The sequence below is a fragment of the Leucobacter chromiireducens subsp. chromiireducens genome, from assembly GCF_016758255.1.
Lineage (GTDB): Bacteria > Actinomycetota > Actinomycetes > Actinomycetales > Microbacteriaceae > Leucobacter > Leucobacter chromiireducens.
Window position 1 is genome coordinate 57672 of sequence record NZ_QYAD01000002.1, and the last position, 56390, is coordinate 114061.

Consider the following 56390-nt stretch of genomic DNA (forward strand, 5'->3'; position numbering starts at 1 on the left):
TGACGCTCGGCGCGCTTGCGAAATCGGTGAGGAGGGCGTTCATCGCCTCCACGCGGTGCAGCTCTGATGCGGCGTCAACGAGGTCGCGCCAGCCGGCGAGAAACTCCAGCGTTCGTGGGAGATCCGCAGGCTGAGGTGGGGTATCGAGCGGCATGCCCCACTCCAGCCATCGTGCCGCGATCTCTGCGCTCGACGCGGGCGGCTCGTTGAGCAGCGAGATGCCGATCCCCAGCAGCTCGCGCATGTAAGGGTTTACGCGCATAATGCCATTACAACATGCTGGTGCGGTGCATGAATCAGGTTCCTCCCAGTCGCGTCCCCTCCCACGAGTGAGCTGGTGGCCTCTGGTCGCTTGCTGCCTGGGAACGTTCCTGCTGCTCGTCTACACCTCGATTGTCACGGTTGCCCTGCCCAGCATTGCGGCGGACCTCGGCGCAGGGCACAGCGCACAGCAGTGGGTGGTGAACGTGTACACCGTCGCACTGGCCGGATTCCTCCTCGGGGCGGGATCGATCGGTGACACGTTGGGCATCGCCCGGGTATACCTCGTGGGGGTTGCGGCATTCACGGTTGCCACCGCGCTTGCGGGCTTCGCGCCGAGCGTGGGCTGGCTCATCGCGGGGCGCGCCGTGCAGGGAGTCGCCGGGGCCGTAATGTTTGCCTGCATCCCCGCGCTCATCGGCCGGGCATACGCCGAGCCGCGCACCCGTGCTGTGGCTTTCGCGGTGTGGGGCGCGGTTGCGGGCGCAGCCTCGGCTATCGGGACGATCGCGGGTGGGGTGCTCGCCGAATTTGTGGGCTGGCGATGGCTGTTCTTCGCGGCGCTCCCGTTCTGTCTGATCGCGCTCGCCGCGGCGTTGCGTCTTCGCGCGCTGCCGGGGCGGCCACCCGCCAGTGGCGTACGGCCGCCAGTGGACTGGGCAGGTCTCGGTTGCGCGACGCTGGGCATCACTGCGCTCGCGTATGCAATCACCGAGACGGGATCACCCAGCGGGCCGGGTCTCGGGGTGCTCGCCGCGGCGTTGGTGGCCGGCTGCAGCGCAGTCGGATTTGTGTGGGCCGAGCGGCGAGCGGTGGCCCCGGTGCTGCCGCTCAGTCTCCTGCGCACCCCGGCATACCTTGCCGCGCTGCTTGCCGCGTTCGGGTACTACTTCGCCGCGTTCGGGCAGCTCCCTGCCATCTCAAACTGGTTGCAGCTGGGGGAAGGGCTCGGGTCGGCCGCAACCGCCACGATCCTGCTCGCGCAGCTCATCGCGTTTGTGTTGGCCTCTGCGCTGCTCAGCGCTCGCCTGCGCGGCGCGGGGGTGCGCGGGGCACTCGGGTGGCCCATGCTGGCGATCGCGTTCGCTGCGGCCACGGGCCTCTTGTTGCTCACTGGTGTGGGGTGGATCACGCTCGTGCCGTTCCTCGTGCTCTCTGGCGCAGCGGCGGGCGTCATCTCGCCCGCGTTGCCCGCCCTCGCGCTTGCGGCCGCGCCCGCGGAAGTTTCCGCGGCGGCAACGAGCGGCGCGAATGCGGCCCGGCAGCTGGGGCTCGCGTTGGGGGTGGCGGTCTGCGGCAGTGTGGCGGCGGTGCCCGAGTCGGGCCCGCTTGCGGGCGCGTTTCTCGTGTGTGCGGTGCTCGCTCTGAGCATTGGCATTCTCGTCCTACGACTCGGCGCGGCTCCGGAGACGAAGCCCCAGTGCCGCGCCAAGCCAGGTTAGGCCACTGCTTCTTCGAAGGTGCGCAGTTCGCGCAGGCCTGTCGCCGTGTCGAGCTCGAGTATCGTGTCGATGCCGAGTCGTTCGAGGAACGCGAAGTCGTGGCTCACGACGAGGAGTGCGCCACGGTACGCGTCGAGTGCCTGAGCGAGCTGCTCAACGCTCGCGAGATCCAGGTTGTTGGTGGGCTCATCGAGTACCAGTAGCTGCGCGGGCGGGTCCGCGAGCAGCAGCCGCGCAAGCGCGACACGGAACCGCTCACCGCCCGACAGTGTCCCCACGGGGCGATGCGCGGAGTCACCACGCAGGAGCAAGCGTGCGAGCTGATTCTGGATCGTACCGGTTGGCGTCGCAGGGGCCACCGCCTGCACGTTCGCGATCGCGCTGGCCTGTTCGTCGAGGCCGTCGAGACGCTGAGCGAGAAACCCCACTCGCTCGGTCAGCAGCGTGCCCGAGGGGCGCCCCGCCGTTGGTGCCGATCCACTCATCAGTTGCGCGAGCAGCGTCGACTTGCCAGAGCCATTCGCTCCGACGAGCGCCACACGCTCCGGCCCCTGCACGAGGATGGTGCGCGAGCCCGTGCTGAACTCGACGAGGCGACGCCCGCGCGGCACCTCGGGATCGGGCAGCACGAGACTGATCCGCTCATCCACGCGCACGCGCGCATCGGCGGCGTCGACCGCGGCTTGCGCGGCCTGCACCTTGTCGTCGAGCGTGCCCCGCATCGCGCCGGCGGATGCCTGTGCTTTGCTGGCGCGATTCCCGGCGAGAATCTTCGGGATCCCGCCGCTCGCCTGGGTTTTCTTCGCGGTGCGCTCGCGGCGTGCGAGCTTGGTCTCCGCCTCGACGCGCTGCCGCTTCTCTACCTTCAGGGTCTGCTGTGCGCTGCGCGCAGCCTGCGCGGCGGCGGCCTGCTGCTGTTCCTGATGCGCCTCCCACGCGCTGTACGGGCCGCCGAAGGTCTCAAGGCGTCCGGAGAAGAGCTCGGCCGTGTGATCCATCCGCTCGAGCAGCTCGCGGTCGTGGCTCACGATGAGCAGCGTGCCCGGCCACGCATCGACGAGCTCGCCGAGCCTGGCCCGAGTGGCACGGTCGAGGTTATTCGTTGGCTCGTCGAGCAGCGTGATGGGCGTGCGCCGAATCCGCAACCCCATGATGGCGATGAGCGTCGCCTCGCCACCCGACACCTCGCCGACGCGTCGATCGATGTCTTCCGGCGCGAATCCGAGTTGTTGGAGTGCCTCCCCGGCGCGCGACTCGATATCCCAATCGTCGCCGACCGCGTCGAAGTGCTCGTGCGCGACGTCGCCCGCCTCGATGGCGCGCAGAGCCGCGAGGGTCTCGTGGATGCCGAGCAACTCGGCGAGGGGCGCGTCTGCGCGAAGCGTGAGCGTCTGTCGCAGGTAGCCGACCTCGCCGCTCGTGACGATGTGGCCGGACGAGGGGGTGAGTTCGCCCGCGATGAGTCGGAGCAGAGTGGACTTCCCCGCACCGTTCCTGCCGACGAGGCCGGTGCGGCCGGGGGTGAATGTGCCTGACACGCGCTCGAGTGCCGCGGTGCCGTCGGGCCACGCGAACGAGAGTTCGTGCAGAGAGATTGCGGGTGATGTTGACATGGCTGTCGCCTTTCGAAGTGCCCGGGCGTGCGGCGACGCGCGAGGAAGGCTCCGTCGGGCCTCAGATCGCGCGGCCGCGCACGCACGCCAAATGGAGCGGTGCTGCGGTGTGGGGAAGGCGGCGGCCCGGCCTGCGGTCAACACCCGTCAGGGTGGACGCACTCGGAGAGCTGGGCACGATCTCGGCGCAAGAGCGCGCGAGTGCCACCGGCGGTGCGGTGGCTAGTTGCCGTCCACTTCGATCAAATCCATGCGCCCAGTGTACCAGTGACAGCGCAGCAGAGTTCAGTTCTGCCCCAGCCAGAATCGGATCAGGATCGGGGCTGCCGCAGCGTGAGCGAGAACACGGCCCCGACAATGCTGACCGCAGCGGCGATGGCGAACAGGGTGGTGAACGGCTCGGCTGCTGCCGCCCCGCCGCCCGCGACTCCCGCGAGCACCGCGGTCGACACTGGGGTGCCGAGTGCGGAACCGACCGTGCGCAGCACGCCGTTCACGCCGAGGGCCGCCGCAATCTCGTCGCGCGGCGCGAGGCTCGCAACGAGATCGGCGACCACCGCAAAGCCGATGCCGTTGCCGAGGCCAATGAGCGAGAAGAACACGACGATCACGGCGAGGCTGCCGGGGGCGAGCGCGACCCCTGCGCTACCGAGCCCCATCACCGCGAGTGCGATGAGGGCGGTGAGTCGGGATCCCGCGCGAGAGATGAGCAACGGCGCAAGCCTGCCGCCGAGGAACACAAGAATGGCGCCCGGCAGGAGGGCGATTCCGGTCTGCGTGACCGAGAAGCCCTGCCCCACGCCGGCCCCGGTGGGAGCCTGCAGCAGCATCGGCAGTCCCACGTAGAAGAGGTACGGAACAAAGCCGAGGAAGAGCGTGAGCCCGTTCGTCACGGCGAGTGCGGGCCGCACGAGCGTGCGCACATCGATGAGGGGCGCTGCGGTGCGCTGCTCGACAAACGCGAGCGCGGTGAACGCGGCGAGCGCGAGGACGAAAAGCCCGATCACCGCAGCGGATCCCCACCCCCAAGCGCTGCCCTGCGAGATGCCCAGCAAGAGCGAGAGGAGCGCGATGGTGAGCAGGATGGTGCCCGGCCAGTCGGTGGGGGTGGCGACCCCGCGCTGCGATGCGGGCACCCACGCGACGAGGAGCGCGATCGAGAGGAGTCCCATGAGCGCGCCCGTGAGGAACAGCCACTGCCAGGACAGGCCTTCGACGATCACGCCGCCGACCACGAGTGCGGCGCCGGCGCCGAGTCCCATCGTGCCGCTCAGGAGGCCGATCGCGCTCCGTTGCGTGCTGCCGTCGGTGTGCCGCCGCACGATGGCAAGCGCGAGCGGGAAGGCGGCCATGCTGGCGCCCTGCAGCACGCGGCCGACGAGCAGGACGGGGAGGGAACCCGCGGTGGCGGCAAGAACAGCGCCCGCGACGAAGAGTGAGAAGGAGACAAGCAGGATCTTGCGGTGCCCATGACGGTCGCCGAGTGAGCCGAGGATCGGGGCGGCGACCGCGCCGCACAGGAGGTAGCTCGTGAGGATCCATCCGGCCACCGAGGGCTCGAGCGCGAACACACGGATGAAGGTCGGGAGCGCGGGGACGAGCAGGGTTTGCATCATCGAGAAGGTGAGCACCGCGATCGCGAGCGCGAACACGAGGCGACCGGAGTGTGCGGCGGGGCGCGCTGCCTGGGTCGTGGGCAGGGGGACTGGTGCGGTGCTCGGCTGAGATGCGGGGGAGGTCATGCGGCTCGAATCTGTGTGAGGTCAAATCTATTCGGAACGGAATGGTTCGTTCCGATAGAAGTGTAAGCGAAGTCCGGGTACCGTGGGAAGGGTGAATCTTCCTGAGTCTGATCCTGCGGAGGCTGGCCCGCTCCGCGGTCGCGCCCGCGAGGCTCGGTCCAACGACGAGTCGATCCTCCGCGCCGCCCGCGAGGTCTTCAGTGAGTGGGGGTGGGGGGCGCCCATGTCGGAGATCGCCGCGCGAGCGGGCGCGGGCGTGGCGAGCATCTATCGCCGCTACCCCAGCAAGGTGGAGCTCGTCAACGCGATCCGGGTGCTCTCGCTCGAGGAAATCTGCGCTCTCGCGGAGGCGAGCGCTCAGCTCGGCGGTGCCGACCCGGCCGCCGCATCACCGGACGTGTCCGCCCGCCCCTCGGTGGTGGGTGTCTTCCTGCGTCGTCAGGTCATTGAGGCGCCCGGCTCGCGCATGCCCACCTTCGGGCAGCACGTGGGCACGACGCCGGAGATTGATCGGCTCTCGGATCGGCTCCACGCCGCGCTTTCGGAGCTCGTGCGGATTGATCGGGATCGCGGAGTGATCCCCGCCGACTTTGGCCCCGCCGATGTGATGCTCACCATCACGCACTTGCGGCCGGTGTACGCCGTGCCGCGGGAGCGCGCGAACGAGCTGCACCTCCGCCACCTCGATTTCGTGCTCGCCGGCCTGCGCGCGCGTGCCGCCGGGCAGCGTGTGCCGGGTGCCGCTGATCCCGCCGAGCTCGGTGCGCCGACCAGCTGGGCTGAGTGGCTGCGGCTGAACAATGACGACGATCGCGAGCAGCCGCGCGGCTAGTGCGTGTGCGCGCCGCCCGGTGACCGTCGTTCGGCGCGGTGCGCGGCGACGCGCGTGCGCGTGGCGCAGCTCGGGGAGCAGAAGCGCTGGGGTGCGCGCCGACCCTCGTCGATGAAGGCGCGCTCGCAGCCCGGGGCCGCGCACAGGCCCCAGGCGCCGCGCCCGCGCTCGGCGAACCACTGGGCGAGCGAGGCCGCAGCGAGGGATCGGACGAAATCAGCTGCGCTTGACTCGATTGGGATCGCGGGCCGAGTCGCCCAGCGTCCGTCCGGGAGCTGGGTGAGTTCGGTGGGCGCACCGTGCGCGCGGAGGGCGGCGTTGAGGCTTGCGGCCACCCGCGCCGGATCGTGCTCCGCATAGATTGCGCGCAGCTCTGCCGTGGCCTCGGCAAGGCGCTCCGCGTGGGCGGCGCGTGCGCCAAGTGCCGCATCGCCGTGGGCAGCACTCAGCGCCGCCCAGCGAGTCTGCGCCGCGGCTGCGTCGAGCTCGGCCCACGGCTCGTTCACCACAGCCGTGATGAAGCGGAGGCCGAGTGGCCGGTCGTCGGGTGCGGGGGTTGCGCGGGGAGCTGGCATGCCCCTAGTGTAACGCTATAACAAAGTTTAAGCGTTACGAAAGGAGGGTGTGATGACGAAGCCCTCACCCGAGCGGCCCACGGGCGGCACACTGCACAGCGAGGTACACCGTAACGACGACCTGCACAGCGACGTCCTGATCGTCGGCGGCGGCCCGATCGGTCTCACCCTTGCCGTGCTGCTTCGCGCGCACGGCGTCACCGTGACCGTCGTCGAGGCGCACACCGCGCTCTCCACTCACCCGAAAGCCCGAGGCATCTCGGCTCGCTCGATGGAGACCTACCGTTCAGTCGGGCTTGAGCCGGCAATCCGCCAGGCAGCCCTGCCACGCGATGAAATCCGTTTCTTCCGTGGAGACACGCTTGTCGACCCGCAGTTCAGCCGTTCCGATCCGCCGGCCACGCACGGGAGCGACGCGACCCCGGCGCCCGGTGTGCTCTGCTCGCAGGATGCACTCGAGCCGGTTCTCCTTGCGGCTGCGCGTGATGCGGGAGCCGACGTGCGATTCGGGCAGCGAGTCACCGATCTGTCGCAGGACCAGGTGGGCGTGAGCGCCGTCGTCGAGACCGGCGATGGGCAGCGTACGCTGCGCGCGCGAGCACTCATCGGCTGCGATGGCGCAGGGAGCACGGTGCGGCGGGCCGCGGGAATCCCACTTCAGGGAGAGCGCGGCCTCGCGAGGTTCCTGTCGATTCGCGTCGTCGCTGACCTCACCGAGGTGGTGCGTGATCGGGCAGCGGCCTCCTACTTCCTCACCGGCGGCAAGGGTGGCTTTCTCGCGGTCGACAACCGCACCAACTGGGTCTACCAATACCCGCTCCCCGAGGGGAACGACGGCACACAGCTCGCGGACGATCCCGCTGCGCTTGTCCGGCTCGTGCGCGACGCCGCGGGGATCCCGGATCTTGCCGTCGAGGTGCGCGACACGATGGTGTGGCGCATGGACGCGCGCATTGCCGACACGTACCGCGCGGGCCGCGTGTTTCTTGCGGGCGACGCCGCGCACCAGACCCCGCCCACCGGTGGTCACGGAATGAACGTCGGCATCGGCGATGCCGACACGCTCGCGTGGCAGCTCGCGGCAGTGCTGCAGGGGGAAGCGGGCGAGGAGCTCCTCGACGCGTACTCGGCCGAGCGTCGCCCAGTGGGCGAGACGATCATCGCGATCTCGCGCGGCAACTTCGCGGGACAGTATGGGATCGACGACGAGCTGCTGTTGGGCACCCACTACGGCGCTGCCGAGCCGATCGCCGCGGGGGCGTACGCGCCGTCCGGCGCCGTCGGCCGCCGCCTGCCGCACGCGAGGATCACCGGAGAGCCGCGCGGGGCTTCAACGCTCGACCTCGTCGCGCGCGACTGGCTGGTGGTGCTCGCGGACTCACGTGCGAACGGCGCCGCCTGGGCCACAGCGGCTGAGCGCGCCGCGGTCGGATTCACCGCGCTCGCGCAGCCGGAGCAATTCGCCGAACGCGCCGGACTCGCGGGGCACGCAATGGATGACGCGGTTGGGCTGCTCGTGCGCCCCGATGGACACATCGCCGCTCGTCTGGTGCAACCCGACGAGATCACAGCCGCGCTCGCCGCAGCTATGCGGGGCGCACCGACTGGGGCTCCGGCGCGTCCTTGATGAGGTTCGTGATGCGAATCGTGCAGCAGCGCCGACCCTGCTCATCGCTCACGACAATCTCGTGCACGGCGAGCGTGCGGCCGAGGTGCACGGGCGTGCACACTCCGGTCACGTAGCCCTCGGTCGCCGAGCGCGTGTGCGTCGCATTGATGTCGATGCCCACCGCGAGGCGGCCAGGGCCGGCGTGCAGATTCGCCGCCATTGAGCCGAGTGACTCACCAAGCACCACGTAGGCGCCGCCGTGGAGAAAGCCGACCGTCTGGCGGTTGCCGCGCACCGGCATGCGTCCAACGGTCCGCTCGACCGTGAATTCCGTGAACTCGATCCCCATCGCCTCCGCCAGCTCGCCCGAACCATTCGCGGCCACCCAGTTTTCCGCGCCGGGGAGCGCGGTGCCCACGGGCGCGCTCATGCGCCGACCCCGTTGCCTGATGCGGCTGCGTTTCCCGATGCAGGCACGCCGTGGAACACGGGGCGGCGCTTCTCCTGGAACGCGGCGAAGCCCTCGCGGTAGTCATCCGTGTCGCAGAGCGCCGCCTGCGCGCGGTTCTCCGCAGACATCGACTCCCAGAGGCCGACGCGCTCATCGCGCAGCTGTCGCACGAGCTGCTTCGAAGCGCGGAACGCCTCGGTGGCGCCCGTCGCCGCGGTCGCCGCGACGGCGCGGGTGCGCTCGAGCACCTCATCGTCGGGGAACGACTGCGAGAAGAGTCCGGCCGCCACCGCCTCAGCGCCGCTCATGAGTCGACCCGTGAAGATCAGGTCGAGCGTGCGGTGCGCGCCGAGCCGCTCAACAAACAGTGCGTGGCCGCCAGAGTCGAGCGTTGCGCCGAGGTTTGCGAACGGGCTGCCGATCTTGGCGCTCTCCGCGACGTAGACGACATCGCTCGCAATGAGCAGGCCGAGCCCCACGCCGAGGCAGGCGCCGTGCGCCACCGCAAATGTGGGAGCGGGGAACTCGCTCATCCGCTGGAGGAGTGGCTGCACCCGGCCCTCCAGGTAACCGATCACATCGTCATTTCGCGGATCGACCCCCGAGATGTCGCGGCCCGCGCTGAACGCGCGCCCCTCGCCTCGCAGCACGAGCGCGCGAACGCCCGCCTGCTCAGCCTGCGCGTACGCCGCCGACAACTCGTCAAGCATCGCCGGGCTCAGCGCATTGAGACGCTCGGGTGCGCTCAGGGTGATCTCCGCGACGCCATCGGCGATCGCGAGGGTGACTTCAGGGGGAGCTGTTTCGCTCGTCATCGGAATCCTTCCGGGCTCGGCGTGCGGTTAGGCGTCGTAGTCGACGACGAGGCGTTCGGACTGCGGATGAGACTGACAGGTGAGCACGTAGCCGCGCTCTATTTCGTCGGCCTCGAGCGCGTAGTTCTCGGTCATGGAGACCGAGCCCTCGATCACGCGTGCACGGCATGTCCCGCACACACCGCCGGCGCAGGCGAACGGCACGTCTGGGCGCACACGCAGCGCTGCGTTCAGCACGGTCTCGTTCGCCGCGACCGGGCTCTCGACGGAGGCCGAAGTGCCATCGAGCGTGAAGTCGATCACCACGGTCTTCTCACCGCTCCGCACCTCAACCGGACGCGCGCGTGGCACCTGGGCGCCCGGCTCGCCGGTAGTGAAGAGTTCGAAGCGCACATGCGAGCTCGGCACCTCATGCTCGGCGAGCAGATCACGGCAGAGCTGCACCAGATCGAACGGGCCGCACAGCACCCACTCGTCGGCGCGACCCACAGGAATCACTTCGCGCAGAATCGTGCGGAGGCGCTCCTCATCGAGGCGGCCCGAGAGGATGGGGGCCGAGCGCTGCTCGCGCGACAGCACATGGTGCAGCGCGAATCGTTGCGGGTAGCGATCCTTCAAGTCTGCGAGCTCCTCGACAAACATGACGTCGACGGTCGAGCGGTTGGTGAAGAGCAGGTCGAAGCGCGAGGTGTCGCTCTGCGCGAGCACGCGGTGCGCCATCGTGATGATGGGCGTGATTCCCGACCCCGCAGCAATGCCGACAACGTGTCGGCCGGCAAGCTCATCAAGGTTCGACGTAAACGCACCCTGCGGCGTCATTACCTGGAGGGTGTCACCCGCCCGCAGCTCATCATTCACCCAGGTGGAGAAGACTCCGCCAAAGTCGCGCTTCACCGCGACGGAGATCTTCCCGTCGGCGGGCGGGCGGCAGATCGAGTACGAGCGGCGCAGATCCTCGCCGTCGATGGTGGTGCGCAGTGCGAGGTGCTGCCCCGCGAGGTAGCGGTAGTCTTCCGCGAGCTCCTGCGGCACCTCGAAGGTCACCTCCACGCTGTTCTCGGTGAGGGGGCGAACCTCGGAAACCCGGAGGTCGTGGAACGTCGCGCGCTTCTTTGCGCCGAGGTTGATGGCGGCCATGATGGTCCCTTCGTTGGCCGCAGCGCGGAGCGCCGCTGCCGATGAGTCTGGTGAGCCTAGTGGGCTTTGAAGTAGTCGAACGGTTCGAGGCAGGCCTGGCACTCGTACAGCGCCTTGCACGCGGTGGAGCCGAAGCGTGCCACTTCGCGGGTGCGCGTGGAATGGCAGCGCGGGCACTTCACGGCAAGCTGCAGGCGCACGGGGCCCTCGCCGAGCGCGGAGCGCACGTGCGGGGGAGCGATCCCGTACTCTTCGAGCTTGCGCTTGCCGGCCTCGCTCATCCAGTCCGTCGTCCACGCCGGTGACAGCGTCGTCGAGACGTCGACCTGCGCGTAGCCCGCCTCACGGAGGCGGGCGGTCACGTCGTCGCGCATCTGATCGATCGCGGGACACCCCGAGTACGTCGGGGTGAGCACCACCTCGGCGCCCGAGTCGGTGACACGCGCCGCCCGCAGTACGCCGAGATCTTCGATCGTCAGCACCGGTACCTCTGGGTCCGGTACCTGCGCGGCGATATCCCAGACGCGGGCTGCCGCGGGATCGGCGGGACGCAGCTCGGTTACCATGATGCGCCCGGGTGCCGCCGCGCGAGCCACTGCATCTCCGCGAGAATGTAGCCCATGCGCGTGCTGTGGACGCCTGAGCGGCCGCGTGCCCGTGCTGGCTTCACATCGGGAACCGCGAGGCCCGCCTCGTCGAACACGGTCTCGACCGCGTGGTCGAATCCGGCGCGCAGCGACGACGGGCGAGGTGCGATGCCCTCAAGTCGGTCGTTGAGCGGCTCGTCGGTGAAGAGCTCGGTGACGTGCGGCCACACGCGTTCGATCCCGACCACCATGCGTTCGCGCGACAGCTCCGTGCCGCCCGCGAGGCGCAGCACCCACTGGGCGGCGTGATCGAGATGGTACGCGACCTCGCGCTCGGCCTTCCCCGCAATCGCGCGCAGCGTCGCATCGGGGCTGTCGAGCAGCGCGCGGTAGACCTGAATCTGGTAGGCGGAGAACACGAAGAGTCGCGCGATCGTGTCGCCGAAACCACCGTTCGGCTGCTGCACGAGCCAGCTCGCGCGGAACTCGGGCTCGTCGCGCCAGTAGGCGAGGTCGTCCTCGGAGCGCTCGCTCGCGGTGCCCGCATAGTGCAGCAGGGCGCGCGCGTGGCCGAGCAGGTCGAGCGCCACGTTCGCGAGCGCCATGTCTTCCTCGAGCTCGGGTGCGCGGCTGATCCACCACGTGAGCTGCTGTGAGTGGATGAGTGCGTCGTCGCCGAGCCAGAGCGCGTACTCCGCGACATCGGGCGATGCGGTCGAGCCGTCGCCGGGAAGCTCGTCGGCGAGCCGCAGCTCGTCGACGCTGACCGTGCCGTGCTGGGTGTCGAGATCCTGGCTCACAGGTGCTTCACCCCCTCGGCCACCGTGTAGTAGATGGCGTGGCGGTAGTTCTTGCCGGCGGGCGACTCGAAGTACACGCCCTTCGAATCAGGGTCGCTCGTGGTGATCGCCGCGGCCGGCACCACCCAGATCGACACGCCCTCGTTGCGGCGGGTATACAGATCACGCGCGTTCCGCAGGGCCATGGCCTCGTCGGGGGCGTGCAAGGATCCGGCGTGCACGTGGCTCAGGCCGCGGTTCGCGCGGATGAACACCTCCCACAGTGGCCAGGCCTCGGTTCCCATTTCTCCGGGTGTCGACATCTTCGTCTCCTTGTCGTGCTGCGTACAGCTGTTGTGCTGCGGAAGAACTATGCGGCGAAGCGTGCGCGCTCGCGCTGCTTGCGGGCGTACTCGACCGCGGCCTCGCGCACCCACTCGCCCTCCTCGTGGGCGGTGCGGCGGTGGTCGAGGCGCTCGGCGTTGGCCGGGCCTCGGCCGTCGAGCACAGCCATGAACTCATCCCAGTCGATGGTGCCCGAGATCCACTGCCCGGTCTCCTCGTCGAAGCGCAGATCGGGATCGGGGCACTCAAGGCCGAGCGCCTCGAACTGCGGAACGCACATGCCCACGAAGCGCTGGCGCAGCTCGTCGTTCGAGAAGCGCTTGATCTTCCACGCCATCGACTGCGCCGAGTTGGGAGAAGCGTCGTCACTCGGGCCGAACATCATAAGCGCCGGCCAGTACCAGCGGTTCACCGCGTCCTGGGCCATCTGCTTCTGCTCGGGGGTGCCGTGCGAGAGCTCGTAGAGGATCTCGAAGCCCTGGCGCTGGTGGAACGACTCTTCCTTGCAGATGCGCACCATGGCGCGACCATACGGGCCGTAGGATGCGCGGCAGAGCGGCACCTGGTTGCAGATTGCTGCGCCGTCGACGAGCCAGCCGATGGCGCCCATATCGGCCCAGGTGGGCGAGTGGTAGTTGAAGATCGAGGAGTAGCGGGCCTTCCCGTCGATGAGCTTCTGCGTCATCTCCTCGCGGCTCACCCCGAGAGTCTGCGCCGCAGAGTAGAGGTAGAGGCCGTGCCCCGCCTCGTCCTGCACCTTTGCGATGAGGATGGCCTTGCGCTTCAGGCTCGGGGCGCGGCTGATCCAGTTCGCCTCGGGCTGCATACCGATGATCTCCGAGTGCGCGTGCTGCGAGATCTGGCGCACGAGCGTCGCGCGGTACTTCTCGGGCATCCAGTCACGCGGCTCGATGCGCTGGTCCGCCTCAATGATGGCGTCGAAGCGTGCCTGCTCCTCGAGCTCTGCCGGGCTCTGGGTCTCGGGTGTTGCCGTGTGTGCCATCTGCTGCCTCCTTGCGTCAGGGCTCTTCCGGTCTGCTCGCGCTGACGCCGGGGTGTCCCGGTCCAGCGCAAGGTGGTAGAGTTGCGGCCAGTTGAATTACTTACCGAACATTCAGTGAGTATAGTCTTCCTTGAGTACGATCGCAACGGAGCACCGCCCCAGGGGTTCCCGCGCCGATCACGGATCCCCAACGCAATGGAGCGCACATGAGTTCACTGCCGAACCCGTCCACGGTCACTGCCACGCAAGCGCCGCCGCGCGCGGAGTTGACCACAGCCGAGATCCCGCTCGATGCGAGCTGGTCTGCCACTGCGATGCTGCGCACCGATACGGCGAAGGAAGCGTTCGGTATTCGTGTACTCGAGCTTGAGCGCGGCCGAGCAGTGCTCGACATGCTGATTCGCGAGGACATGACGAACGGCTTCGGGATCGCGCACGGCGGCATGGTGTTCACCCTCGCCGATACCGCGTTCGCATACGCCTGCAATGAGGGCGAGAACGCCGTGGTGGCCTCGGGCGCCGACATTGCTTTCACCCGCGCAACGCACGCTGGCGACCTGCTCACGGCAGTGGCGGAGCGGCGCTGGCTCGCCGGCCGCAACGGACTGTACGACATCACCGTCACCGATCAGCACGGCGACACCGTTGCCGAGTTCCGCGGACGCTCGTTCGCGACCAACCGCGCACTCCCCGTCTCCGGCTGAGCGCTCGGGCGCCCCCGCGCCCCGCCCCGCGAGCGCACACCGCTCACCCCACCCACGTGTCCACCGCCGCACACCTGAAAGAGGACCCATGTCGACCACCTCACGCACGCTCGCCGAGATCGGACTGCACCCGGAGGAGCGCCTCGCGCGCCCCGAGCTGGAGCGCCTGCAGCTGCAGCGCCTGCAGTGGACCGTGCGCCACGCATATGAGAACGTGCCGTTCTACCAGCGTCGCTTCGACGAGGTCGGGGTGAGCCCCGAGGATATCCGCGAGCTGCGCGACGTTGAACGGCTTCCGTTCACCACGAAGAGCGACCTGCGCGACAACTACCCCTTCGGTCTGTTCGCCGTGCCGATGGATCAGGTGCGTCGCGTGCACGCGTCCTCGGGCACTACGGGCAAGCTCACCGTTGTCGGGTACACCGACCAAGATCTGGAGAACTGGGCGGACCTCATCGCCCGCTCGCTGTACGCCTCGGGCGTGCGTCCGGGGTGGAAGGTGCACAACGCCTACGGCTACGGGCTGTTCACCGGCGGCCTGGGGGCACACGCCGGGATCGAACGGCTCGGGTGCACGGTGATCCCGATGTCTGGCGGGCAGACGGAGAAGCAAGTGCAGCTGATCAACGACTTCCAGCCCGAGGCGATCATGTGCACGCCGAGCTACCTGCTGACGATCGCGGACGCGTTCGAGCGTGCCGGCCTCGACCCGCGCAAGTCGAGCCTGAAGGTGGCGATTCTCGGGGCGGAGCCCTGGACCGACTCGATGCGACAGGAGCTGGAGGCACGGCTCGACATCAAAGCCGTCGACATTTACGGGCTGTCCGAGATCATGGGGCCGGGCGTCGGCAATGAGTGCGTCGAGACGCAGGATGGGCCGCACATCTGGGAGGACCACTTCCTGCCCGAGATTATCGATGAGGATCTCCGGCAGGTACCCGATGGGCAGCAGGGCGAGCTTGTCTTCACGACGCTCACGAAGGAAGCCTTCCCGATGATTCGGTACCGGACTCGGGATCTGACCTCGCTCGGCGCCGGCACCGCGCGGCCCGGTCACCGCCGCATCGCAAAGATCACGGGGCGCAATGACGACATGATCATCCTGCGCGGCGTGAACCTCTTCCCGACGCAGATTGAGGAGATCGCGTGCGAGATCCCCGCGCTCACGCCGCACTTCATTCTTGAGCTGTCGCGCCGCGGCACGATGGACCACCTCGTCGTCAAGATCGAGCCGTCGATCGACGCTGGCCCGGCCGAGGCGGAGTCGGCCCTGCGTCTTCTGCAGAAGCGCATCAAAGATCGGGTGGGAACCTCCCTCGGCACCGAGCTTGTGGCGTGCGGCAGTCTGCCCCGCTCCGAAGGAAAGCTGAAGCGTTTGTACGACCTGAGGTAGCTTGGGTGGGTGCGGGCTTCTTGTCCGCACCCAAGCGCTGGGCGCCTGCGGAGGCGCGGGCCGGGAAGGAGTGGCCGATGGGGGCTTCCGAGGTGGCGACAGCAAGCCGACGTGGTCGGCCGGGCTACGACCAGAACAGCATGCTCGAGATCATCGTCGAGCTCTTTATGGACCGCGGGTATGACGCGTCGTCTCTCGACATGATCGCGAAGCGGCTGGGGCTCTCGAAGTCGGCCGTGTACCACCACTTCTCGTCCAAGGCGGAGATGCTGGAGATCGCGCTGGATCGCGTGCTCGGCGAGCTTGAGCGTGTGTTCGATGACGCCGAATCCGAAGAGACCGATGCCGTGCTCAAGATTCGCCGTATCGTGCGGGGGGCGGTGACCGTCGCCTGCGAGCGGCGGCAATACCTCACGCTGCTGCTGCGGCTACACGGAAACTCCGATGTCGAGTTGCGAGCGCTTGCGCGGCGGCGGGAACTCACCGCGCGGCTGAGCCGAGTGTTCGAGCAGGCCCGCGCTGAGGGCAGTGTGCGTGACGATGTGGCGCCGCCGGTCGCGGCCCGCCTTACCTTCGGCCTCGTGAACTCGCTCGTCGAGTGGTACCGCCCCGATGGTCCGGAGACCCCCGAGCAGCTCGCCGACACCGTGCTGAAGTATGTGCGCACGGGCCTGCGCGTGAACGAAGAGCGCGACTTCCGTTAGCCCCGCTGCGCGCGGGAGCCTACCCGCCCGCAGTCAGGCCACCCGGCGGGGCGTTGGCTCAGAGTGAGGCTGGGGCGGGGTGCAGGGGCTCGGGGCGCAGGAGCTCGGGTTGCGGCTGATCCGCGTCGAGCATGCCCTCCAAGAACTTGATGACGGTTGCTCGTTCCTCGGGCTCGAGCGCCGCGGCCACCGCGAATCGGCGCGCGTGCTGCCGACCAATCGTGTTGCTCGCCGTGCGTCGCGTCGACTCGGTCACCTCGATGCACACCGTGCGGCGATCGCTCGGGTGGGGGGATCGGGTGAGGTGACCCGCGGCGATCAGGCGATCCACCAGCTTTGTGGTGGAAGCGCTCGAGATATCGACCGCGCGAGCGATGTCCTTGGGGGTGACGACCTCACCGCGCTGCTGTGCGGCCATGATCATGCGGATGGCGCGCATGTCGGTCTCGTTGAGTCGCATGTAATCCGCGGAGAGCCTTGCGAGTGCTCGGCCGGCCTCCTGCCACGCGCCCAAGGCCTCCATGACCGCGAACGCCTGGGTGGTGTCTTCGGCGCTGAGCTCGTGGGCATCGAGCGTGCTTGGCGCGATGGATCGCTGGCGGATCGATGCGCGCTCCTCGCTGCTGTGGACCATCCTCCAAGTATACGATTTCTCGCCAAACTAATCTTTCGCTAAGCTAACGAAATGTGGTGTCGTGCAAGTCGGCAGAGCGTTCCGTCACATGTTCGCGGGCTGGCGCGACACCACAGCCATCTACCCCGGCTGAGTTGGAGAGCGCAATGAATGACACGTCCCCACAGGAGATCTCGAATTCCACAACTTCGCGGCGGGAGGAGAAGCCGCCTCAGGCCACGCGCGTGCACGTTGCTCCCGGAGCCCATGTGGCGTCGGCCACCCCGGCTGCGCAGGGTGGTGAGGCTCATATTGAGCGACCCGGAAGCTACGACGCCGTGCTGCTCTCGGGGTTCGGGGGACCGGAGGCCCAAGAAGACGTGCTGCCGTTCCTGCGCAACGTCACGCGCGGTCGCGGGATCCCGGACGAGCGGCTCGAGGAGGTCGCCCATCACTACCGGGCATTCGGGGGAGTGAGTCCCATCAACGACCACAACCGGGAGCTCCAGGCCGCGCTCGCCGCAGCGCTCGAAGCCGCCGGGATCGACCTGCCCGTGTACTGGGGCAACCGCAACTGGGCGCCGTACCTCGATGACGTGCTGGCGCAGGCCGTGAGTGATGGTGTGCGTCGGCTGCTGGCCATTCCCACGAGTGCGTACTCGTCGTACTCCTCGTGCCGACAGTATCGCGAGGACTGGGCCGACGCGTTGGAATCTGCTGGGCTGCAGGAGCAGCTACAGATCGACAAGGTGCGGCAGTTCTTCTCGCACCCCGGTTTCGTGCAGCCGTTTGTCGCGGGGGTGGCCGCCGCAGTAGCGGAGGCGGAGGCAGCGGGTTACGCGCGCGCTCAGATCGAAGTGTTGTTCTCGACGCACAGCATTCCGAGCGCCGACGCCGAGAACTCGGGGGCCGGCCTCTTTGCCGAGGTCGACGGTGGCGGCTATGCGGCGCAGCACCTCGCGGTCGCTGAACGGATCATGGAGGAGGCTGCGCCTGAAGTGGCCTGGCAGCTGGTGTACCAGTCGCGCTCGGGTGCCCCGACAACGCCCTGGCTTGAGCCAGACATCAACGATGCGATTGCGGAGCTCGAGTCGCGCAGCGCGGTGATCATCGTGCCGGTCGGGTTCGTGAGCGACCACCTTGAAGTGCTCTGGGATCTGGACCGCGAGGCGCGTGAGACCGCCGAAGAGCACGGGCTGTGGGTCCGCCGCGTGGCAACCCCTGGCGTGGATCCCGCGTTCGTTGACGGCCTGGTCGATCTTGTCCGGGAACGGGTGATCGGCCGTCCCGTCGGTCAGCGGGCGAACACCACGCGCATCGGCCCCTGGTTTGACGTCTGCCGCCCGGGCTGCTGCGCGAAGGGAGGCGCCGCCCCGCGCCCGGCAATCGCGGAGCTGATCCCGAGCGAGAGCGGGGAGTGAGGCGGGAGTCGGTACGCCGTGGAGTAGCTGCGCTGGGGAGTACCTACGCCGTGGGGCAACTACGCCGCGCGCCGGATCAGCCACACGAAGTATGGTGCGCCGATCAACGCGATCATGAGCCCCGCGGGGAGCTGCGACGGGGCGATCAGCGTGCGGCCGAGCGTGTCTGCGACAAGCACCAGTAGCGACCCAATGAGCATCGCGGCCGGCATGATCCGCGCGTGGCGCGCCCCCACCAGCGTGCGGGCAAGGTGTGGAGCGACGAGGCCAACAAAACCCACGGTGCCGACCGCCACCACCGCAACTGCGGCGAGCAGCGCGGCGAGTGCGAGCAGCCCGATCCGCGTGCGCTGCGGCTGGAGGCCCAGAATGCGCGGCGTGTCCTCGTCGATCGCGAGCAGGTCCAGCCGTCGGTGCATCGCGAAGAGCAGCGGCGCAACAACGATCAGCACGAGCGCAACCGGGATCACGTCGCCGAGCGACCTGCCATACGTCGTGCCGGAGAGCCACGTCAGAATACGCGGCGTCTCCCACGGTTCTGAGCGCAGCAGCAGGAAGGCCGTGACGGCGCTCAGTGCGTAGCTCGCGCCGATTCCCACCAACACATACCTGTCGGGGAGGAGCCCGCCGCGCATCGCAAGCAACGTGATGATGCAGAAGGTCGCGAGGCCAGCAAAGACGGCCATCGCGATGAGCATCGGGCGGCCCCCACCACCGATCCCGGTGGTCACGACGATCACGGCGCCGAGGCCGGCGCCCGCGGTGATACCGAGCAAGCTGGGTTCGGCAAGCGGGTTGCGCACCGTCCCCTGCACCACCACGCCCGAGAGCGCGAGTGCGGCGCCCGCGAGGGTGGCCGCGGCGACGCGCGGTCCACGCTCGTCAAAGGCTCGGGCCACAAGATCAGGGGCACTCTGGTTCACCCACAGTGCGATATCGCCAAGCTTGAGCCACATGCTGCCCGCGAGCATGCCGATGAGCAGCATGCCGATGAGCAGCGCGCCGGCGATAGCGACGACCACGAGAAAGTGCTTCCGCGTGCGCAGTGCCGAGCGCACGGTCTCCGCGATCCGCGCCGTGCCCGCATCGCGCATGCGAAGCGCGAGCAAGATGATGACGATGCCGCCGAGCAGCGCGGTGGGGATCCCGGTCGGGATCGCGGTCGCGCCTTCCGCGCCGAGCAGCGCCCGCAATGCCACGTCGGCGAGCAAGATGAGGAGGGCCCCGGCGAGCGCCGACGCCGGGATGAGCAGAGTGTGGCGGTAGAGCGCGGGGACCCGGTGTGCAACCAGGCGGACCAGCACCGGGGCGCCGAGACCCACGAAAGCGATCGGCCCCGCGACGGTCACCGAGATGCTCGTCAGGAGGACCGCGCAGAGCACCGCGACGGTCCGTGTGGAGCGGACGGGGACGCCGACCGCGGCGGCAGCATCCTCGCCCAGCCGCAGCACGTCCAGGCGGCGCGCGATGAGCAGCGCGACGATGATGGCGGCGACGATGATGGGGGTCGCGCGCAGGGATGCATCGATGTTCAGCTGCGCGAGCGAGCCGCTGCCCCAAGCGAAGAGCCCGGTGGTGTTCTCCTTGAACAAGATGAGCAGCATGGCCGTCGCCGCATCAAGCGCCATGGCGACGGCGGAGCCCGCAAGGATGAGCCGCGTCGTCATCGTGCCGGCCCCGCGGCCCGTCACCCCGAGGACAACCGCCGCCGCCAGCAGGCCCCCGACGAACGCGACACCGCTCGACGCCCAGAACGGCACGCTCAGGCCGAAGGCCGCGACCGCGGCAAGCGCGAAGTACGCGCCGGCACTGACCGCAAGCGTGTCCGGAGAGGAGAGTGGATTGCGGGTGACCGACTGGAGGAGCGCGCCCGCGGCGCCCAGCGCACAGCCGACCGCGATCCCCGCGCAGAGCCGTGGCAGGCGGGAACCCATGAACACGTCGTGCACGGACACGCCACCCACGTGCAGTTCCGCGCCGAACAGCCCACGGACGAGCTCTCCCGGCGTGAGCCCCGAACTGCCTTGGGTGAGGTGCCAGACCCCCACGGCGAGCACCGCGACGAGGAGGACGAGGATGACCCCGATCCCGCTCGCAGAATTGCTTGAGGGCACGCGGGAAACCCGGCGACGCGCCACCCCCGACTCGGGGCGGCGCGTCGCCGGGTTCGGCGCGGGAGCTGTGATCACTTCCCGGTGATGACGGCGACGAACGCGTCGATGGCCTGCTCGCCCGATCGGGGGCCGCCCGCGCCCCACACGCCGGACGGGAACTCGAACGCGCGTCCCTCCTTGACCGCGGGAAGCGCCGTCCAGATCGGGCTCTTCTCAAGGTTCGTCACGTAGTTGTCGGCGGTGCCATCGTTCGCGTAGATGAGGTTTGCCTCGCCCACAGCGATGAGCCCCTCGATGTCGGTCTGTGCGAGGCCATACGCGGGATCGACGCCGCCGCTGCCGTGCGCCTTGTTCACCTCGTCGCTCCATGCGCCGGTCAGCCCCAGCTCTTCGCCCAGCTCGGTGAAGAGGGCGCCCTCGCCGTAGGGGCGCACAACGACGTTGCCGCTCTCCATCCAGCCATCGAAGAACACGAAGTCGGTGGTCGTGAGCTCGACGTCAGCGACCTGTGCCTGTGCCTCGGCCAGGTGCGCATCAAACTCGGCGAGCACTTCCTGAGCGCGCGCCTCTCGGCCGGTTGCCTCGGCGATCTGGGTGAATACGTGCTTCATGTTGTCGATCTGGCCGTTGCCGTCGGCGCCCACCGTTGCGAGCACGGGCACCTCCTGCGCCTCGAGCTTCTTGAGGAGCTCGTTGTCCGCGCTGTTCGCCTCCATGACGATCAGATCAGGGTTCGTCGCGAAGAGCGCATCCAGGTCGGGCTCGCCGCGTTCGCCCACGTTCGCCACGCCCTCGGGCAGGGTCTCCGCGCTGACATAGGTCGCGTAGCCGTCGATCGACGCAGCCCCCACGGGGGTGACGCAGAGTGAGAGGAGATCCTCGGTCTGCTGCCACTCGAGCACCACCACGCGCTCAGCCGGCTTCTCGAGCTTCACCGTGCGGCCGAGGCTGTCGGTCACCGAGACGGGACCGGTGCTCGTCTCGGTGGTGTCGGCGGCGCAGCTTTCGGAGATCGCCGAGCCCTTCGGGTCTGCATCGGCTGAGGGGACGGTGGTCGTGCCGCAGCTGCTCAGGGCGAGCGCCGCGAGGGACGCGGCTGCGACAGAGGCGATTTTCAATGCGCGGGGCATGGAGGTGTCCTTTCAGGAACCGGTGATGGGGAGAACGAGAGATTGGCTGGTCACGCTGCGGGGATGCGAAGGCGCTCGCGACGCGGGCGTGGGATCGGATCGATGCGCAGACGCCCGCTCGTCGGATCGCGGTGCACCTCGACCTCCACTTCGTACGCGGCGGCTATGTGCGCCGCAGTGAGCACGGCATCCGGGGTACCCGTGGCGAGGATGCACCCTGAACGCATGAGCAGGAGGGTGTCGGCAATGCTTGCCGCGTGACCGAGGTCGTGGAGCACCACACCGACCGCGGCGCCGTGCTCAGCAGCGAGATCCTGAATCAGGTCGAGTGTCTCGACCTGATACCGGAGATCGAGGTGGTTCGTGGGTTCGTCGAGCAATACGACGCCGGTGTTCTGCGCGAGGCACGCGGCGAGCCACACCCGCTGCAGCTCGCCCCCGGAGAGCTCGCCGGCCGCGCGTTCGCCCATGTCGTAGATGCCTGTTGCGCGGAGCGCCGCATCGACGGCCGACTGATCCTCCGAACTCATGCCCGCAAAGCGACGCCGGTAGGGGTGTCGTCCGAACGCCACGACCTCGCGCACGCTCAGGCCCTGCGGCGCGGTGTGCGATTGCGTGAACAGGGTGACCTGCTGGGCGAACTCGCGGGCGGTGAGCGCGGCGGCGCTGCGTCGCTCCGGCCCGAGTGAAACCTCGCCGCTCTCTGCGCGGTGCAGTCGTGCGAGGCCACGCAGCAGCGTGGATTTGCCCGAGCCGTTCGGGCCGACAAGTGCGGTGACCTGTCCCGGACGCAGCTCGACGGAGACGCCATCGACCACTCGCCGCTGTCCGAAACCGAGCACCAACTCAGAGCCCTGCAGCTGAGGCTCGCGCCGCGAACCAGTCGTGTTCGCCGGGACGGTGGCGCCCGCGGCCGGTGCGGCGGAGGCCGGTGAAGCAGAGGCCGGTGAAGCGGAGTGGAGAAGAGCTGCCATGCGGTGGGTGTCCTGCGGTCGGGAGTCGGAAACGCAGGGATCCCGATGGCGATTCGCGCCCGTTCGAAAAGAGCTGATGATGCTTAGGGTTACCTTGCCTGATCAGCCTAGGGAGAATAGATGCGGTCCGCAATCAAGCCATTCCGCCAGCGAATACGGCGTTTCGGACATCGGCGGGTGAGATTGGGATCGCGGCGCGGCTACTCCGCTGTGTTCGTTTGCTCCGCTGTGTTCGTTTGCTCCGCTGTGTCCGTCTACTCCGCTGTGTCGCGCTGGCGGGCCTGGTACACGCCCGGGGTGATCCCCATCACGCGCTTGAACGAGGCAATGAACGTGCTGGGTTGCGCATATCCCAGTTGCAGCGACACCTCGTTCACCGCGTGGCCGTCCGCGATGAGCGAGAGCGAGTGGTGCACCCGCAGCACCTGACGCCACTGTAGGAAGGACAGCCCGGTGTGTGCGCGAAACATGCGGGTGATCGTGCGCTCGCTGATCCCAAGCAGCTGGGCCCACTCGCCGAGGGAGCGACCGTCGGTTGGGTCTTCGAGCAGCGCCGCCACGATGGGATCGACGCGATCTGCGTGAGGCGTTTGCAGCGCGAACTGCTGTTCCGCTGCGGCGAGCACGTCGAACACGACCGCTTCCGCGCGGAGCCGCTGCGGCGTTTCAAGTTCGCCGCGCTCCAGGTGCGTCAGCAGCGAGCCGAGCACCGGCGTGACCTCCACCACGGTCGCCGACTCAAACGCCGCCGCAGATCTTGCCGGTTCGAAGTACGCGTCGCACAGCTGGGTGCGAGTGGTCGTGCGCCCGGAGTGCACCGCGCCGGCGGGGATCCACACCCCGTAGCCGTCCGGCACCGTGACTACGCGATCCTCCAGCTGCACCGTCATCGTGCCGCCGCGCACCCACACCAGCTCGTGCTGCGGATGCGTGTGCGGTTCGATCTCCAGCGGCGTTGTGGTGCAGAGGCTCTGCGCGATGATGGCGAACGGCTCGGGCACGCTCTGCGGCGAGTTGGCTACCCGACGCACGAGCGTGCTCGGTTCGCGCCGCCACGCGCCTCGTGCGGCGGTGGCGGAGGTGTCCTGCATGCCCCCAGCATAGATATCGTTCTGGGGATGTCGCAGGGAGCGCGTGCACAATGGGCAGGTGAATACTTCAGCGCCGTGGGTGTGCGAGCAGATTGTCCGCGAGATAGACCGCATTGGGTTCGGAGCGCACGGCCTGCATGTACGCGTGGGTGGACCGGCCGGCGACACCGAGGCGGCGCATCGCTGGCAGCCGGATGTGCGCGAGGAGATTCACTCCGTGTCGAAAGCAGTGTGCGTGCTGGCGGCGGCCCTCGCGGAGGCCGAAGGGAAGGTGTCGCTCGATGCGCCGCTCGCGAGCTATGTCGACGGCGTCGCGTTCGGTGCCGGCGTGGGGGATCGCACGCTGCGTCACCTCCTCACCATGTCGAGCGGGATCGATCTGCCGTGGTCCGAAACCATGATGACGGATTGGCCCGACCTCGCCCACGAGTTCCTGGGCCGGGATGCGGCGGGGCACACATTCCAGTACTCGAACGCGAGCAGCTACGCGGCGATGTGGGTGCTGGCTGGCTGCGTTGGCGACGTCCTGGAGTATGCGCAAACCCGGTTGTTCGATCCGATCGGGATCCCTGACGTGACCTGGGCGCGTTGCCCCAACGGGCGTGTGCTTGCCGGTGAGGGGATCGCGCTGCGCACGGAGGAGATGGCTCGGCTCGGGCGGCTGATTCGGGATCGCGGGGTGTGGGGCGGGCGACAGCTGGTGCCCGCCGCGGCGGTCGACGCGATGCACAGCGATTGGCGTGCTGCTGGCGACTCGCCGGGGTACGAGCGCTATGCGATGGCTGGCTGGGACGGTCCGGGGGACGCCTGGCGGCTGCACGGCGCGTACGGGCAGTTGGTCATTCTGCGCGGCGACGCGGTCGTGACCGTGAGCGCGCACGACCACTTCGGCGCTGACGGCGCGGCCGCCGCGATCGTGGAGGTGCTGGCGCGGCGAGACGAGCGGCCCTCGCGCTGACCGCCCGTCCGCGCAGGGTAGCTTCCCTGCGCGGGGGCAGGCTGCAGTGCGTGGCAAGCTACCCCCGTGCAGGGAATCTACCCTGCACCGGGCTACGCGGCGGCCGGCTCCGGCGTCTTCGAGACCAGGGTGAGTACGTCGTAGGTCGCTACGATTTCGTCGTTCTGGTTGGTGAGCACCGCGTCCCAGTGCACCTCGCCGTACTCGTCGGTCTCGCGCGGCACGATCTGCTTCGCGGTGAGCGCCACGCGCACCCGATCGCCGGGGGAGACCGGCGTGATGAAACGCAGGCTCTCGAGCCCGTAGTTTGCGAGCACGGGCCCGGGCTCCGGCGAGACGAACAGCCCGGCCGCAAACGACAGCAGCAGGTAGCCGTGCGCCACGCGGCCGGGGAAGAATGGGTTCGCGGCCGCGGCCTCCTCGTCCATGTGCGCGTAGAACGTGTCGCCCGTGAACTCGGCGAAGTGCGAGATGTCATCGAGGGTGACCTCGCGCGGCTCGGAGATTACCTGGTCGCCGATGCGCAGATCCTGCAGCGACTTGCGGAACGGGTGCACATCGTCGCGCGTTGCGGCGCCCGCGTGCCACACACCCGTGATTGCGGTGAGCATCTCAGGGCTCCCCTGGATCGCGGTGCGCTGCATGTAGTGGAACACCGAGCGCACGCCGCCCAGCTCCTCGCCGCCACCGGCGCGGCCGGGGCCGCCGTGTACGAGGTTGGGCAGCGGGGAGCCGTGACCCGTCGACGCGCGCGCGCTCGTGCGGTCGAGCGTGAGCACGCGGCCATTGCCCGAGGCGATGCGGCGGGTCAGCTGTGCGACAAACTCGGGGTCCGCCGACGCCACACTCGTGACGAGCGAACCGCCGCCGCGGGCGACGAGCTCGGCGGCCTGGGCGGGTGAACCGTACGTGATCACCGACGACACCGGACCAAACGCCTCGGTATCGTGCACGCGTGCCGCGGTCGCGTCAGCAAAGCGGAGCAGGATCGGGTCGAGGAATGCCCCGCCCGCGCCGCCGTCGCCGGCTTCCTGCCCGCCGCCCAACACGATGCGCCCGCCGCCGTCGACGAGCGCCTGCACCTGTCGGAGCACCTCGGCACGCTGCTCAGCGGAGGCGAGTGCGCCCATCGTGACCCCCTCGGTGCGCGGATCGCCGACAACAACCTTCGCAGCGATGCGCTCGGCGACGGCCGCCTCGACGGCGTCGGCGAGCTCGGCGGGCACAATCGCGCGCCGGATCGCGGTGCACTTCTGCCCGGCCTTCGTGGTCATCTCGGCGACAAGCTGGCGCACATAGCCGTCGAACTCCGGCGTGCCGGGAGCCGCGTCCGGGCCGAGCACGGAGGCGTTGATCGAGTCGGTCTCCGCGCCGAAGATCACACCGCCCGTCTGCACTGCGGGGTGCAGGCGCAGGCTCTCGGCGGTGGATGCGGAGCCCGTAAACGACACTACGTCGCCGAGCTGCGCGTGCTCAAACACATCGCGGATCGAACCGGTGACGAGCTGCACGGCGCCCTCGGGCAGCAGACCCGACTCCACCATGATGCGCACCATTTGCTCGGTGAGGTACGCGCCCGGCGTTGCCGGCTTGATGATCGTGGGCATGCCGGCGAGGAAGGCGGGCGCGAGCTTTTCGAGCGCGCCCCACACCGGGAAGTTGAACGCATTGATCTGCACGGCGACACCCGGCAGCGTCGTGCGGATATGGCGGCCGATGAACGAGCCATCCTTCGACAGCGGCTCGACCGGACCGTCCAACTGCACGCGGGCATTCGGCAACTCGCGGCGGCCCTTGCCCGAGTACGTGAACAGCACGCCGATGCCGCCGTCGATGTCGACCCACGAGTCGGTCTTCGTTGCGCCCGTGCGCGTGGACAGCTCGTACAGTTCGGCCTTGCGTTCGGTCAGCGCCAGCGCGAGCTGCTTGAGAATGACTGCGCGCTGGTGGAAGGTGAGCGCGCCGAGGCTCGCCTGCCCGGTTTCGCGCGCGTAGGCCATCGCCCCCGCGAGGTCGAGGCCGGCGCTCGAGACGAGGGCGACGGCCTCACCCGTCACCGCATCGCGCACCTCGGCGGCGGGCGTGGCGGCGAGGTCCGCAGCGGCGGGCTGCCACCAGGCGCCCTGGACGTAGCTCTGCAGCGTGCGTGTCATGGGGTGCTCCGTTCGGAAGGGGTGTCGGGCCAGTCGTAGAAGCCGGCGCCGGTCTTGCGGCCGAGCTTGCCCGCGGCGACCATGTCGCGCAGCAGCTGCGGCGGGGTGAAGTTCGGCCCGAGATCCCGCTCGAGCTGCTCGGCGATACCGAGCCGCACGTCGAGGCCGACGATGTCGGTGGTGCGGAGCGGGCCGGTGGGGTGGCGGTACCCCAGTTCCATCGCCAGATCGATGTCTGCGGCGGAGGCCACGCCCTGCTCCACCATGCGGATCGCCTCGAGCGCGAGCGCGACGCCCAGGCGGCTCGACGCGAAGCCGGGGGCATCGGCGACCGTGATGGGGGTCTTGCCGAGCGCGCGCACCCAGGAGCGTGCCCGCTCGGGCAGCGCCTCGTCGGTGGTGTCACACACGACCACTTCGATGAGTGAGGACGCGGGGACGGGGTTGAAGAAGTGCAGGCCAATGAAGCGGGCGGGATCGGCGAGGGCGCCGGAGAGCTGCGAGAGTGGGATCGACGAGGTGTTCGACGCGATCACCGCGGTAGGGTCCACCTGCGCCTCGATGCCGCTCAGCGCGGAGAGCTTGAGCTCGAGCAACTCGGGCACGGCCTCGACGACGAGCTCGGTACCCGCAAATGCTGCCGAGTTGGTCGCGACGGTGAGCGCGGCGCGAAGCGCTCGTGCGTCACCAGCGAAGCCGCGAGCGATCGACGCGTCGATGCTGCGCTCGATGCGCTCGCGCGCAGCCGATGCGGCGGCGTCGTCACGCTCGACGACGGTGACAGCGGCGCCGGCGAGCAGGAACGCGTGCGCAATGCCGCCGCCCATCCGGCCGCCGCCGAGCACCCCGACGCGTGCCGGTACGGTGTCGAGGCGGGCGCTCGAATCCTGCGCGTCAGTCTGCGCGGCCATCGTCACTTCTTCTTCCGGTCGAGAAACTCGGTCATGCGGCGCATCTTCTCGGGGCTGTCAAACAGGGTGGCCTGCTCGGCGAGATCGATCGCGGGGTGCGCCTCGCGCGGTGACCGGAGCACGCGCTTCGTGGCGCGGGTCGCCTCGGGGTCGAGCTTTGCGATGCGCCCGGCGATCTGTTCAGCTGCCGCGAGCGCCTCATCGCCGGTGTCGTGCAGGTGTGTGATCAGGCCAGCGGCGAGCGCCTCGTCGCCGGTGAGGATGCGCCCCGCGAGCAGGATCTCCGCGGCGAGTGGTTCGCCCACGAGCTCGCGGAGTCGCCAGGTGGCGCCGGCCGCGGCGATGATGCCGAGCCCCGTCTCTGGGTTGCCAATGCGCAGCGCGGGGGTGCCGACGCGGATGTCTGCCGCGTACGCGAGCTCGGCGCCGCCGCCGAGCGCGTAGCCGTCGAGTGCCGCGATCACGGGCATGGGGAGCGCTGCGATCCGCATGAATGCGCGCGTGTTGATGCCCGCCCGGGCGTCCGCCGCGCGGCGCTCACGCAGCTGCGCGATATCGGCGCCCGCCGCGAAGCTGCCGCCGGCGCCGTGGAGCACGAGCGTGCGGGGATCCCGCTCGAGACCCGCGCACAGCTCGTGCAGCGCGTCGATGAGATCTTGATCGATCGCGTTCCGCTTCTCGGGGCGATCGAGCGTGGCGAGGATATGGCTGCCACGATCCTCGATGCGCAGCGCGCCGGACGCGGGTGCTGCCGCGCTCATGCGTCGACCCGCTCGATGATCGTGGCGGTGCCCTGGCCTACGCCCACGCACATGGTGGCGAGGCCGTACCGAGAACCCTCGCGCTCCATTCGTCCGAGGAGGGTCACCAGGAGGCGTGAGCCCGAGGAGCCCAGCGGGTGCCCAAGCGCAATCGCGCCACCGTCGGCGTTGACCCGCGCGGGATCGAGGCCGAGCCGCCGAATGCACGCGAGCGACTGCGAGGCGAAGGCCTCGTTGAGCTCGACCGAGCCGATGTCTGCGGCGGAGAGGCCGGCGCGGGCGAGCGCCTTCTCGGTGGCCGGTACGGGGCCGAGCCCCATGACCTCGGGGGCGAGTGCGGCCGACACGCTCGTGACGATGCGTGCGCGGGGAGTGAGCCCGTAGCGCTCGATGGCCGCGCCGCTCGCAACCAGGAGTGCGGAAGCGCCGTCGTTCAGGGAGGACGCATTGCCCGCGGTGACGACTTCGCCGCCGCGCACCACGGGGCGCAATCCCGCGAGCACCTCGGCGGTGGTGTCGGGGCGGGGGCCCTCGTCGGTGTCGACGAGCCGGGTCGCGCGGCCGTGCGGGGCCTCGACGGGCACGATCTCGTCGCGGAAGTGCCCGGCGGCGATGGCGGCGACCGCGCGGCGGTGGCTTTCCACGGCGAACGCGTCGGCGTCCGCGCGGCTGATGCCGTCAACGCGGGCGACCTCCTCGGCTGTCTCCGGCATGGTGAAGGTTGCCTTCTCGCGCGCGGCGAGCTCGGGGTTCGTGAAGCGCCAGCCGATGGAGGTGTCGAACTGCTCGCCGGGCTTCGCCCAGGCGCGACCCGGCTTCTCCTGCACCCAGGGCGCGCGTGTCATGGATTCGACGCCGCCCGCAACGATGAGATCGGCGTCGCCCGCGCGGATGGCCTGCGAGGCGTTCGCCACCGCGGTCATGCCTGAGGCGCACAGCCGGTTGACTGTGTACCCGGGCAGCTCGTCAGGCAGTCCGGCGAGCAGCACAGCCATGCGTGCCACGTTGCGGTTGTCCTCGCCTGCCTGGTTGGCAGCACCAAAGATCACCTCGTCGAGCGCGCCAGCGGCGATCGCCTCGGCGCTCAGCCCGGACCGCTCGACCGCCGCGCGCAGCACGGTGGCCGCGAGATCGTCGGGGCGAACGCCCGCGAGTGCGCCGCCGTAGCGGCCAACCGGGGTGCGAACCCCTCCTACGAGATATGCCTCTGGCATGGGCGGTGACCTCCTCGTCGTGCCCCGAACGCCCGTCACTCGAATTAGTGACTGATCGGTCGGTAATGAATTCAACAATAGGGTGCCGCGCGGGGTTTTCGCAAACACCGCGCGGCACGCGTCCGGGCCGGTGAAACGGCCGGGGGCGCGGCGGCCTGAGCCCCCGCGCCCCCGCGCTCACACCCGGGGATAGGCGGCGAGCGGGTGCTCCAGCATGTCGACCACGGCCCGCAGGAAACCGGCTGCGTAGCCGCCATCACACACGCGATGGTCAAACACCAGCGACAGCTGCGCGATGCGCCGTGGCACGATCTCGCCCTCGACCACCCAGGGCCGCTCGATCACGCGGCCGATGCCGAGGATCGCCACGTTCGGGGTGTTGATGATCGCCGCGGAGCCGTCGACGCCAAAGGCGCCGTAGTTGTTCACCGTGAACGTGGAGTCGCGCATCCGCTCGGGCGGTGTGCGGCCATCCCGCGCGGTCGCCGCAAGCTCGCGCAGCGCCCCGTCGAGTCCGGCAAGGTCGAACGCATCTGCGCGCGGGATCACGGGAACCATCAGCCCCCGCTCGGTGTCGACCGCCACGCCGAGGTTCACGCCGTCGAACAGCTCGAGCGCGTCGCCGGACTCGGTGAGCCTGCCTGCGAGCAGCGGGAAGCGCTCAAGCGCCAGCAGCACGTAGCGCGAGAAGAGCGCCGTGAATGAGGGCGCCTTCGCATCGGCCGCCGCCATCGCCGGGCGCAGCCGCCAGAGCTCGGTCACATCAACGTCGACCCACACGGTGGCCTCGGGGATCTCGCTGCGGCTGCGGCTGAGCGTGGCGCTCACGGCCTTGCGCAGCTGGGTGAAGCGCTCGGTCTGCACTACCCGCAGCGGCTCTTCGTTGGCTGCGGCGGGGGCCGAGCTTGCAGCGGCGTGTGCGAGCGTCGCCGCGGCCCGGAGCACGTCCCCGCGGGTCACCGCGCCGTCCGCGCCGCTCGGCTCGAGCGTCCGGGGATCGACGCCGAGCTCGCGGGCGAGTCGGCGCACAATCGGCGAGCGCACGGCCACCGTGCGGCCCGGCACCGAAGCAGTCCCGGCGTGCGCGGGCAGCGTGGGGCGCGGTGGCTGCTCGGGGCGGCCGGCGGGCTCAGGCGCCGCGGGGCGCTCCGGCGGGCGGCCAGCCGCGCCGCGTCGGCGCCTGCGCCCCTTTGCGGGGCCCGCGCCCGTGCCGTAGCCGATCAGCACATTGCCGGAGCCGGCCTGCTCCTCGGCGCGGTACGCCTCGTGCTCGGCGGAGGATGCGGGCGCTGCAGCGGTGCTGGGCGCAGCACCACCGGCAGCGCTGTCGTCGGCGGTGGGCGCAGCGGAAGCCGCTACGCCGTCCTCGATCTCGATTACGGGTGCACCCGTGAGGATCGTGCCGCCCTCATCGCCGTGCCGCGCGAGCACGGTCCCGGCAAACGGCGACGGGAGGTCGACGATGCTCTTCGCGGTCTCGACCTCGGCGATCACCTGGTCGATACCGATCGTGTCGCCCACCGCCACGGTCCAGCGCACCAGCACGGCCTCGGTGAGGCCCTCGCCGAGGTCGGGCAGCATGAAGGTCTGCACACTCATCGCTCATCCTCCTCGAAGTGCAGGGAATCGATCGCGTCGAGCACGCGGTCGACGTCGGGCAGGTTCCAGTGCTCGAACTTGGGGGAGGGAAACGGCACGTCGAAGCCGGCCACGCGGCGCACGGGCGCCTCGAGGTGCTCGAAGCACTGCTCGAAGACGCGCGCCTGGATCTCGGAGGCGACGCTTGCGAAGCCCGGCGCCTCGGCGATGACCACCGCGCGTCCCGTGCCCCGCACCGCGGCCATCACGGTCTCGTCGTCGAAGGGAGTGAGCGTGCGGACATCGACCACCTGCACGCTGCGCCCGTCTGCTGCCGCCGCTTCGGCTGCCGCCAGTGCGACGGGCACGGACGGGCCGTAACTGATGAGCGTCACATCGGTGCCCTCGCGCACCACGCGTGCCTCGCGCAGCTCCGCGACGATCGAGGTGTCCACGGGGCCCTTCGACCAGTAGAGCTTCTTCGGCTCCATGAACACGACAGGATCGGGCGAAGCGATTGCCGCGCGCAGCAGCGAGTACGCCTCCTGCGGGGAGGACGGAGAGACCACGGTAAGGCCGGGGGTGTGCGCGTAGTAGGCCTCCGACGAATCGCAGTGGTGCTCAACGCCGCCGATGCCGCCGCCGAAGGGGATGCGAATAACGATCGGCATGCGGCTGGCGCCACGGGTGCGGTTGCCGAGTTTTGCGACGTGGCTCACCACCTGCTCGAACGCGGGCAGCGCGAACGCGTCGAACTGCATCTCCACAACCGGGATCAGGCCGTTCATGGCCATGCCGACCGCGGTGCCCATGATGCCGGACTCGGCGAGCGGGGTGTCGAAGCAGCGATCCTCGCCGAAGCGCGCGGTGAGCCCGTCCGTGATGCGGAACACACCTCCGAGCGCGCCCACGTCTTCACCGAAGATGAGCACGCGCTCGTCCTCGGTGAGTGCATCGGCGAGCGCGCGGTTGAGCGCTGCGGCCATCGTCATCGTTTCGACGGCGGGCGCGTGCTCGACGGTTCCGCCGCTCTGCGGGGTGCGGTGTGCGGTCTCGGGTGCGCCCGGCGCCGGTGCGGCGGGGCGCTGGGGGAGGGTTGCGGTGCTCATGCGGGAGCCTCCGTTCGTGCGATCTCGTCCTGCAGCAGCTGCCACTGGGCGGTGAGCGTTGCCGGGCGCTCGGCGTAGACATGGGTGAAGAGGTCTTCGGGGTCGACCTGGGGTTCGGCGTTCATGGCGTCGCGCAGCTCGGATGCGGTCTGCTCGGCCGCGGCCGTGAAGCGCGCCTCAGTCTCGTCGCTCAGGAGACCCGAGGAGCGGAGGTGCTCGCGCACCCGAGTGAGCGGGTCGCGTTCGATCCAGGCCTGCACCTCTTCGTGTTCGCGGTAGCGCGTATCGTCGTCCGCGTTTGTGTGCGCGAGCATGCGGTAGGTGTGCGCCTCGACGAGGCTCGGGCCGTCACCGCGGCGCGCACGGTCGACCGCGGCGCCGAGTACGGACATGAGCGCCGCAACATCGTTCCCGTCGACGCGCTCGCCCGGCATGCCGTAGCCGATGGCCTTGTGCGCGAGCGACGGGGCCGCGGTCTGGCGTGACAGCGGTACCGAGATCGCAAACTCGTTATTCTGCACGAAGAACACGACCGCCAGCCCGAACACAGCGGCGAAGTTCATGGCCTCGTGAAAGTCGCCCTCGCTCGTCGCGCCGTCGCCGCACATCGCGAGCACGACGGTGTCTTCGCCACGCAGCTTCGCCGCGTGCGCAAAGCCCACTGCGTGCAGTAGCTGGGTGGCGAGCGGCGTTGCCTGCGGGGCCACGCGGTGCTCGTTCGGGTCGTAGCCCGAGTGCCAGTCCCCGCGCAAGAGCACCATCGCCTGCTCGGGCTCAACGCCGCGCGCGATGACGGCGACGGAATCGCGGTAGGTGGGGAACAGCCAATCGGTGTCGCGGAGCACGCGTGCCGCGGCGATCTGGCAGGCCTCCTGGCCGTTGGACGACGGGTAGACTGCGAGTCGTCCCTGGCGCACGAGTGCGTTGCACTGATCGTTGATGCGGCGCCCCGCAACGAGGTCGCCGTATGCGGCGACGAGTTCATCGCCCGCGGGCGCGCTGAACTGCGAATCGGGAACCGGGGTGCCCGTTGGATCGATGAGCTGGACCGGGGTCTCTCTGGGCAGCAGCGAATGCGCTGAACTGGACACGGCTCCTCCTTGAGCTGACAAGAGTTCACGTTCTGTGTCCCTCAGCGTAGTGATCGTCCGTTTTTCTGGCGGTGTACCTGGACGAACCGCACGAAAGCTGCGACTATTGCGTACAAATGCACCTCGCAACGCGGCGTGGTGCGGAGAGGGCCCGCAATGGAGCTGGACGAGACGGACCGCGCGATTATCGAGGTGCTGCGGAAGGACGCACGCGCCTCAATGACGGCGATCGCTGAGGCGGTGCACATCTCACGTGCCGGCGCCCACGCGCGGCTCGGACGGCTGCGCGAGGCTGGCGTGATTACCGGCTTCACGATCCGCACGGACCCGGTGCGCTCGGGGCTCCACTCCTCTGCCTATGTGACGCTGTCCGTTGAGCAGCCTGCCTGGCAGGAGGTGCGCGAGCGGCTGATGCGCATTCCCGAAATTGAGCACATTGCGCTCGTGGGTGGCGAGTTTGACGTGCTGCTGCTCGTGCGCGCCCGCGACAACCGCGACCTCCGGCGGGTGGTGCTCGAGGAGGTGCAGGCGATCCCCTCGGTGCGTACCTCGCGCACCCTGTTGATCTTCGAGGACTTCCCCAACACGAACGATCGCTAGCTCCACTTGTCCGAGTGACCGCGCCCAGCCCCGGGTCGCGGCCGCTCAGGCGTGTGTGTACACTCGATGGCTATCCGACCGTTCGGTCAGGATATCCAGCAGCAGCGGACGAACAATGGAGTTCTCAATGACAGACACTGCAATAGCCGGAAGCGACGCCGCGCAGGCGGCGGCCCGACGTATCGAAGAGCGTAAGGTGCTCGCGGGCACGGTCGTTGGCACCACGATCGAGTGGTACGACTTCTTCATCTACGCGCAGGCGGCCGGCGCGGTCTTTGCGACGCTCTACTTTGCCCCGGCGGGCGAGACGGTCGGCCAGATCGTCTCCTGGGCCTCGCTCGGCATCTCATTCCTCTTCCGGCCGCTTGGCGCGATTGTGGCAGGCCACCTCGGCGACCGCCTCGGGCGCAAGCGCATGCTCGTGCTCACCCTCATCATGATGGGGCTCGCCACCGCGCTCATCGGGGTGCTCCCCACCTATGCACAGATTGGGATCGCGGCTCCCGTGCTGCTCATCCTCCTCCGCGTGTTGCAGGGCTTCTCGGCCGGCGGTGAGTGGGGCGGCGCCGCACTCATGTCGGTCGAGCACGCGCCCAAGCACCGCCGCGGCTTCTTCGGGGCCTACCCGCAGATTGGCGTGCCGCTCGGCATGATCCTCGCGACCGCAACGATGTGGGTCATCACCACGACACTCACGGAGGAGCAGTTCCTCACGTGGGGCTGGCGGATCCCATTCCTCTTCTCCATCGTGCTCATCGTGGTCGGCTACTTCATTCGCAAGACGGTGGAGGAGTCGCCCGTCTTCAAGCAGTTGCAGGAGCGTAAGGGTGAGTCGGCCACGCCGCTCAAGACACTGTTCTCGAAGCACGCGCGTGAGGTCATCCTTGCCGCGCTCATCTTCATCGCGAACAACGCGGCCGGCTACCTGCTCATCGCATTCTTCTCGACGTACGCCACGCGCCCCGTGGCAGACGGCGGCCTAGGGCTCGAGCGCCCACCGGTGCTGCTCGCAACCACGCTCGCCTCGTTCGGCTGGCTGTTCTTCACGCTGTACGGCGGCATCCTGTCAGACCGGATCGGCCGCGTGCGCACCTTCCAGATCGGCTACGTGCTGCTCGGCATCTGGGCGATCCCGATGTGGTTCCTCATCGATACCGGCAACCTGTGGCTCTACTTCCTCGCGCTGTTCCTGATGACCGTGGGTCTCGGTCTCTCCTACGGTCCGCAGGCCTCGCTGTACGCCGAGATGTTCCCCGCAGACGTGCGCTACTCCGGTGTCTCCATCGGCTACGCGATCGGCGCGATCTTCGGTGGCGCATTCGCTCCCATGATCGCCGACCTGGTGTTCGGGGCGACGGGCGCCTCGTGGACGATCGGCCTCTACATCCTCGGTGTCACGATCATTTCGCTGATCGCGGTGTCGCTCGTGAAAGAGCCGAAGGGCGTCAACCTGCACACGCGTTCGAACGAGGTGGTCGTGCCTGAGGAGGCGTGATCCCGCTCGAAGCGTGACGCCGCGGGGCGGTCGGGGAATCCCCGGCCGCCCCGCGGCGTTGTGTCGGGGGTACGCCGCACCGAGGGAGATCCAATGACCGAACACCCAGAGCTTGCCCGCGCGGCCGCCGACGCCGCCGAGCGCGGCCTGTCCGTCGAGTTTGTGGCGCGCACGGGTGAGGGGCCACCCGCCGATGGAATGCTGAGCGGTGTACCGATCGCGAAGACGATCGTGGTGCAGCGGCGCGAGGAGTTCGTCTTCGTCATCGCGCCGCTGGCCGCCCAGTTCTCCTGGCCGAAGCTGCGCGCGCTGCTCGGCGTAAACAAGCTGTCATTGCCCGATGCCGACGGTGCGTTCGACGCGACCGGCTACCCGCGCGGCGCGATCACACCGTTGGGCGCGCACACGCCGTGGCCCGTGATCCTCGACGCGAGCCTCGCCGGGCAGCGCATTGCGCTGGGCACCGGCGCGCACGGCTTTGGCGCCATCGTTGACGCCGATGCGCTCGCGCGCGCCTACGACGCGGAGTTCGCGGAGCTTTCTGCGACGGCTAAGTAGCCGGCCGCGGCCTCCTGCAGGATCTCCTGCAGGCCAGCGTCATCGCTCGCGGCCATGCGCAGCCCGGACTCCCAGCCGCCCGCGCGCATCGCTCCCACGGTGCGCTGCGCGAGGTCGTACACCCCGTATGCGGCGTCGCGACCGAGGTTCTGCGCGACCACGTTCGCGCTCAGCGCTGCGTTCGCGAGCGCGCTCAGGCCGATGAGTGCTTCGCGCAGCTGCGGGGAGTCCGCGGCGGCGAGGAAGGTCGCAGTGCCGGTGACGCGCTGCAGCGCGGCGGCCGCGAGTCGCACACTGCCAAACAGTGAGTCGACGATCTCGCGTAACGGGGCGAGACGCGCAACCTCAGGGTAGGTCTCGGGGTAGAGGAGCGCGTCGACCGCGGCGGTGACCGCGCCGCACTGCGAGTGGCCGATCACGGTGAAGAGCTGCACACGGGGCAGGTGCGCTGAGGCGTAGTGGAGGCTTCCCAGGCACTCGGCGCCCGGCACGTTTCCCGCGATCCGCACCACAAACAGGTCGTTCGCGCCGCGCCCCAGCGCCAGCTCGATCGGCACGCGGGCGTCCGAGCAGCTCAGTACTGCGGCGAAGGGCTCCTGGTTGAGGATGCCGTCGTCGTCCGAGCCGTTTACAAAACCGAGGGCCTCAGGGTCGAGCCGCATCTCGACGTCACCGCCCGTGCTGCCGAGTGAGCCAAAGCGACGGCTGCCCGCGGAAAGGAGCTCGAGGGCTTCCGCGGGGGAGTGCGCCTCAATCGGGGCGGGCCGGTCGGACTGCGCCACCCATCGGATCTGCAAGAGCCGATCCCGATCCGCGGTGTGTGCTGCGGGCCCCGCTTCGTCGCCGTGACCGCCCGTGTTCGATTCCGTTGTCCCCATGCGCAGCATCGTAGGCGCTCCGCCGCGAGCACGCACCGGGAATTCTCCGCGCAAGCTCCATGCGCGCGTAGGGTGGGATCCGGGGCACACGCGCCCCGCGAGTGAGAAGGAGCAGGCGACTTGGCTGATCGGGAGACACGGCACGCAGAGCTGGCAGAGCGATTCCTGCCAACGGAGCTCATGGAGCGGATCCGGGGCCGCGCGGCGCAGACTGATCGGGCGAACGAGTTCTTCACTGAGGACCTCGCCGAGCTGCGAGAGCAGGGGTACCTCACCGTGCTCGTGCCCGAGGAGTTCGGCGGACCGGGCCTCACCCTGCACGAGGTGTCGCGCTTGCAGCGGCGTCTCGCCGGTGCCGCCCCGGCCACCGCGCTCGCGGTCAACATGCACCTGATGTGTACAGGGGTGGCGCGTGCGCTGCGTGAGCGCGGAGACCACTCGCTCGACGGCGTGTTCGCCGAGGCGATGGCGGGCGAGATCTTCGCGTTTGGCATCAGCGAGCCCGGCAACGATTTCGTGCTGAGCGACTCGACCACCGCCGCAGTGCCGCAGGCTGATGGCGGGTACCGGCTCACGGGCACCAAGATCTTTACCTCGCTCTCGCCCGTCTGGACGAGGCTGATGACTCATGGCGTCGACGAGAGTGACCCCGATGTGCGCACGCTCGTCTACGGCTTTGTGACACGCGATACCCCGGGAATCACCGTGTCCGATCGTTGGGACGTGCTCGGCATGCGTGCCTCGCAGAGCCGGGCGACGAGGCTCGACGACGTTGAGCTGGCCGCGGACCGCGTGGTGCGCCGCTTGTCGGTCGGCCCCGATCCCGATCTCCTCACCTTCGCGATCGCCGCGAACTTCCAGCTGCTCATCGCCTCGGTGTACGCGGGAGTCGCTCGGCGTGCCCTCGACGTCGCGGCCGAGGGACTGCGCGCGCGTCGCTCAGCGAAGGCGGGCACGACGCTCGCCGAGGTGCCGGAGCACCGTGTGCGCCTCGCCGATGCGCACCTCGAGTTCCTCGCGGTGCCCGCCCTGCTCGACTCGACCACGCGCGACTTCGACGAGCTGGTGAATCACGGGGCCGGCTGGTCGCCGCGGCTCGTGGGCACGCGCCTGCACGCGACGACCGCCGCGCGGCGCATGGCCGAGGTCGCGTTGCTGTGCGCCGGGGGCTCCGGCTTCGACTCGGGGCACGAGGCAAGCCGCCTGTACCGCGACGCGGCGGCGGGGATGTTTCATCCGCCCGCAGCCGATGCCGCGCGCCCGCTCTTTGCCGCGGCGTTGTTGGACGAACAGTAGCGACATGCGGGTGCGCGCAGACCGCCACAGGGCACTACTGAGTCGACCGCGTGTCGCACCGAGATCGGCGGGATTCCGCGCTCGATCCGGGCGGTGCACCCCACTGTTCACTTTTGGCCCTACTCATGAGTAGCGGCCGAGTGCTAGCGTAAAAGCGGATTATTCTGCCGAGATTTGGATGCGAGGCGACATGCAGAAGCGAAAGACCAGCTGGCCGAAGCGCGCGATTGGGGTGCTCTGCGCAGGTGCCTTCGCGGGAGGCCTGCTCGTTGGCGGCTCGCTCACCACCGCCCCCGCCCCGGCTCAGGCGCTTGACCTCCCCACCTGGGACGACGTGCAGGCGGCGAAGGGCAATGAGGCCGCAGCGGCGAAGAAGGTCACCGAGATCGAGGGCCTCATCAAGGAGGGCGAGAAGGAACTTGACCGGCTGCGCAACCTGCACGCCACGAAGCTCGAAGAGCTGAACGTCGCAGACGCGAATGCTCGCGAGGCCGCCGACCGCGCGCAGCAACTGCGGGCGCAGGCCGAGCAGAGCCAGAAGGAGGCCGAGGAGGCCGCCGATCGTGCGGGCGTGCTCGTCGCGCAGATGTACCGCTCTGGCGGCGTCGATCGCAGCATGGAGCTCTTCCTGGACGCCGACGAGAAGACCGCTGACGCGCTGCTCGAGCGCATGGCGTCGATGTCGAAGGCGACCGAGCGCAACACGCAGCTCTCGGAGGAAGCGCAGCAGGCAGCGAACACGGCAGACACGCTCGGCAAGCAAGCGAAGGCCGCCGAGAAGGAGCGCGAGGAGCTGCGCGAGCGCGCCGCCGTGCTCGAGGCCGAGGCCGCGACCGCCGCCGCGACGCAGGGCGAGAAAGTTGCCGAGCAGGAGGGCAAGCAGCGCGTGCTCGAGACCCAGCTCGCTGCGCTCAAGGACACGACAAGCAAGACTGTCGACGGCTACGAGGAACGCCTGCGCATCGAAGAGGAGCAGCGCCGTAAGGAGGCCGAGCGCCTCGCCCGCATCGCGGAGGAGTACCGCAAGCAGCAGGAAGAGCTCGCGCGCCAGCAGCGGGAGCAGGCGAACAACGGCGGTGGCAACACCGGTGGTGGGAACACGGGTGGTGGCAACACTGGCGGTGGGAACACGGGTGGTGGCAACACTGGCGGTGGCAACACTGGCGGTGGCAACGGCGGCATCTCGAACGGCTGGGTGATCCCCACTAGCAATTACTACATCTCTGACTACTTCGCACCCCCCGGGCGTCCGAACCACACCGGCATCGACCTCGCGACGGCGTGCTACACGCCCATCGTGGCCGCCGCGAGCGGCACGGTCGGCATGGCGTACTGGGATCCGTATGGTGGCGGCAACATGGTGACGGTGAATCACTCGACCGGCTGGCAGACGCGCTACGCGCATATGGCACAGTGGGCCCTTGTCGGGCAAGGGCAGCAGGTTTCTGCTGGCCAGGTCATCGGCTACGTCGGCACCACGGGGTCGGCGAGCACGGGCTGCCACCTCCACTTCGAGATGCGACTGAACCAGGACGAAGGCTGGTACGGCTTCGTGAACCCGGCGTTCTACATCAACTTCTAGGAACGATGTGCGTCGCCCGCGGGCGACCCACCCACGACGAAGGGCCCGGAATCCTCACGGATTCCGGGCCCTTCGTCGTGGCCCTGAGGGGCCGAGAACTTAGTGTCCCTGCGCTGCGAGACGCTCCTGCGCCTCGACGATCAGCTGCTCTGCGTCAGCCGCCGAGCCCCACGCGTCCACCTTGACCCACTTGTTCGGCTCGAGATCCTTGTAGTGCTCGAAGAAGTGCTCGATCTCCTTGCGGGTGTACTCCGGGATGTCAGCGACATCCTGGATGTGCGCCCAACGGGGATCCTTCGCCTGCACCGCGATGACCTTGTCGTCGCCGCCAGCCTCATCGCTCATCTTCAGCACGCCGACCGGGCGAACCTTGATGCCGACCCCGGGGAAGACCGGGTAGTCGAGCAGCACGAGCACGTCGAGCGGATCGCCATCCTCGCCGAGCGTCTCCTCGAAGAAGCCGTAGTCGGTCGGGTAGACAAAGCCGGTGTAGAGCACGCGATCGAGGTACACCCGACCGGTCTCGTGATCGACCTCGTACTTGTTGCGGCTCCCCTTGGGGATCTCGATGACAGCGTCGAATGTGGCGGTCATGCGCGCTCCTTCAATCTTGTGGTGGGTGGGCATGATGCCGGCCCCAGCGAATAGTGCCGGGACCAGGCTACCCGAAGCCCGCTGCGCGGCGGCTGCCGGGCGGGTAGCCTGAGAGCATGTCCGATCGGCCGCTGCTCGACACCCGGCGCGCGGTCCGCCGCGCGCTCGCCAGTCTGCGCGCGCGCTCGGGGCCCGAGCCGCTCGTGCTGGTCGCGCTTTCCGGCGGGGCCGACTCGCTCGCGCTCGCCGCGGCCACCGCGGTCGAGGCACCGAAGCTTGGCGTGCGCGCGGGTGCGCTGCTCATCGACCACGGACTGCAAGCCGGGTCGGAGGAGGTTGCCGAGCGTGCGGGGGAGCAAGCGAGCGCACTCGGACTCGGCCCCGTGCTCGTACGCCGGGTGCGGGTTGCGGCGGGCGCCTCAGGTGGGCCGGAGGCCGCCGCGCGAGATGCCCGCTACACGGAGTTCCGATCGGTGGCCGCCGAGGCGGGTGCGAGCGCGATCCTCACGGGGCACACCCGCAGCGATCAGGCGGAGCAGGTGCTGCTCGGGATCGCTCGTGGATCAGGCAGCCGGACGCTTGCTGGCATCCCCGAACGCCGCCCGCTCGGCACCGAGTGCGAGCTGCTGCGCCCATTCCTGGGGGCGGATCCCGAGATTACCCGTGAGGTCACCCGCGCCGCGTGCGAGCGGGCCGAACTTGTACCGTGGGACGACCCGCACAACGACGACGACCGTTTCGCGCGGGTGCGCGTGCGCAGGCGCGTACTGCCCGTGCTCGCTGAAGAACTCGGTGGGGGGATCACAGCAGCGCTTGCGCGCACCGCCGATCTCGCCCGCGAAGACGCAGACGCGCTCGACGCTTTTGCCGCCGAGGCCCTCGCGGGGCTGCGACGCGCGGAGCAGCAGGACGCCGTGCACGCGCCCGGGGCGCCGGGCGCCGCCGACCACGAGGTGCTCCTTCCCGCGGCCGGCATCGCGGGGCTGCCCGCTGCGATCCGCAATCGGGTGATTCGACTCGCAGGGGTGGAGTTCGGTGCGCACCTCAGTCGGGAGCACACGCTCGCGCTTGCCGCGCTCGCCACGGACTGGCGCGGGCAGGGGCCCGTGTTCGTGCCCGGGATCCGCGGGACGCGCGCGGCGGGGCTGCTTCGCCTCACCCGACAAACGGGATCACCGCGCGAGAAGCGCGACTGAGCGCCGCCGCAGACGCGCCGCGGTGCGGAACCCCTCAGCGGTGGGCACTAACATAGCCGCATGGATTCCACACACCTGGGGGATGACCTCTCCGTTGTACTGCACACCGAGGCTGAGCTGCTTGCGCGGCTCGGCGAGCTTGCCCGCGAGATCGAGGCGGACTACACCGAGGAGCCGCCGCTTCTCGTCGGCGTGCTGAAGGGCGCCGTGATGGTCATGGCGGATCTGGCTCGCGAGCTGCGCTTCCACGCGCAAATGGACTGGATGGCCGTGTCGTCGTACGGCGCTGGCACAAAGTCGAGTGGCGTCGTGAAGATCCTCAAGGATCTCGACGCCGACATCACCGGCCGCGACGTGCTGATCGTCGAGGACATCATCGACTCCGGCCTGACGCTTGCGTGGTTGAAGGAGAACCTCGAGAGCCGCGGCGCGAAGTCGGTGCGCATTTGCACGATGCTGCGCAAGCCCAAGGCGCTCAAGGTCGAGGTGGATGTCGCCTACGTCGGCTTTGACATCCCCGTCGAGTTCGTGGTCGGCTACGGCCTCGACTACGCGGAGAACTACCGCAACCTCCGCGACGTGGCGATCCTCGCGCCTCACGTCTACGGCGGAGAAGAGTAGTCAGGACACCCCGGGCGCAGCGTCGTATTCCACACGACTGAGTGCGCCCGGGGTGCGCCCTGAGCGGACACGCGGATTCCCACAGTGGGCGGCCAGTGGAATTGGTTACGCTTGCAAGGGCTGGAATACTCCGGCACGGCACCCCCGAAAGGCCCTGACTTGGCAGAGAATTCTCCGAAGAGCTCGACGAAGAGCAAGAAGCTGTTCCGCGGCCCGCTCCTCTACCTGATCCTCGCCCCGCTGATCGTTCTGATCGGTTGGTCGTTGCTCTCGGGTGGAAGTACACGCGAGGTGCCCACGAAGCAGGGTCTTGAATTCATCGCCGAGGGCAAGGCCAAGCAGGCCGAGATCATTGACGGCGATCAGCGCGTCAATCTCACCCTGACGAAGGCCGACAAGAAGCTCGGCACCGATCAGGTGTACTTCTACTACGTGTCGCAGCGCGGCGAGGCCGTCGTTGACGCGGTCACCGACGCGAAGCTGAAGGACGGCTTCACCGACAAGGTGCCGCAGCCGAACCCGCTGTGGTCGCTGCTCGGCTTCCTGCTCCCGCTGCTACTCATCGGCGCGCTGCTGTGGTGGATGCTCTCCTCCATGCAGGGCGGCGGCCGCGGCGTGATGCAGTTCGGCAAGTCGCGCGCGAAGCTGGTCTCGAAGGAGACCCCGCAGGTGACGTTCGCCGACGTTGCGGGCGCAGATGAGGCCGTGGAAGAGCTCCACGAGATTAAGGACTTCCTGCAGGACGCGACCCGCTTCCAAGCGGTGGGCGCCCGCATCCCGAAGGGTGTGCTGCTGTACGGCCCTCCCGGAACCGGCAAGACTCTGCTCGCGCGTGCCGTCGCGGGGGAGGCCGGCGTGCCGTTCTACACGATCTCGGGTTCCGACTTCGTTGAGATGTTCGTGGGTGTCGGCGCGAGCCGAGTGCGCGACCTCTTCAAGGAGGCCAAGGCCAACGCCCCGGCGATCATCTTCATTGATGAGATCGACGCGGTCGGTCAGCGTCGCGGCCAGGGCATGGGCGGCGGCCACGACGAGCGCGAGCAGACGCTCAACCAGCTGCTCGTCGAGATGGACGGCTTCGATCCGAAGACGAACGTCATCATGATCGCGGCGACAAACCGCCCCGACATGCTGGACCCCGCGCTGCTGCGCCCGGGCCGCTTCGACCGCCAGATTGGTGTCGACGCGCCGGACATGCCCGGCCGACTCAAGATTCTGCAGGTGCACTCGAAGGGCAAGCCGCTCTCGAAGAACGTTGACCTCGAGGTCGTCGCTCGGAAGACCCCCGGGTTCTCGGGCGCCGACCTCGCGAACGTGCTGAACGAGGCCGCGCTGCTCACCGCGCGCTCGAACGCGCAGCTGATCGACAACCGCGCACTCGACGAGGCGATCGACCGCGTTATCGCCGGCCCGCAGCGCCGTACTCGCGTGATGAAGGACCAGGAGAAGCTCATCACCGCGTACCACGAGGGCGGCCACGCACTCGTCGCGGCAGCACTGAACCACACCGACCCGGTGACGAAGATCACGATTCTCCCGCGTGGACGTGCGCTCGGATACACGATGGTGATCCCGCTCGAGGATAAGTACTCGGTGACGCGCAACGAGCTGCAGGATCAGCTCGCGTACGCTCTCGGCGGGCGCGTGGCGGAGGAGCTTGTCTTCCACGACCCCACGACGGGTGCGGGTAACGACATCGAGAAGGCAACCGGCACCGCGCGCAAGATGGTGACCGAGTACGGCATGTCCGCCTCGATCGGGCCCGTGAAGCTCGGTCAGGCCCAGCCGGGTGCATTCCTCGGCGAGTTCGGCCAGAACCGCGACTACTCGGAGGGCGTCGCCGTCTCGGTCGACACCGAGGTGCGCGCGCTGCTCGAGCAGGCGCACAACGAGGCGTACGAGGCGCTCGTGCAGAACCGCGACGTGCTCGATCGTCTCGCGGCTGAGCTGCTCGAGAAGGAGACGCTCGATCACAACCAGATCGCAGCGATCTTCCACGACGTGCAGAAGCTGCCCGAGCGCGCCATCTGGCTCTCGCACTCGGATCGCCCGGTGTCGGATCGCCCGCCGATCGAGGTGCCCGCGGTCGTGCGCACCGATGGTGACCTCGCTGACGCCGGCGCGAACGCGGAGCAGCAGGCTGCCCCCGCGGACACGGCAGGCGAGGGAGCGAGTGCTGTCGAGCAGCTCACCCCTGCGGAGCCCGCTGTGGCATCGGAGCCGGTCGCCCTGGCCGAGCCCGCCGAGCCCGCACGCCCGGCCGAGCCGCCGCGCAATCTCGGGGCTCCCCCCGCGACTGACGCTGACGACGCCCGGTAGCGCCGATGAACGAGACCGTGGATCGCGAGCGCATCGCTGCGGCGGTGCGCGAGATGCTGAGCGCAATCGGCTCGGATCCGGATAGCCCCGAGCTGGCGAGCACGCCATTTCGGGTGGCCGACGCGTACGCGGAGTTCTTCGCGGGCGTCGGTACGGACCCGGCCGGTTTTCTCAGCGACGCGGTTCCGGTCGGCGCAGACACGGGTGAGCTCGTGCTTGTGCGTGACATCGCGCTGCGTTCGATGTGTGAACACCACCTCCTGCCGTTCCGCGGACGCGCCCACGTCGCGTACCGGCCCGGCAGCCGGGTGGTCGGACTCAGCGCGATTCCGCGCGTGATCGACACGCTCGCCGCGCGCCCGCAGGTGCAGGAACGACTGGGCGAGCAGATCGCACAGACCCTCGAAGACGGGCTTGCTCCCGCGGGGGTACTCGTGGTGCTCGAGGCGAGCCACGGGTGCGTGTCTGATCGCGGCGTGCGCCAGGCCGACGCGGTGACCATGACGGTGGCATCCCGCGGCGTACTCGCCGATCCCGCGGAGCAGGCGGCCATCTTCGCGCTGCTCGGCTGCGGCTCGGGAGCAGTAGCCACGGCCGAGGCCGACCGATGACGCGCGCGCCCCGAACCGAGGTGATGGGGGTGCTGAACGTCACCCCAGACTCCTTCAGCGACGGCGGCCGCTTCGTGAGCCCAGACGCCGCTGTGGCGCAGGCGCGCGAGCTGATCGCACAGGGCGCCACGATCATCGACGTCGGCGGCGAGTCCACGCGGCCGGGAGCGACCCCGGTGGCGCCAGCCGAGGAGCTGCGTCGTGTACTGCCGGTCATCGCGCGGCTCGTGGCAGACGGCATCACGGTGTCGATCGACACGATCCACGCGGAGACCGCCGCCGCCGCGGTGGCGGCCGGCGCGCGGTACATCAACGATGTCTCGGGTGGACTCGCCGACGCCGACATGCTTTCGGTGGCGGCCACGGCGAGCCGCGAGCACGACGCGCGCTTCATCATCGGGCACTGGCGGGGCATCCCCGATCCCGCGCACGAGCGCTCGGAGTACCGCGACGTGGTGGCCGAGGTGCGCACCGCGCTCCAAGGGCTCGCCGACGCGGCAGTCACCGCAGGGGTGTCCCCGAGCCACGTGGTGCTCGATCCGGGGCTCGGCTTCGACAAGACCGGTGCGGACGGTTGGCGCCTGCTTGCAGCGCTCGACTCTCTGCGCGCTCTGGGGTACCCCGTGCTCGTTGGTGCGTCGCGCAAGCGGATGCTCGCAGAAGTGCTCGAGACGGTTCCCGAAGCCGCCCGCGCGGCCGCGGCCCCGGGCGGGCACGAGCGTGACCTCGCGACTGCCGTGGTGAGCGCGCTCGCTGCGCGCGCCGATGCGTGGGGCGTGCGTGTGCATGACGTCGCGGGCACCGTGCAAGCTCTCGCAGTTGCAGACGCCTGGGGCGCCGCGCTCCCGCTGCCCACCGCGCCTCGACCGGCGCCGGGCGACGTCCTCGCAGCGATCCCGCAGGATCGCATCACCCTCACCGGGCTTGAGGTGTTCGCACACCACGGCGTCTTCGACTTCGAGCGCGAGACCGGCCAGAAGTTTGTGATCGATGCTGAGGTCGCGGTCGACCTGAGTGCCGCCGCGGCCGGCGACGCGCTGGCGGCAACCGTGCACTACGGCGAGCTCGCCGAGGCGATCGTGGCCGCCGTTGAGCGCGACCCGGTCGACCTGATCGAGACTGTGGCGGAGCGCGTTGCGAGCGTTGCGCTCGGCTTCGCGGGAGTGCGCGAGGCGCGCATCACCGTGCACAAGCCGGACGCCCCGATTCCCGCGACTTTCGCCGATGTCTCGGTGTCGGTGGTGCGCCGCGCCGCAGGGGAGGCCGCCCGATGATCGCGCAGCTCGTTCCCGTGCTCCTCGCGTTCGGAGCGAACCTCGGCGACCGCGGCGAGACCATTCGCGCCGCGCAGGCCGAGATCGCGGCCGCGGCAGGCATCAGCGAGTTTGTGGCGTCGCCGCTGCGCGAGACGATCGCGCTCACGCCGGATGGCCCCGACCCCGATGCGCCCCGCTACTTGAACGGCGTCGCGACGGCGCAGACCACGCTGTCCCCGCACGAGCTGCTCGACCTCACGCAGCGGGTCGAGTCAGCGCACGGTCGCACCCGCGAGGTGCGGTGGGGGGCGCGGACGCTCGACATTGATGTGATCCTCTTCGGTGGCCGCGTGGTGCAGGACGAGCGCCTCACCGTGCCGCACCCGCGGGCGCATGAGCGGGACTTCGTGCTCTCACCCTGGCTCGCGCTGGATCCGAACGCGGTGCTCATGGGGCACGGCCGGGTTGCCGAGCTGCTCGCGCGGGTGGGGGACACGACGCAGCCGTTCGATCCCGAGCTGGGCGATCCCGATCTGGGTGATCCCGATCTGCATGGTCGTGAGCCGCGCGAACCAGCGCAGGGGAGCAACCGTGCGCGGGGATGAGCGCACCGGCCCGCTCGCCGTCGCCGCGGCCGGAGCCATGGGCATCGCGCTCGGCCTGGTGCTGCAATTCGCACTGTCGGGGCGGGGCGCGCCGCCGTTCGTGCCGCCGCTCTCGCTCGCACTGATGCTCGCGCTGATCGCCGGGGCGCTCTTGACGCTCGGGATCCGGCTGCGCCGCACCGTGCTGAAGCGCGCGGGCGATGTGAACCCGTTCCACGCGGTGCGGCTCCTCGCCACCGCGCGGGCCGGCATGCTCGTCGGCGCGCTGCTCGGCGGCTTCGGCGGCGGGCTTGCGCTCTCGCTGCTCGGCCGCAGCGTGCCCGCACCCAGTGAAAGCTGGCTGCCCATGGTGCTCGTGTTCGCGGGCGGTGCGGTGCTCGTCACCTGCGCGGCGATTACCGAGCACCTGTGCAAGATTCCGCCCGGGGACGGCGATGCGCCGGATCAGAGCGACCCCGATCCCGATCCCGCGGGACAAACCGCGTACCGCAAACCCTGACGAGCGGGGGCTTCACGCGGTCACTCAGCGCCGGGCTGGCCTAGGCTACAGGGGTGACCTATGAACCACTGCCGCAGGATCAGCCCAGCTCCACGCCGCCGCTTCCCGCCCACGCCGCCCCCGCAGCCGATAGCGCGAGTGGCGCCGTGACGAACGCCGCCCCCGCAGACGCGAACTGGCCGCACCGCGATGCCGAGTGGCAGCGCGTCTCGCCCTCGTACGCGTGGGCCGATTTGATCGTCAACCTCGTGCTCGTGCTCGTGGTCGGCGCCGTGGTGGGCTTCATCGTGTTCGTGAACGCCGGGGACCAGCGTGTGCTGCCGCTGATCGGTCTCGGCGCGGTGGTCGTCGCGCTGCTGGTGAACGCACTGTTCGCATTCCGCCGCGTGCGCGCGATCGGCTACATCCTGCGCGAGGATGACCTGCTCTTCCGCCGCGGCATCATGTTCGAGCGCGTCGTCGCGGTGCCGTACGGGCGCCTGCAGCTCGTCGACGTGACCCGAGGCCCGCTGCTGCGCGCGCTCGGCCTCGCCACCCTGAAGTTCGTCACGGCATCGGCGGCCACCGGCGTGCAGCTGCCCGGGCTGAAGCTCGACGACGCAGAGGCGCTGCGTGACCGACTCGTCGCGTTGGCCGAGACCCGGCGGTCTGGGCTGTGAGCGAGCTCCCGCACCCCACGACCCCGGCGGAGGAGTCGGGCCGCGGCCCCCTGCCCGCCGCGGCGAAACTGCCCGGTACCGCGGACGCCGAGGGCTGGCGCCGCATGCATCCGCTGTCCCCGCTGCTGCGCGGTGGGCTGGCGCTGCTCGTCATCGGCGGCATCATCATCGCCAACTTTCGCGACCGGCTGGTCGAGTTCTTCTTTGCGCGCGAGGCGCTGAAAAACGACGACCTCGCGGGGGTGTTCGATGAGCAGGATATCTTTGGCTACATCGTTGAGCAGGGCCTCCTGCTGCTCGTGCTGGGCGGCGCCCTCGGCGTCATCCTGCTCATTGTGCTGTTCTCCTGGCTCGCGTGGCGGTTCTCGAGCTACCGGGTGACGGCTGAGGCGGTCGAGACGCGCAGCGGCATTCTGTTCCGCAACCACCGCCGCGCGCCGCTTGAGCGCATCCAGTCGGTCAACCTGCAGCGCCCCATGCTGGCGCGCGCGCTCGGCCTCACAAAAATCGAGGTGGTCACCGCCGGTCAAGACGGCAAGGTGGAACTCGCGTACCTCGGGCACGCTGATGCGAAGACCGTGCGCGAGCAGATCATGCAGATCGCCGCGCAGAAGCGGCGTGGCGATGCTGTGGGAGCCGTGCCGCTCGACGAGATCCACGGTGCCGCCGCGGTCGCGTTCGACGGGTCGGTCTACGCGACCGATACGGCGGGCCTCGCTGGTCGCGCGCAGGACTTCGTGGACAGCGACGTTGATCCCGATGCGATCGCGGGCGGTGCGCTCGTGCGCGTGCCGGTAGGCCGACTGCTCGGCAGCATCGCCCTCAGCTGGGAGGCGATCATCCTCGTACTCGTGGTGGTTGCCGTGGTCGTCGGCGGGGCCATCTTCGAGCCCTTCATGATCCTCGGCATCCTGCCCCTCATCGTCGTGATGGCCGGCGTCATGTTCGGCCAGTTCAATCGCGGCTTCAACTTCACGCTCTCGCGCGGTCGCGACACCGTGCGCACGGGCGCGGGGCTCACCTCGACGCTCACCGAGTCGATCCCGTTCGGCCGCATCCATGCGATTGAGGCTCGCCAGCCGCTGTTCTGGCGCCCGCTGGGGTGGTGGAAGGTGCGCATCACCACGGCGGGTCACTCCGTGGCGCAGGGCGGCCAGAATGCGTCCCAGAACGTGGTGCTCCCCGTCGGCCTCGAGGCAGACGTGCTGCGGGTGATCGACACGCTGCTGCCCGGTGTGGGCGACGACGAGGCCGAGATCGCCGCACTCCGCAACGGACTGAGCGGCCCCGGCACGGGGTACCGCGGCCCGGGGCAGCGCGCCGGCTGGGTGCTGTGGTGGGGCAAGCCTCGTGCGGGCATCGCGCTCGAGGGCCTCGGCAGCGAGGACGCCACGCTGCGGATTCGCCGCGGCGTGCTCACGCGCTCGCTCTCGATCATGCCGATCGTCCGTGCACAGTCGGTGCAGCTGCGCCGCCCGCTCGTGCACCGGATGCTCGGGCTCGCCTCGGTGCAAGCGCACACGGTGCTCGGCCCGGTGCGCATGGAAATGCGGGGCATGGAGCTTGGGATCGGCCAGCGCGTGTTCGACGAGCTCGCCACCGCGGTGCTGCGCATTCAGGGCGCTGAAGCTCAGCGCCTCGCAGCCGCGCGCAGTCCGCGGGCGATGCAGACGCCAGTCGAGGAGGCGTAGTGCACCCGAGCGCGCAGGAGTCACGCCTCGGCGTTGGGGTGATCGGGGCGGGTCGCGTCGGCCCCGTGCTCGCTCGCGCCCTCGCGGGGGTGGGGCACGCGATCACCGGCATCTCGGCCGTGAGCGAGGAGAGCCGAGAGCGCGCCGCTGCGATGCTCCCAGGCGTTCCCGTGCTTGAGGTGCCCGAGGTGGTGCGTCGATCCGAGCTCGTCCTGCTCGCCGTGCCAGGTGACGAGCTGCCCGGGCTCATCGCGGGTCTCGCCGCAACGGGCGCGTGGCAGCCCGGCCAGCTCGCGATCCACACCGCGCCCGAGCACGGCACTGCGGTGTTCGGGCCGGCGCTCGCCGTGGGGGTGATCCCGCTCGCGCTGCATCCGGCGATTGTGTTCACGGGAACGAGCCTCGATCTGGGGCGCCTTGCTGGCGCGACGATCGCGGTCACCGCGCCCGCGCCGGTGCTGCCCATCGGGCAGGCGCTCGCCGTGGAGATGGGCGGCGAGCCCGTGATTGTGCGCGAGCAGGATCGGGCGGCGTACGCCGACGCGCTCACCGCGGCGGCCGAGCTTTCGCGTGCCGTCGTGCGGCAGACGACCGACGCGCTGCGCGAAATCGGCGTCGAGCGCCCCGACCGGCTCGCCGGCGGTGTGGTGCGCGCAGCGGTCGAGGAGGAGCTGCGCGAGGCGGCCGGCCGCGACGGGGGCGTCACCCCGCCCGACGAGCTGGCCTAGGATGGAACGGACCGTCGGATCATTGCGACGGACGTCACATCACGGAGGACACGCCCCCACTATGAGCGATCAGAGCGCAGCCCACGCAGCCGAGCCGGCCACCACGGACGCCACCCCGGCCGTCAGTGCCGAGGAGGTCTTCGAACAGAAGCGCGTGCGACTGGAGAAGCGCGACAAACTGAACGCCGGAGCGAGCCTCGAGGGCGGCGCGTACCCGGTCGCGGTTCCGGTGACGAGCACCATCCCCGCCGTGCGCGCGGAGTGGGGTCACCTTGAGGAGACGCCCGACACCGCCTCGGGTGCCATCGTCGGCGTCGCCGGCCGTGTCGTGTTCCAGCGCAATACAGGAAAGCTGTGCTTTGCCTCGCTGCAGGCCGGCGACGGCACGCGGATTCAGGCCATGGTGAGCCTGGCAGAGGTGGGCGAGGAATCGCTTGCCGCATACAAGGAGCTCGTCGACCTTGGCGACCACCTGTTCGTGCGCGGCGAGGTCGCCTCGAGCCGTCGCGGTGAGCTCTCGATCATGGTCACGGAGTGGCAGATCGCGGCGAAGGCGATCGCGCCGCTGCCCAACATGCACACCGAGCTGAATGAGGAGACGCGGGTGCGCCAGCGCTACCTCGATCTCATCCAGCGCGATCAGGCACGCCGCAATGTTGTGACCCGCGCGCGCACGATGGCGAGCCTGCGTCACACCTTCGCCGAGCGCGACTTCATCGAGGCCGAGACCCCGATGCTGCAGACGATGCACGGCGGCGCCTCGGCGCGCCCGTTCGTGACGCACTCGAACGCGTTCGACACCGAGCTCTTCCTGCGCATCGCGCCCGAGCTTTTCCTGAAGCGCGCGGTCGTCGGTGGCCTCGAGCGCGTCTTCGAGATCAACCGCAACTTCCGCAACGAGGGCGCCGACTCGACGCACAGCCCCGAGTTCGCCATGCTCGAGGCATACCAGGCATACACCGACTACAACGGCATTGCTGACCTCACGCAGGATCTCGTACAGAACGCCGCGCTTGCCGCAAATGTAGGCACGGAGCGCGAGGGAACGCACGTGGTCGAGTGGGCTGACGGCACGCTCTTCGATCTCGGCGGCAACTGGGATCGCATCTCCATGTACGGCACGCTCTCAGAGGCCGCGGGCCGTGAGATCACGCCCGAGACCTCGGTTGCCGAGCTGCAGGCGATCGCCGATGCCGAGGGCGTCGAGGTGAAGCTGCCGAACCACGGCAAGCTGGTCGAGGAGCTGTGGGAGCACTTCGTGAAGGACGGGCTGACCAGCCCCACCTTCGTGATGGACTTCCCGGTCGAGACGAGCCCGCTCACCCGTCACCACCGATCCATCCCCGGTGTGGTTGAGAAGTGGGACCTGTACGTGCGTGGCTTCGAGCTGGCCACGGGCTACTCCGAGCTCATCGACCCGGTCGTGCAGCGCGAGCGCTTCACCCAGCAGGCGGCGGAGGCTGCACGCGGCGACGATGAGGCCATGGGCGTGGACGAGGAGTTCTTGCGCGCGCTCGAGCACGGCATGCCGCCGTCGGGTGGCATGGGCATGGGCATGGACCGCCTGCTCATGGCGCTCACGGGTCTCGGCATTCGCGAGACCATCCTCTTCCCGCTTGTGAAGTAGCGCGGGATCCCGCACGCATGACTGAACGCCCACCCGCCAGCGCGGGTGGGCGTTCAGCTATCCCCGGTATCCACCCGGTACACTGGCGAGCATGGACAGCTGGTGGACGAACGCGGTTTGGTCGCTTACGCCGACCGTGCTCATCGGGATCTTTTTCTGGATGGTGATCCGCCTCATTCTGCGCGCGGATCGCACGGAGCGTCGGGTCTACCGGCAGATCGAGGACGAGGAGCGCGCGAAGGCCGGCCTCCCCGCCCGCGAAGAGTCCTAACGCGCACTTCCCCCCGCGCCGCATGCGTGCGTGACCCGCGGCGCCCGCTACAGTACTTGCAGGGGTGATACCCGGCTGCTCGACGACGGATCTTTGTCGAGCCCGTTGTGCCGGTGTCACCGTGTGCTGTGGCGACTGAGGAGATGCGTCGATGGAGGACCTGAACTGGTTCGGAGTGAACTGGCCGTTCGCGTGGACCCTGACGTTCCTCATTGTCGACAATGTGATCCGCATCATCGCCCTGTTCGTCGTCCCCCGCAACCGTCGTCCGACCTCGGGCATGGCCTGGCTGATGGCTATTTTCCTGCTGCCCGTGCCCGGCCTCCTGCTCTTCCTGATCATCGGAAGTAAGCGGCTGCCGCGTGCGCGTGAGCAGAAGCAGGAGGCGATCAACCTCTTTGTCTCGCAGATCGCGGAGCGCGAGGACCAGGGCATGGTCACGCCGACCTCGGAGCTACAGCCCGGTCTGGATAGCGCGGTGCGGCTCGGTCGCTCGCTCGGCGCCCAGCCGATGCTGAGCGGCAACGCGGCGACCATGTGCATCGACTACGAGGAGTCGCTCGCGCAGATGGCCGCGGCGATCCGCACGGCAACGGAGTACGTGCACATTGAGTTCTACATCCTTGTGCACGACGAGGCTACCGACGACATCTTTACGGCGATGGGCGAGGCAGTCGAGCGCGGGGTACAGGTGCGCGTGCTGCTCGACCACATTTCCGCGGTGCGCAACCCGGGCACGCGTCGCACGGCGCAGAGCCTCGACGACCTGGGGGTGCAGTGGGCGTACATGCTGCCCGTGCGTCCCTGGCGCGGCGAGTACCAGCGGCCCGACCTCCGCAACCACCGCAAGCTCATCGTGGTCGACGGCCGCATCGGCTTCATGGGTTCACAGAACCTCGTCGACTCGAGCTACAACAAGCCCTCGAACCAGCGGCGCGGCTTGCACTGGAAGGACCTTATGGTGCGGGTCGAGGGCCCCATCGTGCTGGGACTCGAAGCGGTGTTCCAGGGCGACTGGTACCTCGAGACGGGGCAGTACCTCACGCATCTCGCGGAGTCGCCGATCGAGGTGGTTCGCCCGGGCGAACTCGACTGCCAGATCGTGCCGAGCGGCCCGGGCTACGAGGCGGAGAACAATCTGCAGGTGTTCGTTGCGCTGCTCTACACCGCGAAGCGCCGCATCAGCATCACGAGCCCGTACTTCGTGCCCGACGGGTCGATCATGAACGCGCTGCGTGCCGCAACTGCGCGCGGCGTCGCGGTCGAGCTCTTTGTTTCCGAAACGGGTGACCAGGCCGTGGTCTACCACGCGCAGCGCTCGTACTATGAGGAGCTGCTCCGAGCCGGTGTGCGCATTTGGATGTATCGCCCGCCCTACATCCTCCACTCGAAGCACTTCACCGTGGACGATGCGGTTGCGGTGGTGGGCTCCTCAAACATGGACCAGCGGTCCTTCGGTCTCAACATGGAGATCTCGATGGTGGTGCACGGCGAGAGCTTCGTGCGCGATCTCGACGAGGTGAGCGATTTCTACCGCGAGAACTCGCGCGAGCTGACGCTCGAGGAGTGGTTGCAGCAGCCGCTGCGCTCGCAGCTGCTCGACGGCCTGGCTCGCCTGACTTCGGCACTGCAGTAACGGCCTTGGCGCTGCCGTAGCGGCCTGCCGGCCAGCCCCGGCTAGAGCGCGTGCTGCATTGCTGGGGTTCCCAGCCGACGTACCGCAGGTCCAGATATCCCGGGTACTGCGGAAAGCAGCCAGGCCTCACCGTTCAGAATGCGGGGTGCAGGCTCGCCACTCAACTCGGAGAGTGCCGCGCGGATGAGTGCGCCGTGCGCGATGACGATGCTTCCCGGCGCCTCTCGGAGCTGGCGAGTGAAGGCCGCCGCTCCACGCTGGGCGAGCGGGACGAGACCCTCTGCCTCTGGAATATCGAGTCCCGGCCAGCGGGCGGTGACCTCACTGACCTGCAGGCCTTCCGCCGGTCCGAAGTCGCGCTCCGTGACAGCGTCGTCAATTTCTGGAGTAGCGAGCCCAAGCCGCTCCGCGATGATCTGGCCGGTGGCGACGGCGCGTCCAAGCGGGGACACCACGACCCGAGACCAGCGACCTGAGACCGCGAGAAGATCGGCGATCTCGCCGGCCTGCGCCCGCCCCCGCTCATTGAGCGGGATGTCGGTGCGGCCCTGGATGCGGCGGCCGATATTCCAGTCCGTCTCGCCGTGGCGCACGATGACGATGGACGCAGCGGGGGGCGACGAGGTACTCATGCCCCCACGCTAGTCGGTTCTGCCTGCGAGCTCGCGTGGGCGGCGCGCTGCGCCAGATCAGGCCCGAACACGAGGGCTTGATCAATGTGAACGCGCACCCGCTCGCCAGCGGCGCAACGAGCGCCACTTTCCCTGGACCGAAACTGCAACTCACCCCAGCGTACGACGAGCTCATCGCCGCTTCGACCGAACAGCGAGGACTCCACGACGGCGGGTCCTGCGGGATCGGGTACGACGCGCACGTGCTCCGGCAGGACCGCGATCTCCACTGCACGGTCTCCAGCAGTGTCTCCCCGGTTCGTGAGGTCTCTCTCAGTGGAGAGCTGCTCCGCCGAGAGCTCGATCGGGAAGCCGCTCGCTCGGAAGCCGCCTGCTGCGAGTGTGCCGGGCAGCACAGCTGCATCTGAGATAAAGCGCGCCACGAAGGGAGAAGCTGGCCGATCGACGAGCTCGCTCGGCGTGCCGATCTGCTGCACCCTGCCTGCGTCGAGCACGACGACGCGGTCGGCGAGGGCGAGCGCCTCGCTACGGTCGTGCGTAACATGGATCACGGTGAGCCCGAGGCTGCGGGTGAGCGCACGGAGCTCCAAACGGAGCCGATCGCGCAGGGGCTCGTCGAGGGCTGAGAGCGCCTCGTCGAGGAGCAGCACCCGGGGTCGACCCACGATCGCTCGGGCGATAGCGACGCGTTGGCGCTGACCACCCGAGAGCGTCGCGGGATCGCGGCGTTCGGCGCCTCCGAGTCCCACCAGCTCGAGCGCCTCGGCCACCCGACGAGCACGCTCCGCCCGGCCGACACCCGCCCGACGGAGCGGATACTCGATGTTGCGGCCCACATTCCAGTGGGGCCACACCGCGTGCTGCTGAAACACCATGCCGAGGCCTCTCCGCTCTGGCTCAACGTCGCGCCCCGCCCCTGCGACCTCGGTTTCGCCGATCCGCACGCTGCCCGCCGTGGGCGAGATGAAGCCAGCGACCGTGCGCAGCAGTGTCGTCTTCCCCGAGCCGGAGGGGCCAACGAGGGCGACGAACTCGCCATCGCCGATGTCGAGATCGACGTCGGCGAGCCCGAGGTGCCCACCAGGGTAGGCGAGGCTGACGGAGGTGAGGGAGACGGATGACACGATCGGTCCTAACGCTGGGTACGTGCGGTGAAGCTGAGGCCGACGAGGCCGACCACGGCGACGATGAGGGAGAGCGCCGACGAGGCGTTGTACGCGCCCGCCTGTTGCAGGTTGAAGATGACGACGCCGAGGGTCTGCGAGCCGGGGGAGAGGAGCAGCACTGACAGGGTCAGCTCGCGCACCGCGGTCAGCGCGACGAGCACGGCGCCCGAGATCGCGGCGGGCACCGCCATCCGGCAGGAGATGTCCCACAGCGCACGGAGCCGGGAGGCACCGGAGAGCCGGGCCGCCTCCTCGGCGGTCGTGGGGATCCCCGAGAGTGGCGCGTGGACTGATTGCACCACGAGGGCGAGGAAGGAAGTGAGATATGCGCAGAGGATCAGCCAGGGGGTGTTGTACAGGCCAATCCGCGGCGCGATCAGCAGCCAGGCGACGGCGATGACGAGTCCCGGGATCGCCTGCGGCAGGAGCGAGATGCCGAGGAGTGCCGCGTTGCCGCGGAGACGCGTGCGTGTGACGATCGTACCGATCCCGAGGCCGAGTACCCCACAGCCGAGCGCGGCGAGCGTGGCCAGCATGAGCGAGTTGCCGATGCCCTGGAGCGTGCCCGAAGCGGCGAGCGCACGCTCGAAGCTCGCGAGTGTGATTGTCTCCGGTGTGAGCGGCACACCGGGGGCGGGGAGGAGCGCCTGGATTGCGAGCGTGATGAGGGGGAGCACGGTGACCGCGAGAACAATCACGACGGTGATCACCGCGATCGGGCCGCGGGCTCGCCCAAGCGGGAGCAATGCCGGCGCGCCGG

The 56390-nt window shown here is 69.2% G+C and carries 54 protein-coding genes (2 of these 54 cut by a window edge); 26 read left to right on the top strand and 28 right to left on the bottom strand.

All coding sequences use genetic code 11. From position 1 onward, the window contains the following. Positions 1 to 262, bottom strand: partial view of a CGNR zinc finger domain-containing protein gene (locus D3226_RS06370; RefSeq protein WP_202381608.1) — the beginning only. The gene continues 266 nt to the left of window position 1, outside the view; only the first 262 of its 528 coding nucleotides appear in the window; it begins with the start codon at positions 260 to 262; its stop codon lies off the left edge, out of view. Positions 263 to 329: 67 nt separating this feature from the next. Here D3226_RS06370 and D3226_RS06375 point away from each other — a divergent pair, with 67 nt between their 5' ends. Next, positions 330 to 1703, top strand: coding sequence for an MFS transporter (locus D3226_RS06375; protein ID WP_202381609.1), 1374 nt, complete (start codon positions 330 to 332; stop codon positions 1701 to 1703). On the opposite strand, the gene D3226_RS06380 is transcribed toward D3226_RS06375, so the two are convergent. After that, positions 1700 to 3316, bottom strand: a complete 1617-nt coding sequence (locus tag D3226_RS06380; protein ID WP_202381610.1) for an ABC-F family ATP-binding cassette domain-containing protein — start codon at positions 3314 to 3316, stop codon at positions 1700 to 1702. The two genes, D3226_RS06375 and D3226_RS06380, sit on opposite strands and share 4 nt — an antisense overlap. A gap of 311 nt (positions 3317 to 3627) precedes the next feature. After that, a complete protein-coding gene (locus D3226_RS06385; protein WP_202381611.1) occupies positions 3628 to 5058 on the bottom strand; it encodes an MFS transporter in 1431 nt (476 codons plus the stop codon). 91 nt (positions 5059 to 5149) lie between these two features. On the opposite strand from D3226_RS06385, the gene D3226_RS06390 reads away from it, so the two are divergent. Then, a complete protein-coding gene (locus D3226_RS06390; protein WP_202381612.1) occupies positions 5150 to 5890 on the top strand; it encodes a TetR family transcriptional regulator in 741 nt (246 codons plus the stop codon). Here the strand turns inward: D3226_RS06390 and D3226_RS06395 are convergent. Beyond that, positions 5887 to 6465 (bottom strand): CGNR zinc finger domain-containing protein, encoded by a 579-nt coding sequence (locus D3226_RS06395; protein ID WP_202381613.1) that lies wholly within the window; start codon positions 6463 to 6465, stop codon positions 5887 to 5889. The genes D3226_RS06390 and D3226_RS06395 overlap by 4 nt on opposite strands. Before the next feature lie 52 nt (positions 6466 to 6517). On the opposite strand from D3226_RS06395, the gene D3226_RS06400 reads away from it, so the two are divergent. Further along, positions 6518 to 8092 (top strand): FAD-dependent monooxygenase, encoded by a 1575-nt coding sequence (locus tag D3226_RS06400; protein WP_202381614.1) that lies wholly within the window; start codon positions 6518 to 6520, stop codon positions 8090 to 8092. Here the strand turns inward: D3226_RS06400 and D3226_RS06405 are convergent. The 7 genes from D3226_RS06405 to paaA are packed head-to-tail and all read right to left on the bottom strand — an operon-like array spanning position 8052 to position 13191. Next, positions 8052 to 8504 carry a hotdog fold thioesterase gene (locus tag D3226_RS06405; RefSeq protein ID WP_202381615.1) on the bottom strand — a complete coding sequence of 151 codons (453 nt, stop codon included), beginning with the start codon at positions 8502 to 8504 and terminating at the stop codon, positions 8052 to 8054. The genes D3226_RS06400 and D3226_RS06405 overlap by 41 nt on opposite strands. Further along, complete coding sequence (locus D3226_RS06410; RefSeq protein ID WP_202381616.1) at positions 8501 to 9340, bottom strand: enoyl-CoA hydratase/isomerase family protein; 840 nt, start codon at positions 9338 to 9340, stop codon at positions 8501 to 8503. The genes D3226_RS06405 and D3226_RS06410 overlap by 4 nt, the downstream gene beginning before the upstream one ends. Before the next feature lie 27 nt (positions 9341 to 9367). Beyond that, positions 9368 to 10477: a 1,2-phenylacetyl-CoA epoxidase subunit PaaE gene (gene paaE / locus D3226_RS06415; RefSeq protein WP_202381617.1), complete on the bottom strand. Its 1110-nt coding sequence runs from the start codon at positions 10475 to 10477 to the stop codon at positions 9368 to 9370. A 56-nt stretch (positions 10478 to 10533) separates the two neighbouring features. Continuing rightward, on the bottom strand, positions 10534 to 11043 hold the full coding sequence (gene paaD, locus D3226_RS06420) for a 1,2-phenylacetyl-CoA epoxidase subunit PaaD (protein WP_202382143.1): 510 nt from the start codon (positions 11041 to 11043) through the stop codon (positions 10534 to 10536). Beyond that, positions 11037 to 11864, bottom strand: a complete 828-nt coding sequence (gene paaC, locus D3226_RS06425; protein ID WP_202381618.1) for a 1,2-phenylacetyl-CoA epoxidase subunit PaaC — start codon at positions 11862 to 11864, stop codon at positions 11037 to 11039. Before paaC ends, paaD begins: the two co-directional genes overlap by 7 nt. Next, positions 11861 to 12166, bottom strand: a complete 306-nt coding sequence (gene paaB, locus D3226_RS06430; protein WP_025134813.1) for a 1,2-phenylacetyl-CoA epoxidase subunit PaaB — start codon at positions 12164 to 12166, stop codon at positions 11861 to 11863. The genes paaC and paaB overlap by 4 nt, the downstream gene beginning before the upstream one ends. A gap of 47 nt (positions 12167 to 12213) precedes the next feature. Next, entirely contained in the window at positions 12214 to 13191 is a 978-nt protein-coding gene (gene paaA / locus D3226_RS06435) for a 1,2-phenylacetyl-CoA epoxidase subunit PaaA (RefSeq protein WP_202381619.1), read from the bottom strand. A 314-nt stretch (positions 13192 to 13505) separates the two neighbouring features. Here paaA and paaI point away from each other — a divergent pair, with 314 nt between their 5' ends. The 3 genes from paaI (at position 13506) to D3226_RS06450 (ending at position 15992) form a co-directional block, all read left to right on the top strand. After that, positions 13506 to 13895 (top strand): hydroxyphenylacetyl-CoA thioesterase PaaI, encoded by a 390-nt coding sequence (paaI, locus tag D3226_RS06440; RefSeq protein ID WP_202382144.1) that lies wholly within the window; start codon positions 13506 to 13508, stop codon positions 13893 to 13895. A gap of 88 nt (positions 13896 to 13983) precedes the next feature. Further along, on the top strand, positions 13984 to 15288 hold the full coding sequence (gene paaK / locus D3226_RS06445) for a phenylacetate--CoA ligase PaaK (RefSeq protein WP_202381620.1): 1305 nt from the start codon (positions 13984 to 13986) through the stop codon (positions 15286 to 15288). Positions 15289 to 15365: 77 nt separating this feature from the next. Then, positions 15366 to 15992 carry a TetR/AcrR family transcriptional regulator gene (locus D3226_RS06450; RefSeq protein WP_202381621.1) on the top strand — a complete coding sequence of 209 codons (627 nt, stop codon included), beginning with the start codon at positions 15366 to 15368 and terminating at the stop codon, positions 15990 to 15992. A 58-nt stretch (positions 15993 to 16050) separates the two neighbouring features. Here the strand turns inward: D3226_RS06450 and D3226_RS06455 are convergent, their stop codons facing one another. Beyond that, entirely contained in the window at positions 16051 to 16626 is a 576-nt protein-coding gene (locus D3226_RS06455) for a MarR family winged helix-turn-helix transcriptional regulator (protein ID WP_202381622.1), read from the bottom strand. 146 nt (positions 16627 to 16772) lie between these two features. On the opposite strand from D3226_RS06455, the gene D3226_RS06460 reads away from it, so the two are divergent. Next, a complete protein-coding gene (locus tag D3226_RS06460) occupies positions 16773 to 18026 on the top strand; it encodes a ferrochelatase (protein WP_202381623.1) in 1254 nt (417 codons plus the stop codon). A 59-nt stretch (positions 18027 to 18085) separates the two neighbouring features. Here D3226_RS06460 and D3226_RS06465 read toward each other — a convergent pair whose 3' ends face one another. The 4 genes from D3226_RS06465 to D3226_RS06480 form a co-directional block, all read right to left on the bottom strand. Continuing rightward, a complete protein-coding gene (locus tag D3226_RS06465) occupies positions 18086 to 20215 on the bottom strand; it encodes an iron ABC transporter permease (protein ID WP_337248918.1) in 2130 nt (709 codons plus the stop codon). Continuing rightward, positions 20212 to 21270 (bottom strand): iron-siderophore ABC transporter substrate-binding protein, encoded by a 1059-nt coding sequence (locus D3226_RS06470; protein WP_202381624.1) that lies wholly within the window; start codon positions 21268 to 21270, stop codon positions 20212 to 20214. The genes D3226_RS06465 and D3226_RS06470 overlap by 4 nt, the downstream gene beginning before the upstream one ends. 50 nt (positions 21271 to 21320) lie before the next feature. Beyond that, positions 21321 to 22244 (bottom strand): ABC transporter ATP-binding protein, encoded by a 924-nt coding sequence (locus tag D3226_RS06475; protein ID WP_202381625.1) that lies wholly within the window; start codon positions 22242 to 22244, stop codon positions 21321 to 21323. Between the two features lie 254 nt (positions 22245 to 22498). Beyond that, a complete protein-coding gene (locus D3226_RS06480) occupies positions 22499 to 23335 on the bottom strand; it encodes a helix-turn-helix transcriptional regulator (protein ID WP_202381626.1) in 837 nt (278 codons plus the stop codon). A gap of 58 nt (positions 23336 to 23393) precedes the next feature. On the opposite strand from D3226_RS06480, the gene D3226_RS06485 reads away from it, so the two are divergent. Continuing rightward, on the top strand, positions 23394 to 24293 hold the full coding sequence (locus tag D3226_RS06485) for a serine hydrolase (protein WP_202381627.1): 900 nt from the start codon (positions 23394 to 23396) through the stop codon (positions 24291 to 24293). 92 nt (positions 24294 to 24385) lie between these two features. On the opposite strand, the gene paaZ is transcribed toward D3226_RS06485, so the two are convergent. The 7 genes from paaZ to pdhA form a co-directional block, all read right to left on the bottom strand. Further along, a complete protein-coding gene (gene paaZ / locus D3226_RS06490) occupies positions 24386 to 26446 on the bottom strand; it encodes a phenylacetic acid degradation bifunctional protein PaaZ (RefSeq protein WP_202381628.1) in 2061 nt (686 codons plus the stop codon). After that, positions 26443 to 27357 carry a 3-hydroxyacyl-CoA dehydrogenase family protein gene (locus tag D3226_RS06495; RefSeq protein WP_202381629.1) on the bottom strand — a complete coding sequence of 305 codons (915 nt, stop codon included), beginning with the start codon at positions 27355 to 27357 and terminating at the stop codon, positions 26443 to 26445. The genes paaZ and D3226_RS06495 overlap by 4 nt, the downstream gene beginning before the upstream one ends. A gap of 2 nt (positions 27358 to 27359) precedes the next feature. Then, the gene (locus D3226_RS06500; protein ID WP_202381630.1) at positions 27360 to 28118 is read right to left on the bottom strand and encodes an enoyl-CoA hydratase/isomerase family protein; all 759 of its coding nucleotides are present in this window, start codon (positions 28116 to 28118) and stop codon (positions 27360 to 27362) included. Next, positions 28115 to 29332, bottom strand: a complete 1218-nt coding sequence (locus D3226_RS06505; RefSeq protein ID WP_202381631.1) for a thiolase family protein — start codon at positions 29330 to 29332, stop codon at positions 28115 to 28117. Before D3226_RS06505 ends, D3226_RS06500 begins: the two co-directional genes overlap by 4 nt. 177 nt (positions 29333 to 29509) lie before the next feature. Next, the gene (locus tag D3226_RS06510) at positions 29510 to 30931 is read right to left on the bottom strand and encodes a dihydrolipoamide acetyltransferase family protein (RefSeq protein WP_202381632.1); all 1422 of its coding nucleotides are present in this window, start codon (positions 30929 to 30931) and stop codon (positions 29510 to 29512) included. Beyond that, the gene (locus tag D3226_RS06515) at positions 30928 to 32019 is read right to left on the bottom strand and encodes an alpha-ketoacid dehydrogenase subunit beta (RefSeq protein WP_202381633.1); all 1092 of its coding nucleotides are present in this window, start codon (positions 32017 to 32019) and stop codon (positions 30928 to 30930) included. The genes D3226_RS06510 and D3226_RS06515 overlap by 4 nt, the downstream gene beginning before the upstream one ends. Next, positions 32016 to 33110, bottom strand: coding sequence for a pyruvate dehydrogenase (acetyl-transferring) E1 component subunit alpha (gene pdhA, locus D3226_RS06520; RefSeq protein WP_202381634.1), 1095 nt, complete (start codon positions 33108 to 33110; stop codon positions 32016 to 32018). Before pdhA ends, D3226_RS06515 begins: the two co-directional genes overlap by 4 nt. A 156-nt stretch (positions 33111 to 33266) precedes the next feature. Here pdhA and D3226_RS06525 point away from each other — a divergent pair, with 156 nt between their 5' ends. The 3 genes from D3226_RS06525 to D3226_RS06535 all read left to right on the top strand — a co-directional run bounded on the left by D3226_RS06525 (position 33267) and on the right by D3226_RS06535 (position 35763). Next, positions 33267 to 33710, top strand: a complete 444-nt coding sequence (locus D3226_RS06525) for an Lrp/AsnC family transcriptional regulator (RefSeq protein WP_202381635.1) — start codon at positions 33267 to 33269, stop codon at positions 33708 to 33710. A 127-nt stretch (positions 33711 to 33837) separates the two neighbouring features. Beyond that, positions 33838 to 35205 (top strand): MFS transporter, encoded by a 1368-nt coding sequence (locus D3226_RS06530; RefSeq protein WP_202381636.1) that lies wholly within the window; start codon positions 33838 to 33840, stop codon positions 35203 to 35205. Between the two features lie 93 nt (positions 35206 to 35298). Next, positions 35299 to 35763: an aminoacyl-tRNA deacylase gene (locus D3226_RS06535; protein ID WP_202381637.1), complete on the top strand. Its 465-nt coding sequence runs from the start codon at positions 35299 to 35301 to the stop codon at positions 35761 to 35763. Here D3226_RS06535 and D3226_RS06540 read toward each other — a convergent pair. Beyond that, positions 35721 to 36641 (bottom strand): carbonic anhydrase, encoded by a 921-nt coding sequence (locus tag D3226_RS06540; RefSeq protein WP_202381638.1) that lies wholly within the window; start codon positions 36639 to 36641, stop codon positions 35721 to 35723. The genes D3226_RS06535 and D3226_RS06540 overlap by 43 nt on opposite strands. 120 nt (positions 36642 to 36761) lie before the next feature. Here D3226_RS06540 and D3226_RS06545 point away from each other — a divergent pair, with 120 nt between their 5' ends. Both D3226_RS06545 and D3226_RS06550 read left to right on the top strand, forming a co-directional pair. Further along, positions 36762 to 37937 (top strand): acyl-CoA dehydrogenase family protein, encoded by a 1176-nt coding sequence (locus D3226_RS06545; RefSeq protein WP_202381639.1) that lies wholly within the window; start codon positions 36762 to 36764, stop codon positions 37935 to 37937. A gap of 190 nt (positions 37938 to 38127) precedes the next feature. Next, entirely contained in the window at positions 38128 to 39519 is a 1392-nt protein-coding gene (locus D3226_RS06550) for a peptidoglycan DD-metalloendopeptidase family protein (RefSeq protein ID WP_202381640.1), read from the top strand. Between the two features lie 99 nt (positions 39520 to 39618). Here the strand turns inward: D3226_RS06550 and ppa are convergent, their stop codons facing one another. Continuing rightward, positions 39619 to 40146, bottom strand: a complete 528-nt coding sequence (gene ppa / locus D3226_RS06555) for an inorganic diphosphatase (protein WP_202381641.1) — start codon at positions 40144 to 40146, stop codon at positions 39619 to 39621. A gap of 83 nt (positions 40147 to 40229) precedes the next feature. On the opposite strand from ppa, the gene tilS reads away from it, so the two are divergent. The 13 genes from tilS (at position 40230) to cls (ending at position 53832) form a co-directional block, all read left to right on the top strand. Next, a complete protein-coding gene (tilS, locus tag D3226_RS06560; RefSeq protein ID WP_202381642.1) occupies positions 40230 to 41309 on the top strand; it encodes a tRNA lysidine(34) synthetase TilS in 1080 nt (359 codons plus the stop codon). Positions 41310 to 41369: 60 nt separating this feature from the next. After that, positions 41370 to 41930 carry a hypoxanthine phosphoribosyltransferase gene (gene hpt, locus D3226_RS06565; protein WP_202381643.1) on the top strand — a complete coding sequence of 187 codons (561 nt, stop codon included), beginning with the start codon at positions 41370 to 41372 and terminating at the stop codon, positions 41928 to 41930. 159 nt (positions 41931 to 42089) lie between these two features. Further along, complete coding sequence (ftsH, locus tag D3226_RS06570; RefSeq protein WP_237462554.1) at positions 42090 to 44249, top strand: ATP-dependent zinc metalloprotease FtsH; 2160 nt, start codon at positions 42090 to 42092, stop codon at positions 44247 to 44249. A gap of 5 nt (positions 44250 to 44254) precedes the next feature. Beyond that, on the top strand, positions 44255 to 44860 hold the full coding sequence (gene folE / locus D3226_RS06575) for a GTP cyclohydrolase I (RefSeq protein WP_202381644.1): 606 nt from the start codon (positions 44255 to 44257) through the stop codon (positions 44858 to 44860). After that, positions 44857 to 46134, top strand: coding sequence for a dihydropteroate synthase (gene folP, locus D3226_RS06580; RefSeq protein ID WP_237462555.1), 1278 nt, complete (start codon positions 44857 to 44859; stop codon positions 46132 to 46134). Before folE ends, folP begins: the two co-directional genes overlap by 4 nt. Further along, the gene (gene folK / locus D3226_RS06585) at positions 46131 to 46721 is read left to right on the top strand and encodes a 2-amino-4-hydroxy-6-hydroxymethyldihydropteridine diphosphokinase (protein WP_202381645.1); all 591 of its coding nucleotides are present in this window, start codon (positions 46131 to 46133) and stop codon (positions 46719 to 46721) included. The genes folP and folK overlap by 4 nt, the downstream gene beginning before the upstream one ends. Continuing rightward, the gene (locus tag D3226_RS06590) at positions 46708 to 47220 is read left to right on the top strand and encodes a DUF3180 family protein (RefSeq protein ID WP_337248919.1); all 513 of its coding nucleotides are present in this window, start codon (positions 46708 to 46710) and stop codon (positions 47218 to 47220) included. Before folK ends, D3226_RS06590 begins: the two co-directional genes overlap by 14 nt. 53 nt (positions 47221 to 47273) lie before the next feature. Beyond that, on the top strand, positions 47274 to 47879 hold the full coding sequence (locus D3226_RS06595; RefSeq protein WP_337248920.1) for a PH domain-containing protein: 606 nt from the start codon (positions 47274 to 47276) through the stop codon (positions 47877 to 47879). Then, the gene (locus D3226_RS06600) at positions 47876 to 49570 is read left to right on the top strand and encodes a PH domain-containing protein (protein WP_337248921.1); all 1695 of its coding nucleotides are present in this window, start codon (positions 47876 to 47878) and stop codon (positions 49568 to 49570) included. Before D3226_RS06595 ends, D3226_RS06600 begins: the two co-directional genes overlap by 4 nt. Further along, positions 49570 to 50298 (top strand): DUF2520 domain-containing protein, encoded by a 729-nt coding sequence (locus tag D3226_RS06605; RefSeq protein ID WP_202381647.1) that lies wholly within the window; start codon positions 49570 to 49572, stop codon positions 50296 to 50298. Before D3226_RS06600 ends, D3226_RS06605 begins: the two co-directional genes overlap by 1 nt. 61 nt (positions 50299 to 50359) lie before the next feature. Beyond that, positions 50360 to 51925 (top strand): lysine--tRNA ligase, encoded by a 1566-nt coding sequence (lysS, locus tag D3226_RS06610; RefSeq protein ID WP_202381648.1) that lies wholly within the window; start codon positions 50360 to 50362, stop codon positions 51923 to 51925. A 91-nt stretch (positions 51926 to 52016) separates the two neighbouring features. Further along, on the top strand, positions 52017 to 52196 hold the full coding sequence (locus tag D3226_RS06615) for a hypothetical protein (RefSeq protein ID WP_202381649.1): 180 nt from the start codon (positions 52017 to 52019) through the stop codon (positions 52194 to 52196). Between the two features lie 151 nt (positions 52197 to 52347). Continuing rightward, entirely contained in the window at positions 52348 to 53832 is a 1485-nt protein-coding gene (gene cls, locus D3226_RS06620; protein ID WP_202381650.1) for a cardiolipin synthase, read from the top strand. A gap of 41 nt (positions 53833 to 53873) precedes the next feature. Here cls and D3226_RS06625 read toward each other — a convergent pair whose 3' ends face one another. The 3 genes in view from D3226_RS06625 to D3226_RS06635 are tightly spaced (at most 8 nt apart) and all read right to left on the bottom strand, a layout consistent with a single transcriptional unit that may run on beyond the window. Next, positions 53874 to 54464 carry a histidine phosphatase family protein gene (locus D3226_RS06625; RefSeq protein WP_202381651.1) on the bottom strand — a complete coding sequence of 197 codons (591 nt, stop codon included), beginning with the start codon at positions 54462 to 54464 and terminating at the stop codon, positions 53874 to 53876. Continuing rightward, on the bottom strand, positions 54461 to 55588 hold the full coding sequence (locus D3226_RS06630; RefSeq protein WP_202381652.1) for an ATP-binding cassette domain-containing protein: 1128 nt from the start codon (positions 55586 to 55588) through the stop codon (positions 54461 to 54463). The genes D3226_RS06625 and D3226_RS06630 overlap by 4 nt, the downstream gene beginning before the upstream one ends. Before the next feature lie 8 nt (positions 55589 to 55596). Next, on the bottom strand, positions 55597 to 56390 hold the 3' portion of the coding sequence (locus tag D3226_RS06635; protein ID WP_202381653.1) for an ABC transporter permease. 901 nt of this gene lie beyond the right edge of the window; the window shows 794 of its 1695 coding nt (coding positions 902-1695); its start codon lies beyond the right edge, outside the window; the stop codon is at positions 55597 to 55599.

Bases quoted from the DNA above. Each gene is read 5' to 3' on its own strand.
- folP (WP_237462555.1), top strand. From the start codon at position 44,857: ATGACGCGCGCGCCCCGAACCGAGGTGATGGGGGTGCTGAACGTCACC.
- D3226_RS06530 (WP_202381636.1), top strand. From the start codon at position 33,838: ATGACAGACACTGCAATAGCCGGAAGCGACGCCGCGCAGGCGGCGGCC.
- cls (WP_202381650.1), top strand. From the start codon at position 52,348: ATGGAGGACCTGAACTGGTTCGGAGTGAACTGGCCGTTCGCGTGGACC.
- D3226_RS06470 (WP_202381624.1), bottom strand. From the start codon at position 21,270: ATGCCCCGCGCATTGAAAATCGCCTCTGTCGCAGCCGCGTCCCTCGCG.
- D3226_RS06400 (WP_202381614.1), top strand. From the start codon at position 6,518: ATGACGAAGCCCTCACCCGAGCGGCCCACGGGCGGCACACTGCACAGC.
- hpt (WP_202381643.1), top strand. From the start codon at position 41,370: ATGGATTCCACACACCTGGGGGATGACCTCTCCGTTGTACTGCACACC.
- D3226_RS06460 (WP_202381623.1), top strand. From the start codon at position 16,773: ATGAATGACACGTCCCCACAGGAGATCTCGAATTCCACAACTTCGCGG.
- D3226_RS06450 (WP_202381621.1), top strand. From the start codon at position 15,366: ATGGGGGCTTCCGAGGTGGCGACAGCAAGCCGACGTGGTCGGCCGGGC.
- D3226_RS06540 (WP_202381638.1), bottom strand. From the start codon at position 36,641: ATGGGGACAACGGAATCGAACACGGGCGGTCACGGCGACGAAGCGGGG.
- ppa (WP_202381641.1), bottom strand. From the start codon at position 40,146: ATGCCCACCCACCACAAGATTGAAGGAGCGCGCATGACCGCCACATTC.
- D3226_RS06385 (WP_202381611.1), bottom strand. From the start codon at position 5,058: ATGACCTCCCCCGCATCTCAGCCGAGCACCGCACCAGTCCCCCTGCCC.
- tilS (WP_202381642.1), top strand. From the start codon at position 40,230: ATGTCCGATCGGCCGCTGCTCGACACCCGGCGCGCGGTCCGCCGCGCG.
- D3226_RS06505 (WP_202381631.1), bottom strand. From the start codon at position 29,332: ATGCCAGAGGCATATCTCGTAGGAGGGGTTCGCACCCCGGTTGGCCGC.
- D3226_RS06395 (WP_202381613.1), bottom strand. From the start codon at position 6,465: ATGCCAGCTCCCCGCGCAACCCCCGCACCCGACGACCGGCCACTCGGC.
- D3226_RS06495 (WP_202381629.1), bottom strand. From the start codon at position 27,357: ATGGCCGCGCAGACTGACGCGCAGGATTCGAGCGCCCGCCTCGACACC.
- D3226_RS06525 (WP_202381635.1), top strand. From the start codon at position 33,267: ATGGAGCTGGACGAGACGGACCGCGCGATTATCGAGGTGCTGCGGAAG.
- D3226_RS06405 (WP_202381615.1), bottom strand. From the start codon at position 8,504: ATGAGCGCGCCCGTGGGCACCGCGCTCCCCGGCGCGGAAAACTGGGTG.
- D3226_RS06625 (WP_202381651.1), bottom strand. From the start codon at position 54,464: ATGAGTACCTCGTCGCCCCCCGCTGCGTCCATCGTCATCGTGCGCCAC.
- D3226_RS06480 (WP_202381626.1), bottom strand. From the start codon at position 23,335: ATGCAGGACACCTCCGCCACCGCCGCACGAGGCGCGTGGCGGCGCGAA.
- D3226_RS06380 (WP_202381610.1), bottom strand. From the start codon at position 3,316: ATGTCAACATCACCCGCAATCTCTCTGCACGAACTCTCGTTCGCGTGG.
- D3226_RS06510 (WP_202381632.1), bottom strand. From the start codon at position 30,931: ATGAGTGTGCAGACCTTCATGCTGCCCGACCTCGGCGAGGGCCTCACC.
- D3226_RS06500 (WP_202381630.1), bottom strand. From the start codon at position 28,118: ATGAGCGCGGCAGCACCCGCGTCCGGCGCGCTGCGCATCGAGGATCGT.
- D3226_RS06615 (WP_202381649.1), top strand. From the start codon at position 52,017: ATGGACAGCTGGTGGACGAACGCGGTTTGGTCGCTTACGCCGACCGTG.
- paaE (WP_202381617.1), bottom strand. From the start codon at position 10,477: ATGGCCGCCATCAACCTCGGCGCAAAGAAGCGCGCGACGTTCCACGAC.
- folE (WP_202381644.1), top strand. From the start codon at position 44,255: ATGAACGAGACCGTGGATCGCGAGCGCATCGCTGCGGCGGTGCGCGAG.
- D3226_RS06455 (WP_202381622.1), bottom strand. From the start codon at position 16,626: ATGGTCCACAGCAGCGAGGAGCGCGCATCGATCCGCCAGCGATCCATC.
- paaB (WP_025134813.1), bottom strand. From the start codon at position 12,166: ATGTCGACACCCGGAGAAATGGGAACCGAGGCCTGGCCACTGTGGGAG.
- D3226_RS06515 (WP_202381633.1), bottom strand. From the start codon at position 32,019: ATGAGCACCGCAACCCTCCCCCAGCGCCCCGCCGCACCGGCGCCGGGC.
- paaK (WP_202381620.1), top strand. From the start codon at position 13,984: ATGTCGACCACCTCACGCACGCTCGCCGAGATCGGACTGCACCCGGAG.
- paaA (WP_202381619.1), bottom strand. From the start codon at position 13,191: ATGGCACACACGGCAACACCCGAGACCCAGAGCCCGGCAGAGCTCGAG.
- paaZ (WP_202381628.1), bottom strand. From the start codon at position 26,446: ATGACACGCACGCTGCAGAGCTACGTCCAGGGCGCCTGGTGGCAGCCC.
- D3226_RS06550 (WP_202381640.1), top strand. From the start codon at position 38,128: ATGCAGAAGCGAAAGACCAGCTGGCCGAAGCGCGCGATTGGGGTGCTC.
- paaD (WP_202382143.1), bottom strand. From the start codon at position 11,043: ATGGTAACCGAGCTGCGTCCCGCCGATCCCGCGGCAGCCCGCGTCTGG.
- paaI (WP_202382144.1), top strand. From the start codon at position 13,506: ATGCTGCGCACCGATACGGCGAAGGAAGCGTTCGGTATTCGTGTACTC.
- folK (WP_202381645.1), top strand. From the start codon at position 46,131: ATGATCGCGCAGCTCGTTCCCGTGCTCCTCGCGTTCGGAGCGAACCTC.
- D3226_RS06475 (WP_202381625.1), bottom strand. From the start codon at position 22,244: ATGGCAGCTCTTCTCCACTCCGCTTCACCGGCCTCTGCTTCACCGGCC.
- D3226_RS06410 (WP_202381616.1), bottom strand. From the start codon at position 9,340: ATGACGAGCGAAACAGCTCCCCCTGAAGTCACCCTCGCGATCGCCGAT.
- lysS (WP_202381648.1), top strand. From the start codon at position 50,360: ATGAGCGATCAGAGCGCAGCCCACGCAGCCGAGCCGGCCACCACGGAC.
- D3226_RS06535 (WP_202381637.1), top strand. From the start codon at position 35,299: ATGACCGAACACCCAGAGCTTGCCCGCGCGGCCGCCGACGCCGCCGAG.